Source organism: Kitasatospora sp. NEAU-69 (genome assembly GCF_057158765.1).
On record NZ_JBWXUE010000053.1, the window covers coordinates 1 to 41219 of the forward strand.

Here is a 41219-nt window from a genome sequence, read left to right on the forward strand (position 1 = left end):
CCTGCGTTCCGCATAATTCGCGGCGCCTAGAGCATTGATTCGTGCTGTGGCCTGGGGAAATGCGGCTGGATACGCCGTGGGGGCGTGTCTCTAGGCGTGGGGGTTGTGGCTGGTCAGCGGGTTTCGGGGGTGAGTTCGACGATCTTCTTGGGTGCGGGGATGTCGAGCTTGCCCAGCAGGTCGCGCTGGGTGCGGGTGAGCTCGGTGAGCTGGCGGAAGGTGCCGGCGGGGCCGGTGAAGGTGCCCAGGTGGAGCCGGTCGAGTTCGCGGCGGATGGTGGGCCAGGTCGTCCCGGTGGTGGTCTCGGCGATGCGGATCAGCAGCAGGGCGAGCCAGCACAGGATGACGTGGGCGCGGATGCGTTCTTCGAGGCGGTGGTAGACCGGGCGGAGGTCGAGGATCTGCTTCATGTCCCGCCAGCCGCGCTCGACTTCGAGGAGTTGCTTGTAGCCCAGCGCGATGTCCTCGGCCGAGAGTTTCGGGTCGCTGCAGCGCAGGAGGTACTTGCCGTCGAGGTTCGCCTCGGCCTTGGCCTTGGTGGCGTCGATGCGGAGCTTGCCGGCCGGGGTGGTCCGCAGGTAGCGGTTCAGGCCGGGTTTGGCGGTGATCTTCCCGCGCAGTTCGCCGCGTTTGTAGTCCGACAGGGCGTCGCTGTCTTCGATCAGTTCGCTCAGCTGCGCGATCAGCTGGGTGCGGATCGCCGCGTCCCGGGTGGCGCCTTCGGGGTTGTGGCAGATCACGAAGCGTTCGGACTCGGAGACCTTCACCTCCTTGACACGCATGTTGTGCGCGATGTCCTGGTAGCGGCCCTGCCGCGAGAGTGCGGCCTTGATCTCGGGTGAGTTGGAGCGGAGTTTCTCGCCGATGATGTAGTGGTGGTCGCCGGAGCGGAGGTAGCGGCGGTTGGCCGCGGAGGCGAAGCCCCGGTCGGCGACCCACACGATCTTGGACAGGGTCCAGTCCCGCATCTCGTCCTTGACCTGGCGGATCAACGCGGAGTCGCCGGTGTTGCCCGGCCAGCACCACACCCGCACCGGGATCCCGTCACGGGTCACCGCCATCCCGATCACGATCTGCGGCAGGTCGTCGCGGGAGTCCTTCGACTTCCCCCAGGTCCGAAACCCGCGCATGCTCGCGCCGTCGCCGTCGCCGTCGCCGTCGCCGTCGCCGGTTTCGGGGAGGGGGACGCCGTGTTCGTCGCGGGCGACGGGCAGGTCGGCGTCCTCGAGTTCGAAGTAGGTGCTGGTGGTGTCGAAGAACAGCAGGTCGACTTCGAGGTTGAGCAGGTGGGCGGCGGAGTCGAAGACCTGCCGTTCCAGCTTCTCGCGTATCTGGTGAAGCCAGTCCATCGCCCGGTAGCAGGCGTCGTCGTCGATGCGGTCCAGGCTGTCGATGTGCACGTCGTGGTTGACCCACTCGGCGGCCGCCAGCTTCGAGGACGGGGCCAGCGCGCGGTTGGCGACCAGCGCGAACAGGGCACGTTCGGTGGCCTTGACGTTGCGTGGACGGCCCCGGCCACGGGTGCCCAACGCGGCCACGATGCCCGGGAGTTCCAGCCGGTGCCACAGCTGGTCCAGGAGATACGCGCCGCCGAAGGGACGGGACTCGACGAAGTCCAGCTCCGTGTTCGCCTCGGCGGTGGCCGCCAGCGCGGCAGCCGGATCGAGGAGCTTGGACAGCGAGCCGACCAGGCGGCGCACCGCGTCGGTGTCCAGCTGATCCTCACGGCCGAAGCCGTACAGCAGCTTCGGCACCGACCGCCCGGCCGCTGCGTCCCAGGTGTTGTGGGCCAGGTGCAGGTAGCGGACAGTACCGCTCTTGGTCTTCCGACTCGTCGTCTTCACATACATCGCTCTAGACCATACACGCCTGAGCCATGCAGTCAATGACTCTCAGATCGGATGCGTTTCTCTAGGAAGCTCCAGGCCGTGTGGCATCACCGGACCAGCTGACCAGGCACTTCACCACATCGGACCCTCTAGACCAGCCGAATTACGCGGAACGCAGGTGTGACATGCGGCCTGGACGGTGGACAGGCCGTGGCGGGCCACCTGAACGCGGCAGAAGTCGGCGGGCCGTACAGCCTGCACGTGTACGTCCAGCAGCTCTGAGCGGCACCCACAGAGCCCTGTGCGCAGCAAACGGCCCCGCACCAGCAACCCCCGGCGATGGGGGGAGACGGTACGGGGCTGTTTTGATCACTCGCGGTGCTGTCGGCGTGCCAGCATCTCTTCGAACGCGTTCTTCGCCTTCACCTCAGCCACGCCCAAGCGGGACCGGTCGGCGGGAGTGAGGCCGAGCGACGCGGCTATGTGGACCATCTACTTCTCGGTCGTGGCCAGCATGGCGCCCACCGGGTTCGCCACCAGGTGCCCATCCCCAGCCCGCTCGATCAGCGGGCCGTGCTCGGCGAGACTCGTCATGAAGTCGGCGCGCCGGTCGGCCATCTCGCACAGCCACAGGAGCGTTGGATGGTCCGATGGCGCGAGCCAAGCCTTAGCGGCCGCCGTAACGGCCTCCCACAGCGCGCTACCGGCTGCGCCCAGACCGGCCGGTGGCTCGTCCACCAGCGCGAGCGATGCGGCGACAGTTGCCGGCTCGGGCAGTGCGCGCTTGCCGGGGTTGCCGAGACGTCGTTTCTGTTCAGCTGGCTTCGGGGGTCGGCCAACAGGAGTCATAGATGTCTCCTCTTCGGGTTCTTGATCAATAGAAATCGAGCCGCGCATTTCGCGACTGGGGGTGAGCACCGGCAGCGAGGCGTAGGTGCAGCACCCGGTGAACGGTCCGGCGCCGCCCCGCCAGGTGGGCCGCTCCATGGGGCGCCAGGAGGTTGCCGTGGGGGCCGTCCTGCGGGGCCTGACGCCCCGGCTGGAACGTGCCGCCGCGCCCCGGCTGACAACCCAACCCGGAAGCCCCACCTCGTGCGTTCCGCCTGCCCTGCACACCACACCAGCCACACAACACCAACCACACCGACCACCAAACGGCAGAAGGGCGAACCGAGGGGGTTGTCGTAATTTCAGGCCCACCAAAAACCTACTCTGACCTGCTGGAACTCAAATCGCGTCGGAGGCCCGTGGCGCGTACTGCGCAGCCGTCCAAGCCCCCTCCTACACCGCCTCCTACGCTCGCCTCTCGCCGTGTGGCCGAAGCCCGTAGACGACGGGCTGCTCGGCGGCTCATGACCGCGCGGCAGTACGGCTCATGACCACGCGGCAGTACGTGAGGCTTGCCCGGGTGCAGCCGGCAACAGGTCGTCGCCCCAACCGCGAGGGCCACTGTCGTCGAAGACGATGCTGCGCGCTGGCTTGCGGCTGACGGACAGGCGAAGCGCCGCCGCGGCGGTGGCGACGCTGTCGATCAAGGGATCTCGCCGGTATCCGGGCCGCGGACGGCATCGTCGAGGCCGAGCCGAGAACGATCTCGGGCGGGGCGAGCGCCCGGCGCTCCGGACCCCGAACGACGTACGAGCCGAACCGAAGACCGTCGGCGAGCAGCACAAGTAGCGGCTCAACCTCCACTACTCGCGGATGTCTTGCAGGTCGCATCGAAGACGGTCGGCAAGGTATCGCCCTGCCCACCTTGACCTGCAGCCTTACTGAATCGTTGCCAGGTGCCAGCTCGCCGGCAAGGTATGCAGCAAGGTGCACGAGGTGGTCACTGAATCGTTGCCAGGTGCCAGCTCGCCGGCAAGGTATGCAGCAAGGTGCACGAGGTGGTCACTGAATCGTTGCCGGGGGACGGCTCGCCGGCAAGGTATGCAGCAAGGTGCACGGGGTTGTCTCAGCCAACCGCCCACACGGGCGCGCGGCGCACAAGGGAGGCGCCGACGATGACCATCACGGCGGCAGCAGCCACAAGGCGCCCTCAGCGCCGATTGGGGGACAGCTTCGACCGGCGGGCCCTGGCCACGCTCTACCAGCACCAGTTGGTGACCACGCCACAGCTGCACGAGCTGCTCGGCCCGTTCAAGAGCGCGAGCACACCGAACAAGCGCCTTCAGCAGTTGCGTGAGCGAGGCCTGGCAAACCACGTGACCCGCTACTTCCCCGGCAAGCTCCACACCTGGTTCCTCACCGATGCCGGCCGCCAGATCGCGGGCGAGTTCAAGGAGGTCGCACACCGGCACAGCCTGCCGCCCAAGCTGGACGAGAACCGCGCGCTGCTCAACGCCGACCACGCCGAGGACGTGGTCCGCGCCCACCTGACATTCGTACGCGACGCCCGACGCCACGGCGACGAGTACGGCCCGCTCGACTGGGAGCCCGAGGTCAGCCACAAACTGTCCGGACGTGGACACGACTCGCTGCGGGCCGATGCCCTGATGCGCTACACCGTACGAACCGCCGACGGCGGCCGCGACCACCTGCGGGCGTTCGTCGAACTCGACCGCGCCACCGAAAGCAGCCAGACGCTGTGCTCGAAGCTGACCGCCTACGCCCGCTTCCACGAGCTCGCGACCCCGGTCCCGTTCCACCAACGGGGAACCACCCAGGCTTCCCAATGAAACGGGAACGGAAAATCGAACCTCAGCCAGGCAGGCGGCAGCGTCCGTTTCGCGGAGCGGAACGGACGAACGCGAGAGCGGGCTTGCTCAGTTCCTACCGGTGTCCGCGCACCAGCATGGACTTACGGCGGTAGAGATCAATGCTCTGGCTCTCAGGCTCGCCGCACAGGGTGCATATGTAGGTGTCGCTGCCTTGCAAAATGGTGCTCCGACTGACCGTTTCCGCTGGTCACAGCATGATAGGCATGTGTCCACCTCTCCTCGGCGAGCAGGACGCGGATTCCGCCGGGCTTCTGATCAGCAGTCATGCGCCCGACGATAGTGCCCGCTCGCTGACCGCCCCGCTGCCGACCCTGGCCCCCAGCGGCACCAGCGCGCGCAGCCGGAAGCCCCGGCCGCCGCGGCCCGGCGAGGTCTCCAGCCGGCCCCCGACCAGCGCGAGGCGCTCGTCCAGGCCGGAGAGGCCGTTGCCGGGCGCCGACTTGCCGGCGCCGCGGCCGTTGTCGCAGATCTCCAGCACGGCGAACCGGGCTCCCTCGCCGTCCCAGCTCTCGTCCATCGCGACCGTGCAGTGCGTCGCGCCGGCCGCGTGCCGGACGATGTTGGTGGCCGCCTCGCGCAGCACCCAGGCGAGCGCCTCGGCCTCCGGGGCGGCGAGACCGGGGCGCTCGTCGGCCAGCCCGGCCGGGGCCTCCACGGTGATCCCGGCGGTGGCCAGCGCGCTGCGGGCGGCGGCCAGCTCGACCTTCAGGCTGGGCTTGCGGTAGCCGCTGACGGCCGCCCGGACGTCGATCAGCGACTGCCGGGCGACCTGCTCGATGTCGGTCACCTGGGCGTGCGCGGCCTCGGTCTTGTCGGCGGTCAGGAAGCGGCCGGCCAGCTCGCTCTTCAGCGTGATCAGCGAGAGCGAGTGGCCGAGCAGGTCGTGCAGGTCGCGGGCCATCCGCAGCCGCTCCTCGGCGGCGGCCAGCTGGGCGGCGGTCTCACGGGCCTGGCGCAGCTCGTGCACCAGGGCGATCAGGCGCTGCAGACCGGACATCGCGGCGCCGCTGAGGAAGGTCGGGAGGACGAGTGCGCCGAGCGCGCCGCTGGGCGCGTGGGTGGCCAGCGCGACTGCGGTGAGCAGTGCGGTGACGCCGCCGACCGACCAGAGGCCGTACCGGATCGGCAGCACCGCGCCGGACGCCACCGAGAGGTAGGTGAAGAGGCCGAGCCAGTTGTTGCTGATCCCGAAGCTGGTGGCCAGGGCGAGTACCAGCATCACGGCCAGCGTCAGGTAGCTGTACCGCCACCAGGCGCCGGTCATCGAGCGGAAGACCACCAGGGTGAAGTAGCAGGCCAGGAACGCGGCCAGGGCCAGGCTGCCGAGCACGACGGTCAGCGTGGAGTACCCGCCGTCCGCCAGATCCCTGATCGGGTAGACCAGGTAGACCATCCACAGCAGCATCCAGCAGAGCTTGACCATCAGCTGCCGGCGGTTCTCCACCGGCGCGCCCGGGATGTTGAGGACGGACCGGCGCCCCAGAGCCCCCGCTCCCGGGTCGGCGGGGCGGTGGTCCTGGGGCGCGTTGGGCATGGCTGCCATCATGCCTGCTTGGTGTCCCGCTGGTACAGGAAGCCCGCGGCGGCCACGAAGGCCACCAGGAAGCCGCCCAGGACGGCCACCGCGGTCACGCTGAACGCGGTGCCCGGGTGGACGAAGGCCGCCAGCTGGTTGTACTGGTACACCGGGTTGAACCGGGCGAGGTTCTTCAGCGTGCCGGTGACCGGGTACCAGGTGCCGCCGAAGGCCGACATCAGCATGTAGACGATCATCACGATCGGCTGCACCGCGTTCGGCTCGGCCGCGTAGCCGAGCGCCACCCCGAGCGCCGCGAAGACGAAGCTGCCCAGCCAGAGGACCGCGACCAGCCCGAGCCACTGGCCGGCGCCGAGCCGCACGCCCTCGATCGCACCGAGCACGAAGACCACCAGGATCGCCGGCAGCGTGGTGACCGCGCAGGCGCTGATCTTCGCGGTCGCATACGCCCGGCCGGGCAGCGCGGTCAGCCGCAGCTGGCGCACCCAGCCGGTCTTGCGCTCCAGCGAGATCCGCTGCGCGTTGCCGGTCAGCACCGAGCCGACCGCGCCGAAGGTGGCCATCGAGACCATGAAGTACGACTTGGCGCTGACCCCGCCGGCCACGTTGCCGTTGCTGTACGCACTGATGAAGAAGAAGTACATCAGCGCCGGGTAGAGGATCGTGAAGAACAGGTACCGGCGGTTGCGCAGGGTGCGCCGGATCTCCAGCTTGATCAGGGTCTTCATCGCGCACTCTCCGCAGCAAACTCGGCGGCTTCGGCCTCCGCCTCGCCGGTGATGGTCAGGAAGGCCTGCTCCAGGCCCAGGCTGGTGACCTCCAGACCGCGCGGGTAGCAGCCCGCCCGGTACAGGTGGGCCGCTGTGAGGTCCGCGTCGGTGGTGCGGATCCGCACGGTGCGCACCTCGTCGGGCCGGCCGCTGATCTCCAGCGCCGCCACGCCCGGCAGCGCGCGCAGCACGCCCTCCTCGACCGGGCCGTCCGCCGCGTGCAGCTCGAAGCTGATCCGGCGGGCGCCGGCCTTGGCCTTGATCTCGGCCGAGGAGCCGTCGGCGATCAGCCGGCCGCGGTGCAGCACCAGCACCCGGTCGGCGATCGAGTCGGCCTCCTCCAGGTAGTGGGTGGCAAACAGCACGGTGCGCCCGGCGTCCGCCTGGCGGCGCATCGAGGCCCAGAACTGCTGACGGACCGAGACGTCCATGCCGGTGGTCGGCTCGTCGAGCACGATCAGGTCGTTCGCGCCGGCGATGGCGAGCGCGAACCGGACCCGCTGCTCCTGGCCGCCGGAGAGCTTGTCCACCCGGCGCTCCGCGATCTCCTCGATGCCGGCGTCGCGCAGCACCTCGGCCAGGCGGTGGCCGCGCGGGTGCACGTCGCAGGCCAGCTGGACCAGCTCGGCGACCTTGACGTCGGTCATCAGCCCGCCGCTCTGCAGCATCGCGCCCACCCGGCCGGCCTCGATCGCGGCGCGCGGGCGGCCGCCGAAGAGCGTCACGCTGCCCTCGTCGGGCTCGCGCAGACCCAGCAGGAGGTCCAGGCTGCTGGACTTGCCGGCGCCGTTCGGCCCGAGCAGGGCCACCGTCTCGCCGGGGTGCAGCACCAGGTCCAGTCCGTTCACCGCCCTGACCTGGCCGTAGCTCTTGCTCACCTGCCTGAAGGCCGCGACCTCGTTGCCCATCGTCCCTGTCCTCTCCGCTGCCGTGCTGACAAGGAGAGCTTCCCGCGGACTGGGTCGGGCCCGGCAGTGTGCGCAGTCGTCTCCTCGGCATGACATCTGTCATGCCGAGGAGACGACGCAGCCGCAGGTCAGAAGCCCAGCTTCTCCTTCAGGAAGGCGACCTGGAGCAGCAGCAGGTTCTCCGCGACCTGCTCCTGCGGCGTCATGTGGGTGACGCCGGAGAGCGGCAGCACGGTGTGCGGGCGGCCGGCGGCGAGCAGCGCCGAGGAGAGCCGCAGCGTGTGCGCGGCCACCACGTTGTCGTCGGCCAGCCCGTGAATGATCATCAGCGGCCGCTCCAGCTTGGGCGCGTCCTCGATCAGCGAGTTCGCCCGGTACACCTCGGGCCGCTCGGCCGGGTGGCCCAGGTAGCGCTCGGTGTAGTGCGTGTCGTAGAGCTGCCAGTCCGTCACCGGGGCGCCGGCCACGGCCGCGTGGAAGACGTCCGGGCGGCGCAGCACGGCGAGCGCGGAGAGGTAGCCGCCGTAGGACCAGCCGCGGATCGCGACCCGCCCGAGGTCCAGCGGGAACTCCTCGGCCAGCGCGTGCAGCGCCTCGACCTGGTCGTCCAGCGTGACGGTGGCCAGGTCGTGCGCGATCGACTTCTCCCACTGCGGGCTGCGGCCCGGCGTGCCGCGCCCGTCCGCGACGACGACCGCGAAGCCCTGGTCGGCGAACCACTGCGAGGAGAGGAAGGCGTTGTGCGCCTGCACCACCATCTGCCCGTGCGGCCCGCCGTACGGGTCCATCAGCACCGGCAGCAGGCCGTCCCGCTCGCGGTCGTAGCCGGTCGGCAGCACGACGGCGGACGGGATCCGGCGGGCGCCGGCCAGCCGGAACTGCGGACGGGCCGTCAGCACCGGGGCCTCGGCGTAGGAGGCGACGACCGCGCGCTGCTCGCCGCCGACCAGCACCTCGGCCCGCCGGCCCGGGTGGTCCAGCGCCGAGCCGGAGAGCACCATCACGTCGCCGCCGCGCACCGCGTCCAGCGCCGCGCCGCGGCGCAGCAGCTGCGGCGCCGAGCCGTCCAGCGGCACCAGGTAGAGGCCGGTCAGGCCGGGCGTCTGGTCCTCGGCGCCCTCGCCGGCGCTCGCCGTGCAGAGGACGTCCCGCTCGCCGACCGAGAGCACCGAGCGCAGGTGCAGCGTGTCGTCGGTGAGCTTGCGCTCGCCCACGAAGAGCGCGCGGTGGCCGGGCTCGTCGCCGATCCGGACCAGCTCGCCGGCGGGCGTCCAGGCGGGCGCACCGGAGAAGAGCTCCAGCCAGGCATCGTCCTGCTCGGCGAGCAGCGTGGTGGTGGCGCCGGTCGCCGTGTCCACCGTGAGCAGCAGCTGCGAGCGCTGGTCGCGGGCCTGCACGAGCAGCAGCGGCGCGCCGGCCGCCGACCAGTGCACCCGGGCCAGGTACGGGAAGGCCGCCTGGTCCCACAGGACCTCGGTGCGCGAGCCGTCCAGGCCGAGCAGCCAGAGCGTCACGAGCGCGTTGGGTGTGCCGGCGGCGGGGTAGCCGACCTCGGCGGGCAGCCGGGCCGGGTTGGCCGGGTCGGCGATCCACCAGCGCTGCACGGGCGCGTCGTCGGCGCGGGCGACCAGCAGCCGGTCGCTGTCGGGGGACCACCAGTAGCCGCGGTCGCGGCCCATCTCCTCCATCGCGATGAACTCGGCCTGACCCCAGGTCACCCCGGCGCTCTCGGGCTCGGCCAGCGCGCGGTCGCCGGTGCCGTCGGTGGCGATCACCCGCAGCGCGCCGGCCGTGGTCGGGTAGGCGGTCCAGCGGCCGTCCGGGGAGGGGCGCGGGTCCAGCAGCGGGCCGGCGGCGGGCAGCTCGCGGGCGGTGCCGGCGGCCAGGTCGGCCGCGAAGAGCCGGCCGGAGAGCGCGAAGACGGCGAGCGCGCCGGCGCCGTCCAAGGCGTAGCCGACGATGCCGGCCGAGCCCTCCCGGCTGCGCTCGCGGCGGGCCAGCTCGGCCGGCGAGAGGTCCTCGGCGCCGCCGTCGAGCAGCGCCGCCGGGTCGGCGGCGATCCGCTCCTCGCCGGTGGCCGGGTCGAGCGTCCAGAGCAGGTTGGCGCGGTCGGCGCCGGAGGCGGAGCGCAGGAAGGTGATCCGCGAGCCGTCGGGTGCCACGGCGTAGGAGCGGGGCTGGCCGACGGTGTAGCGCAGGGTGCGCGCGTACTGCCGCGGGAACGTGTCGGCGGCGCTTTCAGTGGTCATGGCACCGCACCCTACGGCGTTCCCCAGCGCTTGATCACTCATTTGGCGCAGGGCCGAAAAGGCGTCGCGCGAGGCCCCCGCACCCCGTCCGACCGGGCCTTGCGCCCCCTGACACGCCGGTGCCGCGACATACCGCCGGCGCACGGAAAGTAATGCTCCGTGCACTGATCGGGTATTCCTTTGTTCTGTGATCCGGACGCCCGGTGTCCGGTTCGCTTCTCGAACGAGAAGGGGTGTGAGCCGTCATGCCTTTGTCCATCTCCGCGGCCGTGCTGATGCTGGTCATCGTGGTGGTGCTGATCCGCCGCTCCGGCCTCAAGCTGGCGCACGCGATCATCTGCGGCCTGCTGGGCTTCTACCTCGCGTCCAGTTCGATCGCGCCGTCGATCCAGCAGGTGACGAGCAACCTCGCCGGCATGATCAACGAGCTGAAGCTGTAGCGCCCCGGGCGGCCCGATCGCCGGGGTGGTTAGGCTTTCGCCCATGACTTCTGCCGCCCCGGACCGCGCGGACAGCGCGGGCCGCCGCCTGCTGCTGGTGCACGCCCACCCCGACGACGAGTCGATCGGCAACGGCGCCACGCTGGCGCGCTACGCCGCCGAGGGCGCCGGGGTCACGCTGGTGACCTGCACGCTCGGCGAGGGCGGCGAGGTGATCCCGGCCGAGCTCGCCCATCTGACGGCGGATCGCGAGGACGCCCTGGGCGACTTCCGGATCGGCGAGCTGAGCGCGGCGATGCGGGAGGTCGGCGTGACCGACTTCCGGTTCCTGGGCGGCGCCGGCCGGTACCGGGACTCCGGGATGATGGGCGTGCCCGAGAACGAGCGTCCCGACTGCTTCTGGCAGGCCGACCTCGACGAGGCGGCCGGCCACCTGGTCGAGGTGGTCCGCGAGGTGCGGCCGCAGGTGCTGGTCACGTACGACGAGAACGGCGGCTACGGCCACCCGGACCACATCCAGGCGCACCGGGTCGCGATGCGCGCCTGCGAGCTGGCCGCCGACCCGGCGTACCGCCCCGAGCTCGGCCCGGCCTGGCAGATCGTCAAGGTCTACTGGAACCGGATGCCCCGCCCGGTGCTGCTGGCCGGCCTGCGCGCCGCCGCCGAGCGGTTCCCGGCCGCCGCGGCCCCGCAGGACGTACCCGGCGTGGTGGACGAGGAGCTGGTGACCACCGTGCTCGACGGCACGGAGTACGCCGGCCGCAAGGCCGCCGCGCTGCGCGCGCACGCCACCCAGATCAGCGTGGACGGCGCCTTCTTCGCGCTCAGCAACAACCTCTGGCAGCCCCTGGTGGCCGACGAGTTCTATCAGCTGGTCCGCGGCGAGGCCGGTCCCGGCCGCCCCGAGACCGACCTGTTCGCCGGAATCGAGGCCTGATGCCCAATCCGCTGCACGCGCTGCTCGGAACCCAGTCGCAGCGGCTGGCCGAGCCACTGCCCGCCCAGCGCACCCGGGCGCTCTGGTACCCGGTGCTCTTCGTGCTGGGCGCGCTGGTATCGCTCTGCGGTTGTTTTGTGCAGGCCCTGTGGAGCCCGGTAGGACTGCTGCTCTCGCTGGCGGCCACCGGCGCGGTCTTCTACGGCGGCCTGCGGCTGACCGGAACCAAGCTCGGCGCCGGCGTGCCGATGATCGGCTGGTTCCTGGTGGTGCTGGTCCTGATGGCCCCGCGCCCGGAGGGCGACTTCGTGCTCTCCGCCGGAGTGGACGCCTATGCCTTCCTGCTCGGCGGCGCGCTGCTCGGGGTGAGCTGCGCCACACTGCCGACCCGTTCGCCGTTCGCCTTCGGCATCCCGCGCCAACGGGACTGACGGCCCGTACGACAGCCCTGGTACGACGGGCAGTCAATGCAGTTGACCCGTAGGCTCGACCGTGAGGAACCGGACGTATCGGCTTCTAAGGGAAGCAGTTCGCCACCCAGGCGTTCCCAGTATGGTGGTGCCGCAGCATCGTCGGACGAGCCGTCCGGCCGCGAACCCGGAGCAGAGCAGCATTGAGCAGCCGCGAATCTGACAGCGCCTACCCGCCGCCCCGCCGTGGTGCGAACCCCGGCCGGAGGCCGGGCGAGAGCCCCGACGCCTACCCGTCGGGCACTCCGCCGTACGGCATCCCGGGCCTGGGCAGCTTCGGCGCGCCTGCGCCGGGCGGCGATCCGTTCGGAGCACCGGGGCCGGCGGCGGAGCAACCCGCCGAGCCCGAGGTGCCGAAGACCGAGACCACGTTGACCACCCGGATCTCGATCAACATCCCCGGTTCACGGCCGATCCCGCCGGTGGTGATGCGCAGCCCCGTCAAGGCGGAGGAGGCGCAGCCCGAGCCGCCGGCCGCGCCGACCGGGCCGCGGCACCGGTCACCGGCGTCGTCCTCCTCCTCCCCGGTGCTCGGCGTGATGGACGCAGGCGGTCGCACGGCCGCGCCGCCGGACCTGCCGAAGGAGTGGCAGGCGCCGAGCGCACCGGAGAGCTCCGAGTCCGAGTCCACCGGCGAGTGGTTCCGGCCCCGGCAGCGGGGCCAGTCGGCACCGGCTCCGGCTGCCGCGCCCACACCCGCGCCGGCGAACACCGGTGCGGCTGCGGGTGCGGGCACCGCCCCGCAGGCCGCCCGCCGGGCAGCGGCCGCGCCGGCCTTCTCCGCGGAGGCCACCCAGCAGACCCCGCTGCCCCGACCCGCCGGCGCCGCGGCGTCGCCGTTCGCGCCGGCCCGCGGCGAGACCGAACCGCCCGCCCAGGCCGCGCCGTTCGGCGCGCCGCCGGCGGGTTACCCGGCCGACCCGTACGCGACCGGCGGCCGGCCCCCGCAGCCGGGCGGCGCGCAGCAGTACCAGCAGCCGCCGCAGCAACAGCAGTACCAGCACCCGCAGCAGCAGCAGCAGCAGCCGAACAACGGCTTCGGCGGCGCGAACAGCCCGTACGGCGGCGCCCCGAGCCCGTACGCCGAGCGCCCGTACACCGAAAGCCCGTACGCCGAGTCGCCCTACGGCGAGAGCCCGTACGGCAACCGCCCCGAGGCGAACGCCGCGCCCTTCGGCGGCGGCCCGGACGGCGCCGGGAACCCGCAGGCCGGCCAGGGCTACCCGCAGGCCGAGCGCGGGCCGATGGCCGCTCCCCCGGCGGCTGGTCCGGGATACCCCCAGGACGCCGCATCGGCCGGCAACGCCGCCGCGGCCGGCGCCACGCCGACCGCCCAGCGCCCGACCGGCACCCCGGGCGCGCCCGGCCGGTTCGCCCGGCCGCAGCAGCCGATCAATCCCTTCCCGCCCGGCCAGACCCCGCCGGCCGGGGAGCCCGAGGACACCCAGATCGGCGGCTTCGAGCCGATCTCCGGCGACCTCCCGCACGAGGAGGCCATACCGGGACTGCCGGTGGCCGGCCACTACGGCGCCCCGCGCGGCGCCACCGCGACCGCGCCGGCCGCCCGGCCGACCGGACCCGCCGGACCGCCGCCCCCCGGCTCCCGTGGCTTCGAGGCGCCCGAGCACGCCGAGCAGCCGCAGGCCGGCGCCGCAGCCGACTCCCCGGCCACCGCGCCGGCCCCCGCCGAGCCGGCGCCCGCCAAGCCCGCCGCGGCGAAGCCGAAGCCCCGCTCCAAGGTGCGCAAGCTGGCCGTCACCGCGGTCGGCGGCGCGCTCTTCCTGGGCGCCGCGGCCTACGGCACCGGTCTGATGCTCAACCAGGCGGACGTCCCGCGCGGCACCACCGTGCTGGGCACCGACATCGGTGGCGACAGCCGGGACCAGGCGATCCACCAGCTCGACAGCACGGTCGGCAAGATCGGCCAGGCGCCGATACAGCTCAAGCTCGGCGGCCAGCCGGTCACGCTGGATCCGGCCACGGCCGGCCTCAGCTTCGACACCACGGCCACCGTGGACGGGCTGACCAAGCACAGCTACAACCCGACCGTCGTGATCGGCTCGCTGACCGGCGACAAGAAGACGGTGCCGCCGGCGTTCCGGATCGACCGGGCCAAGCTGAAGGCGGCGCTGGACGGCCTGGCGGCGAGCTCGGCGCAGGGACTGAAGGAGGGTTACGTCCAGTTCAGCGACTCCGGCGACCCGACCGTGGGGCCGGGTCAGGCCGGGCAGGCGGTGGACGGCAGCTCGGCCGTCGACCAGGTCGCGCAGAGCTACCAGGACCGGGCGAACGGCAAGACCGACCCCCCGATCACGCTCGCGGTGACGGCCGCCCAGCCGAAGGTCTCGACCGCGGCGCTCCAGCAGGCGGCCGACGGGCTCGGCAAGGCCATCGTGAGCGGGCGGGTGACGATCATCGCCGGCACCCACAGGTTCTACTTCACGAAGTCGATTGCGGCCAAGGCGCTGACCCTGGCACCGGACGCCTCCGGGAATATCGGCCCGAAGTGGGACCTGGACCAGCTCGGCGCGGCTGTCGGCAGCACCTTCGACAAGCTGAAGTTCCGCAAGCCCGATGGCAGTTACGGCCCGATCGGGACGCAGGACGTGGCCGACGCAATCGCCTCGGTCTATGACAAGAACAGCGATATCGAGCGCACTTTCAAGTTCCGCATGTGAGCATGTCAAATTCCCTCGCGGGAGCCCCGGAACAGATCCTGTCCCGGGGCTCCCGCGTGTTTCCCGGCGACATCCCGCCAGTGGCGTGTAACTGACAGCCGGCGTGGGCAGCCACACTCCCGACGGTTTCCAGAGGGCTCCGAAATGAGTGGCAAATAGTCGCCAAAGGCGGCATCCCGCCAAATCCGTCCGATAGTCGGACGCCGAAAACCGACGAGTAATCCCCCCATCGACGGACAAAACGGACAGGCTTGTCTACGCGCGTTGACTGCACCGAGGCCGGAAGGTCGCGTTCAGATACCGGTGTCACTAAGCCCTCGTTACGAACTTATGAACTCCTTATGCACCTTTATGTCCGATTTATCACGTCTCGCTATGAGGCTGTCAAGTATCTGAAAGCTACAACCTGGTGGACATTCCAGAACGATGCCAAAACCCACCGTCCAGCCAGAGAGAAACGCTTGACGTTCGATAAACGAGTTGCGAGAGTCCGTTCGACCCACTTCTTCCTTGTTGCTGCTGCACAGACCACACCGGCGGGAGCTTTCGCACCATGACGACGCCAACTGAGGACACGACCGAGACCGATCCGGTCCTCGTCGCGTCCGCGACGGAAGCGACCGGCAACAAGCCGGCCGAGCTTCTCGGGCGCACCCCGGGCCAGATTGCCTGGAGCCGCTTCAAGCGCAACCGCATCGGTGTGCTCTGCGCCGTGATCGTGATCGGCTACATCCTGGTCGCGCTTCTCGCGCCGGTGATCACCAAGCTCTACGGGCAGTCGCCGTACATCCCGTACGGCCTGCGCGACATGAGCCTGGTCGACGACAACGGCGTGCCGGTCGGCGCGAACGGCGGGATCAACGCGACCCATTGGTTCGGCATCACGCCGACCACGGGCTACGACATCTTCGCCAAGCTGATCTACGGCATCCGGACCTCGCTCGGCATCGGCCTGCTGATCACGATCCTGTCCAGCTTCGTCGGCATCGTGCTCGGCGTCGCCCAGGGCTACATGGGCGGCAAGTTCGACTACCTGGTGGGCCGCGTCACCGACCTGCTGCTCGGTCTGCCGACCCAGCTCTTCTACATCGCCTTCACGCCGATCGTGCTGATCTGGTTCGTCCCGCTCAACCGCGAGACCCCGGTCTACATCCGCGTGATCGCGATCGTGCTGGTGCAGTCGTTCCTCGGCTGGATGGCCACCTCCCGCCTGCTCCGCGGCATCTCGCTGAGCCTGCGTGAGCGCGAGTACATCGAGGCCGCCAAGATCTCCGGTGCCTCCTCCTGGCGCATCATCTTCAAGGAGCTCATGCCGAACCTGGCGACCACGATCCTGGTCCAGGTCACGCTGATGCTCCCCGCGATGGTCACCGCCGAGGCCGGCCTCTCCTTCCTTGGTGTCGGCATGGTCGAGCCCACCCCCGACTGGGGCCTGATGTTCCAGGACGCGGTGAACAACTACCAGAACGACCTCACCTACCTGCTCTTCCCCGGTCTGTCGCTGATGATCTTCACCATCGCGTTCAACCAGTTCGGGGATGCGGTCCGGGACGCACTCGACCCGAAGACCATCCGCTAACCGCACCACCCCCACCGCAGTACCTTGCACCACCCTGTTTCACCTTCTTGCACCCCCAGCACCGGCCCACCCCGGGGCAACGTCGCCCCGCCGGTCCGCGCTGGCCAGACCCAACATGACCAGTGACAGGTAGGAACCAATGAGACTTCGCAAGGCAGCACTTGTGCCGGCGCTCGTGGCGGTCAGCGCGCTCACGCTGACGGCTTGCGGTGGGGGCGGCAGCAGCAGCAGCGGCGGCGCCAACAGCAGCGCCAAGTCGTCGGTGCAGAACTTCGGCATCGCCACCGACATCGCCGACTCGACGGGTCCGGCCAAGGACGTCGCCGGCGCCAAGCAGGGCGGCACCGCGCACGACCTGGAGGCCTCGGGCTTCGACTACCTGGACCCGCGCCAGCAGTACGTCAACCAGTACCAGGCGCTCGGCATGCTCTACAGCCGCCAGCTGACCGCGTACAAGACCGACCCGGCCACCGGCAAGACCATCCTGGTCGGTGACATGGCGACCGACCCGGGCAAGACCACCGACGGTGGCAAGACCTGGACCTGGACCCTCAAGGACAACCTGAAGTTCCAGGACGGCACCCCGATCACGTCCAAGGACATCAAGTACGCGATCGAGACGCTGTACCAGGACTACCAGACCAACGGTCCGACCTACATCCAGACCTGGCTCTCCGGCCAGGACTACCGCAAGGTCTACCAGGGTCCGCAGAACGGTCAGGACCTGCCGGACAGCGTGATCAGCACGCCGGACGCCAAGACCATCACGATGCACTTCACGGCCGTCCACAACGACGCGCCGTACGCCGTCGCGATGCCGAACATCACGGCCATCGAGAAGTCCAAGGACGACGGCCAGAAGTACAACAACCACCCGGTCTCCATCGGTCCTTACATGATCAAGGACTACCAGCCGGACAAGTCGCTGACCCTGGTCAAGAACCCGAACTGGGACCCGAAGTCGGACCCGCTGCGCCACCAGTACGTGGACGGCTGGAACTTCGAGCTCAACGTCGCGCAGCCACAGCTGACCCAGCGCCTGATCGGTGGCGCCGGTGACGACAAGAACGCGATCAGCCTGGTGGCCAACGCCGACCCGAGCCTGATCAAGACCATCCAGGGCGACTCCAGCATGGCGCCGCGGACGGTCAACAAGTTCCAGCCCTACGTCGATGTCTTCAACATCAACACCACCCGCGTGACGGACGTCAAGGTCCGCCAGGCCCTGGCCAAGGCCTTCCCGGCCGCCCAGGTGCAGCGCCTCGAGGGTGGCGCGACCACCGGTGACATCGCGGGCAACCTGATGAGCCCGACCGTCGCCGGCTGGCAGGACACCGACCCGCTGGGCATCAAGAAGAACCCGATGGGCGACCCGCAGGCGGCCAAGGCGATCCTGCAGGCCGACGGCAAGCTCGGCTACCACATCACGCTCGCGTACTCGAACAGCGCGAAGTGGCAGAACATCTCGGCGGCGGTCCAGGACTCGCTGACCCAGGCCGGCTTCCAGGTTGACCGCAAGGAGCTGGACCCGACCACGTACTACACCGAGATCGGCAAGGTCAACAACCAGTTCGACCTGTACCGTTCCGGCTGGGGTGCCGACTGGCCGGCCGGTGGCACCGTGATCCCGCCGACCCTGGACGGTCGTACGATCGCCGACGGTGCGACCAACTACTCGCACTACAACAACCCGGCGATGAACACCGAGATGGACCGCATCGCCACCATCGCCAACCCGACCGACGCCGCCGCCGCGTGGATGAAGCTCGCGGACAACATCCTCACCACCGACGTCCCGGAGATCCCGGCCGCCTACGACAAGTTCTTCAACGTGTACGGTGCCGGCCTCGGCGGTGTCGCCTACAACGAGGTGCTGGGCTGCATGGACGTCTCCAGCGTCTACATCAAGTAAGCACCGGATCCGGAGCCGGCCTCCGGGCCGACTCCCCCTGGCAGGGCCACCCGCTCCGGGTGGCCCTGCCTGGGCCACGTGTTGACCTCCCGTAATCCGGGGGTCGCACTCTCCACGACGCGGCCGCCGCAGGCGCCCTCACTCGGAAGAGCTCACCCAATGCTCCGATTTCTCATCCGCCGGGCGCTCGGCGCGATCGTCATCATCTTTCTGCTGATCTGCCTCACCTTCTTCGCCTTCCACACCATGCCGGTCGACCCGGCGCAGCTGAACTGCCCGAAGGGCTGCACGCCGGAGCTGCTCGCGCAGATCCGGACGAACATGCACCTCGACCGGTCGGTCATCCAGCAGTTCTGGGACTACGTCAGCGGCCTGTTCGTCGGCCAGGACATGGGCCAGCTCGGCCACTGCGCCGCCCCGTGCTTCGGCTACTCGTACAACGCGCAGCAGTTCGTCTGGGACCGGATCTCGGCCAACTACCCGGCCACCTTCGTGCTCGCCATCGGCGGCGCCATCTGCTTCCTGACCATCGGTGTCGGCCTGGGCATGCTGTCCGCCTGGAAGCAGGGCAAGTGGATGGACCAGGTCGCGAGCTCGATCTCGCTGATCGGTCAGTCCACCCAGATCTACTTCATCGGCCCGCTGGCCATGGCGCTCTTCGTCTACAACCTGCACTGGCTGGACCGCCCGCAGTACGTCCCCTTCACCCAGGACCCCTGGGGCTGCTTCATGGGGATGATCCTGCCGTGGCTGGTCATGTCGGTCATCTTCTGGTCGAACTACACCCGCCAGGTCCGCTCCCTGATGCTGGAGCAGCTCTCCGAGGACCACATCCGGGCCGCCCGGGCCAAGGGCATGTCCTCCTCGTACGTGTGGTGGCGCTACGCGCTGCGCGGTGCGATGGCCCCGATCATCACGATCTTCGGCATCGACCTCGGCGCCGTCTTCTCCGGCGCGATCATCACCGAGTACACCTTCAGCATCCACGGCCTCGGCTTCCTCGCCGTCAACTCGGTGCACTCCGCGGACCTCAACCTGGAGCTCGGCGTGCTGATCTTCAGCTCCGTCTCCATCCTGCTCTTCAACATCATCGTCGACGCCGCCTACGGTCTCCTCGACCCCCGGGTCCGGCTGGGATGACCCCCACCGCATCCGCGTTCCTTCCGCTCCACCCAGTCCCCGAGGAGATCCGACCGTGAGCACCCTCACCAAGTCCGAGTCCGCCGCCGCACCCCAGGCCGGCTCCGCCTTCCTGTCGGTGCGCGACCTGCAGGTCCGCTTCCGCACCGAGGACGGCATCGTCAAGGCCGTCAACAACCTCACCTTCGACATCGAGAAGGGCAAGACCCTCGGCATCGTGGGTGAGTCGGGCTCCGGCAAGTCGGTGTCCAACCTGGCCGTGATGGGCCTGCACAACCCGAAGAACACCACCATCGAGGGCTCCGTCGTCCTCGACGGCCAGGACCTGCTCAAGGCCTCGCAGAAGGACCTCGAGAAGCTCCGCGGCAACAAGATGGCGATGATCTTCCAGGACGCGCTGGCCGCGCTCTCGCCGTACTACACGATCGGCCGGCAGATCGCCGAGCCGTTCATGAAGCACACCGGCGCGAGCAAGAAGGAGGCCCGCGACCGCGCGATCGAGATGCTGCGCCGCGTCGGCATCCCGCAGCCGCAGACCCGGGTGGACGACTTCCCGCACCAGTTCTCCGGCGGTATGCGCCAGCGCGCCATGATCGCGATGGCGCTGGTCTGCGACCCCGAGCTGCTGATCGCCGACGAGCCGACCACCGCGCTCGACGTGACCGTGCAGGCGCAGATCGTGGACCTGCTCAAGGACCTCCAGCAGGAGACCGGCACCTCGATCATCTTCATCACCCACGACCTCGGCGTGATCCGTGAGATCGCCGACGACGTGCTGGTGATGTACGCGGGTCGCGCGGTCGAGCGCGGCACCATGCGCGAGGTGCTCAAGACCTCCCAGCACCCGTACGGCTGGGGCCTGCTGAGCTCCATCCCGCGGATCAACGCGGCGGTGGACGTCCCGCTGGAGCCGATCCCGGGCACCCCGCCGTCGCTGCTCAACCCCCCGGCCGGCTGCGCGTTCCACCCCCGGTGCACGTACCGTGAGCTGGTGGTCGGCGACAAGTGCACGACCGAGCGCCCGCCGCTGGAGCTGGCGAACGGCCACCTGTCGGCCTGCCACCTCACCCCCGCGCAGAAGCAGTCCATCCTCACCGAGCAGATCCTGCCCCGGCTGAGCAGCTGAGCCTCGGTTAAGGAGTCAAGGAAATCCCATGAGCGCAGAGCAGACTCTGACCAAGCCGACGGGCGCGGCCCCCACCCCCGGCGACGTGCTGCTTGAGGTCAACGGCCTCACCAAGCACTTCCCCGTGATGGGCGGCTTCCCGTTCAAGCGCCAGGTCGGCGCTGTCCAGGCGGTCGACAACGTGAGCTTCTCGGTCAGCGCGGGCGAGAGCCTGGGCCTGGTCGGCGAGTCCGGCTGCGGCAAGTCGACCACCGGCCGACTGGTCACCCGCCTGTACGAGCCGACCGGCGGCTCGATCAAGTACAACGGCCAGGAGATCGCGCACGCCAACCGCAAGGAACTGGCGCCGATCCGGTCCGAGATCCAGATGATCTTCCAGGACCCGTACTCCTCGCTGAACCCGCGGCACACCGTCGGTACGATCATCAGCAACCCGATGGAGATCAACGGGATCAACCCGCCCGGCGGTCGCACCGCCCGGGTCAAGGAGCTCCTGGAGATCGTCGGTCTCAACCCGGAGCACTTCAACCGCTTCCCGCACGAGTTCTCCGGCGGTCAGCGTCAGCGCATCGGCGTCGCCCGCGCGCTCGCGCTCAACCCGAAGCTGATCATCGCGGACGAGCCGGTCTCCGCGCTGGACGTCTCGATCCAGGCGCAGGTCGTCAACCTGCTCCAGGGCCTGCAGCGCGAGCTGGGCATCGCGTTCGTCTTCATCGCGCACGACCTGTCGATCGTGCGGCACTTCTCGCAGCGCGTCGCGGTGATGTACCTGGGCAAGATCGTCGAGATCGCCGACCGGGACTCGCTCTACACGAAGCCGCGCCACCCGTACACGCACGCGCTGCTCTCGGCCGCGCCGGACGCCGACCCGGACAACGTCGCCGCCGAGCGCATCCGGCTCACCGGTGACGTCCCGTCGCCGCTGAACCCGCCGTCCGGCTGCCGGTTCCGCACCCGTTGCTGGAAGGCGCAGGAGAAGTGCGCCACGGAGGAGCCGCCGCTGCTGCAGCTCAGTGGCAACGCCGAGGGCCACCTCACGGCCTGCCACTTCCCGGAGGACGGCGACGCCTCGAAGCGCACCGCCACCACCGAGGTCCCCGAGCCGCGTGCGGCGAAGGAAGACGGCAAGAAGGACGCCAAGGACGCCTGACCGGCGCCCGCAGCACACACCCGAGGGCCCCCGGAGCATCGACTGCTCCGGGGGCCCTCGGCGTTCTCAGGAGGCCGCGGTGCCCCCGTTGCCGCCATTGCCGGAGCTGCCGCCGTTGCCGCCGGCGGCCGGTCCGGCTTCGCGCTCGGCGGCGAAGTGGCAGGCCGACTCGTGCGCCGCCGGCCCGGTCAGCCAGCTCGGCACGGCCAGCAGCGGCACCTCGGCCGCGCACCTGTCCTGGGCCTTCCAGCAGCGGGTGCGGAACCGGCAGCCGGACGGCGGGTTGGCCGGCGAGGGGACGTCCCCGGTCAGCACGATCCGGTCCCGCGCCGCCCGCGCCTTCGGGTCCGGCACCGGCACCGCGGAGAGCAGCGCCTGGGTGTACGGGTGCGTGGCGTGGTCGTAGATCTCCAGGTCGGAGCCGATCTCCACGAGCCTGCCCAGGTACATCACGCCGACCCGGTCGGAGATGTGCCGCACGATCGAGAGGTCGTGCGCGATGAAGATGTACGAGAGCTCGAACTCGTCCTGCAGCTGCTCCAGCAGGTTGATCACCTGGGCCTGCACCGAGACGTCCAGCGCCGAGACCGGCTCGTCGCAGATGATCACCTCGGGCTTGAGCGCCAGCCCGCGCGCGATCCCGATCCGCTGCCGCTGGCCGCCGGAGAACTGGTGCGGGTACCGGTTGATGTACTCCGGGTTGAGCCCGACCACGTCCAGCAGGTCCTGCACCGCCTTGCGCCGATCGCCCTTCGGCGCCACCTCGGGGTGGATCTCGTAGGGCTCGCCGATGATGTCGCCGACCGTCATCCGCGGGTTGAGCGAGGTGTACGGGTCCTGGAAGACCATCTGGATGTTGCGCCGCACGGCCTTGAGCCCCGCGCCGGTCAGCTTGGAGATCTCCTCGCCCTTGTACCGGATCGAGCCCTCGGTGGCCGGCTCCAGGTTCATCAGCACCTTGGCCAGCGTGGACTTCCCGCAGCCGGACTCGCCGACGATGCCGAGCGTCTCCCCCTTGCGCAGGTCGAAGGAGACCCCGTCCACCGCCTTGACCGCGCCGACCTGCTTCTTGAAGACCACGCCCTGCAGCAGCGGGAAGTGCTTGACCAGGTCGCGCACCTGAAGGATCGGTTCGCCTTCGGACACCGGCCGGGCGAAGGTCGCCGCCTGCGGCGCGCTCGCGCCGAGCGCGGTGGCACCGTCAGTCATCGAGGGTCTCCTTCCAGAAGTGGCAGGCACTGGCGCGCCCGGGGAGCGGCGCGCCGCCCTCGTCCGTCAGCTCGAAGAGCGGCGGCACGGTGGTCCGGCAGATCTCCTGGGCCCGTGGGCACCGCGGGTTGAACGCGCAGCCGGGCGGGATCCGCAGCAGGTTGGGCGGCAGGCCCTTGATCGCGTAGAGCTCCTGCCCCTTCTGGTCGAGCCGCGGGATGGAGTCCAGCAGGCCGCGGGTGTACGGGTGGCCCGGCTTGGCGTAGAGCTCGTGCACCGGCGCCGTCTCGACGATCCGTCCGGCGTACATCACCGCGATCTTGTCCGCGACGTCCGCGACCACGCCGAGGTCGTGGGTGATCAGGATCAGGCCCATGTGGTACTCGGCCTGGAGTTCGGCGAGCAGGTCCATCACCTGGGCCTGCACGGTGACGTCGAGCGCGGTGGTCGGCTCGTCGGCGATGATCAGGTCCGGCTCCAGCGCGAGCGCCATCGCGATCATGATCCGCTGGCGCATGCCGCCGGAGAACTGGTGCGGGTAGTCGCCGACCCGGGCGGCGGCGGCCGGGATCCGCACCCGGTCCATCAGCTCGATCGCCTTGGCCTTGGCCTCCTGGCGCGAGCTGCCCCGGTGCACCCGGTACATCTCGCCGAGCTGCGCGCCCACCGTGTGCACCGGGTTGAGCGAGGAGAGCGCGTCCTGGAAGATCATCGCCATCTGCGAGCCGCGGACCTTGCGCCGCTCCTCGTTGCCGAGGGTCAGCAGGTCCCGGCCCTTGAAGACGATCTGGCCACCCGTCACGAAACCGGGCGGGCTGTCCAGGATGCCCATCACCGCCTGGGCGGTGACCGACTTGCCGGAGCCCGACTCGCCGAGGATGGCCAGCGTCTCACCGGCCCGGACCGAGTAGTTCACACCGTTGACGGCCTTGGCGACGCCGTCCCGGGTGCGGAACTCCACGTGCAGGTCCTTGACCTCGAGCAGCGGGGTCTGCGCACTGTCCGAGGTGGTCGCGCGGGGTTGGCTGCTGATGCTGCTGCTACTCATCGGTGGTGGGGCCCTCTCTCAGCGCAGCTTGGGGTCGAGGGCGTCGCGGACCGCGTCGCCGAGCATGATGAACGCGAGCACGGTGATGCTCAGCGCCCCGGCGGGGAAGAGCAGCATGTGCGGCGCGATGCTGAAGGTGTCCGACGCGGCCGAGATGTCGATGCCCCAGGAGACGGTCGGCGGCTTGAGGCCGACGCCGAGGTAGCTCAGCGTCGCCTCCAGCGCGATGTACGTGCCGAGCGCGATGGTTGCCACCACGATGATCGGCGCGACCGCGTTCGGCAGGATGTGCCGCAGCATCAGCCGCTTGCTGCCGGCGCCGAGCGCGCGGGCCGCCGTGACGTAGTCCTGCTGCTTGGCCGTGATCACCGCGCCGCGGGCGATGCGGGCCAGCTGTGGCCAGCCGAGCACCACGATGAACGCGACCACGATCCAGATCGACCTGGTGGAGATCACCGAGAGGAAGACCAGGCCGCCGAGCAGGATCGGGATGCCGAAGAAGATGTCGGCGACCCGGGAGATCACCGAATCCGACCAGCCGCCGAAGAAGCCGGCCAGGCCGCCGAGCAGCGTACCGACCAGCGCCGACCCGACGGTGGCGCAGACGCCCACTGTGATCGAGGCGCGCGCGCCGTAGACCGTCCGCGCGTACACGTCGCAGCCCTGGGTGTCGTAACCGAACGGGTGGCCGGAGGTCGGCCCATGCTGGGACTTGGTCAGGTCGCAGCTGAGCGGGTTGGTCGAGGTGAACAGACTGGGCCAGATCGCCACGATGACCAGGAAGACGATCAGCAGACCGGAGATGATGAAGATCGGGTTGCGCCGCAGGTCGCGCCAGGCGTCCTGCCAGAGGCTGCGCGGCACCTCCCGTTCGTCCGCTGCCGCGACCCCCGGCTCGTCGGCGAGCCGCTCGGCCTTGATCAGGGTCTCGGCCTCCATGGTGCCGAGATCGAGGGTCCGGCTCTCGACCGCGCTCTGCATCTCCTCGTCTTCGTCACCAGCCCCCGCCATCGGGTCCGATTCGTTGTACCTATCCTGGTCAGGCATACCGGATCCTCGGGTCCAGGACCGCGTAGAGCAGGTCGACGAGCAGGTTGGCCAGCAGGAAGACGATGACCAGGATGGTCACGAAGCCGACCACGGTGTTGGTGCTCTGCCGGACGATCCCCTGGTACAGGGTGTAGCCGACGCCGTGGATGTTGAAGATCCGCTCCGTCACCAGCGCGCCACCCATCAGCGCGCCCAGGTCGGTTCCGAGGAACGTGACGACCGGGATCAGCGAGTTGCGCAGCAGGTGGTTCAGCACCACCCGGCGGCGCGGCAGGCCCTTGGCCGTCGCGGTGCGCACGTAGTCCGCCTTGGAGTTCTCCGCGACGGTGGTGCGGGTCAGCCGGGCGACGTACGCGAGCGAGACCGAGGCCAGCACGATGCCCGGCAGGATCAGCGATTCGAACGTCACGTCGAAGCCGACCGTGGCCGGCAGGATCCCCCATTTCACGCCGACCAGGTACTGCAGCACGTAGCCGGTGACGAAGGTCGGGATGGAGATGACGACCAGGGTCAGGATCAGCACCGAGCTGTCCACGGTCTTGCCCCGCCGCAGCCCGCTGATCAGGCCCAGGCCGATGCCGAAGACCACCTCGATGACGAACGCCACCGCGGTGAGCTTGAGCGTGACCGGGTAGGCGGCAGCAAGCTGCGAGGTCACCGTCTGCCCGCTGAAGGTGGTGCCGAAGTCCCACTGGAACAGCCGGCCCATGTACTTGACGTACTGGAGCCAGAGCGGGTCGTTCAGGTTGTACTGGGCCCTGATCTGCGCGGCCACCGCCGGGTCGGGCGCCCGGTCGCCGAAGAGCGCGTTCACCGGGTCGCCGAGCGCGTGCACCATGACGAAGATCAGGAAGGTGGTCCCGATGAAGACCGGGATCATCTGGAGCAGGCGCCTGAGGACGTAGCGTCCCATGCGAACCTCCACTGAGCAGGCGAAGACCGGCGGCCGGCTCCACCCCGGGAGCCGGCCGCCGCCGCTGGCTAACTGACGGTGATCTCGGTGTAGACCGGGACGCTGAACGGGTCGAGCATCACGTTGTTGACGCGGTTCGACCAGGCCACCGTGCCGTTCTGGTACCAGAGCGGGATGGCCGGCACGTCCGTGACGAGCATCTTCTCCGCGGTCTGGAAGTCGGAGACCGAGGTGGCCGCGTCGGGCGCCGCGTTGGCCGTGTTGACCTGGCTGTCGAACTGCGGGTTGCTGTAGTGCGAGTCGTTCGACGAGCCGCCCGTCGTGTAGACCGGCTGCATGAAGTTCTGGATCAGCGGGTAGTCCATCTGCCAGCCGGTCCGGAAGGGCCCGGTCATCTTCTTGTTGGTGACCTGGTTGCGGAAGTCCGCGAAGGTGCCGATCGGATTACCGACGCAGGCGCTGGTGTTGCCCAGCACGGTGTTGATGCTGTTGCAGGTCGCGTCGACCCAGTCCTTGTGCCCACCGTCGGCGTTGTAACTGATGGTCAGCTGGCCGCCGGGGATGCCGCCGCCCTGCTCGATCAGCTGCTTGGCCTTGGTCGGGTTGTAGGTGCAGAGGTCACCGCAGAGGCCCTCCTTGAAACCGCCGGTGGAGCCGAGCACCGGGGAGGTCCAGTCGGTGGCCACCGTGCGGGTATTGGTGAAGATGTTCTTGACGATCGTGGGCCGGTCGATCGCCATCGAGATGCCCTGCCGGACCAGCTTCGCGTTGTCGGTGTTCCACTGCGGCTGGTAGAGCGGGAACGAGACGGTCTGGATGATGCCGGCCGGCACGTTCAGGAAGCGGGCGGTGCTCGGCCCGCCGGCCAGCGTCTTCAGCGCGGTGGTGGAAAGCGTGTTGTCCACGTCGAGCGCGCCGGACTGGAGGTCGGAGTAGGCGGCGTTCGGGTCGGTGTAGACGGTCAGCGTGATGCCGCCGTTCTTCGGCTTGTTGGTGCCGCTGTAGTTCGGGTTCGGCACCAGCTGCATCTGCTGGCTGCGGGTGTACGACTGGATCATGTACGGCCCGTTGCCGACCGGCTTGTTCAGGAACGCCGCGTGGTCGGTGAAGAAGCTCGCCGGGAGCGGGTAGTACGCGTTGTAGCCCAGGGTCTGCGGCCAGGTGGTGAACTTCTGGGTGAGCGCGACCGTGAAGGTGTTGTCGTTGACCACCTTGAGGCCCGACAAGGTCTGCGCGGTCGGCGAGCCGCTGGCCGGCGCGACGTCGTTGTAGCCCTGGATGTACTGGAAGAAGCTCGCGTTGACCTGCTTGTTGGTGGAGAGCGCGCCGTAGTTCCAGGCGTTCACGTAGGACGAGGCGGTCACCGCCGTGCCGTCACTGAACTTCCAGCCCGGCTTCAGCGTCACCGTCCAGTTCTGCTCGTCGGAAGAGGTGATCGAATCGGCATTGGCGTTGCTGGCCGCGCTCGTCTTCGGGTCGTACTGGACCAGCCCGGCGAAGACCATGTTCATCACCGCGCCGCCGTTCACCTCATTGGTGTTGGCCGGCTCCAGCGGGTTCTGCGGGTCGCCCCACCACGCTCGGACGACACCGCCGCCGCCCGACGAGCTGGACCCGCTCTTGCTGCTGCTGCAACCGGTGACCACCAGGGCCGCCGACGTCACTGCGATCACGGCCCAGCGCACTCTGGTGGCTGAAGGCATGAAGGACCTCCTCAGGGGGGTGTGTGAGGCATCACACCCCATTCGAAGGGCCGGGCGGCCGCGACGCACCCGCAGCAGGGCCACACGGGCGCGCCGTACCGCCGAACAGGTGAGAGGAGGGCGCTGAAACGCCGTCAGCCGGCTCCCCGCGAGGGGGAACCGGCTGACGGCGTGAAGCGGGCGCTGCTGAGGCTGGGTCAGCCCTTCTTGGCGCGCGAGGCCGTACGGCCGCGCTCCTTCTGGTCCAGGACGACCTTGCGGATGCGCACGGTCTCCGGGGTCACCTCGATGCACTCGTCCTCGCGGCAGAACTCCAGCGACTGCTCCAGCGAGAGCTTGCGCGGCGGCACCAGGTTCTCGGTGGTGTCGGAGGAGGCCGCACGCATGTTGGTGAGCTTCTTCTCCTTGGTGATGTTGATGTCCATGTCGTCCTGGCGCGAGTTCTCGCCGACGATCATGCCCTCGTACACCTCGGTGGTGGGCTCGACGAAGAGCACACCGCGCTCCTGGATGCCCATCATGGCGAACGGCGTCACGACACCGGCGCGGTCGGCCACCAGCGAACCGTTGTTGCGCATCCGCAGCTCGCCGAACCACGGCTCGTGGCCCTCGAAGATGGAGTGCGCGATACCCGTACCACGGGTGTCGGTCAGGAACTGGGTGCGGAAGCCGATCAGGCCACGCGCGGGGACGATGAACTCCATGCGGACCCAGCCGGAGCCGTGGTTCGTCATGGTCTCCATGCGGCCCTTGCGGGTCGCCATCAGCTGGGTGATCGCGCCGAGGTACTCCTCGGGGCTGTCGATGGTCATCCGCTCGACCGGCTCGTGCATCTTGCCGTTGATGACCTTGGTGACGACCTGCGGCTTGCCGACGGTCAGCTCGAAGAGCTCCCGGCGCATGGTCTCGACCAGGATGGCCAGCGCCAGCTCGCCACGGCCCTGGACCTCCCAGGCGTCCGGACGCTCGGTCGGCAGCACGCGCAGCGAGACGTTACCGATCAGCTCGCGGTCCAGGCGGTCCTTCACCATGCGGGCGGTGACCTTGTGGCCCTTGCCGCCCTTGCCGACCAGCGGCGAGGTGTTGGTGCCGATGACCATCGAGATGGCCGGCTCGTCCACCGTGATCAGCGGCAGCGCGATCGGGTTCTCCGGGTCGGCCAGGGTCTCGCCGATCATGATCTCCGGGATACCGGCGACGGCGCAGATGTCACCGGGGCGGGCCACCTCGGCCGGCTTGCGGGTGAGCGCCTCGGTCATCAGCAGCTCGGTGATCTTGACCTGCTGGATCGAGCCGTCGCGCTTCATCCACGCGACCTGCTGGCCCTTGCGCAGCTCGCCCTGCTCGACGCGGCAGAGCGCGATGCGGCCGAGGAAGTTGTCGGCGTCCAGGTTGGTGACGTGCGCCTGCAGCGGGGCGTCGGCGTCGTACTCCGGGGCCGGCACGGCGGACAGGATGGTGGAGAAGAACGGCTCCAGCGAGTCGCTGTCCGGCGGGACGGTGCCGTTCTCCGGCTTGGTCAGCGAGGCCACGCCGTCACGCGCGCAGGCGTAGACGATCGGGAACTCGATCTGCTCCTCGGTGGCGTCCAGGTCGAGGAAGAGGTCGTAGGTCTCGTTGATGACCTCGTCGATCCGGGAGTCCGGACGGTCGGTCTTGTTGATGCAGAGGATGACCGGCAGCTTCGCGGTCAGCGCCTTGCGGAGCACGAAACGGGTCTGCGGCAGCGGGCCCTCGGACGCGTCCACCAGCAGCACGACCGCGTCGACCATCGACAGACCGCGCTCGACCTCGCCACCGAAGTCGGCGTGGCCCGGGGTGTCGATGATGTTGATCGTGATCGGCTCGCCACCCTCCTTCGGGTGGTACTTGACCGCGGTGTTCTTCGCGAGAATGGTGATGCCCTTCTCGCGCTCCAGGTCGTTCGAGTCCATCATGCGGTCGTCGAGGTGCTGGTGCGCAGCAAAGGCACCGGCCTGCTTGAGCATCGCGTCGACGAGGGTGGTCTTGCCGTGGTCGACGTGGGCGACGATGGCGACGTTGCGGATGTCGTTGCGCGTGGGCATGCGGAGCGAAGTCTCCCGGAGTCGTGAGTTGCGGCGCCCCGGCCTGTCCCGGTCCACCCGCCGGGCTTAACATGCCACGGCTTGTCCTATGGTACGTGGCCGCCGACGGGTCGCGCTCAGCGGAGGAACCCCACGTCCTGATAGCGCGGCCAGCCGAAGCCGAAAGCGCCCGCGCCGGCGACCCCGCCGCGGACCGCGACCAGCTCGGGGCGCTGGTAGAGCGGCAGCGAGTGACCCAGCTCCCAGATCCGGGCATCGGCCTGCTGGAGCAGGGCCGTCTGCCTGCCCCGGTCCGGCTCGGCGGCCGCCCGCGCGAACAGCTGGTCGATCTCCTCGGTGCCGGCGCCGCCGTAGTTGAGCTGCTCGACCAGCTTGCCGTCGGCGCCCGGGCGGGGCTTGGCGTACAGCGGCAGCTCGTCCGCCGCGGGGAACGCGGTGGCCGGCCAGGAGAAGAGCGCGAGGTCCCAATCGCCGCCGGCCAGGTGGTCCTTGACGAAGCCGGCGGCCGGCACCGGCTGCATGTGCACCGTGACGCCGGCCGGGGCGAGCTGGGTGATCAGCTCGGCAGCGGTGCGGCGGGCCGCGGCGGAGTCATCCGGGAGCAGCAGGTTGAGGTCCAGGTGCAGTTCCTTCGCGGTCGCGCCGAGTGCGCCGCTGTTGTCCTGGTAGCCGTCCTGGTCAGCCATGAGCAGGTGGCTGCCGAGCGGGGTGGCGGGCAGGCCGAGCGGCGTCAGCGCGGCCTCGGCGAGCTTCTTGCGGTCCACCGCGGCGGCCACCGCACGGCGCACGGCGGGGTCGGCGAGCGGGCCGCGGGCGCCGTTCAGGGTGAGCTGGGTCCAGGACGGCGCGGCCGCCCGGTGCAGCGTGACACCGGTCAGCGCCTGGGCCCGGTGCAGCATCTGCACCGAGGAGTCGGCGGCGTCGGCGGACTTCGCGACCGGCGCCTGATCGACGGTGCTCTCCAGCGCAGCGACATCGACGGTGCCCTGGTCGAGCGCGTCCAGCCGGCTCGCGGTGGCCACGAAGTCGAGCTCGTCGAGCTTGACCGGGGCACCCCACCAGTGCGGATTGCGCACCAGCACGGCCCTGCCCGCCTTGGCGTCCAGCGACCTCAGCAGCATCGGTCCGGCCGAGACCGGCAGTGCGCCCTCGGGCGGCGCGGCCGCCGGGGAGGCCGTCACGGTGGGCGGCCGGGCGGCCGGCTGGAGCGGGCTGAACAGCTCCCGCCAGTCGGCGTACGGCTGCTTGAAGACGACCTTGACCTGGTGCGGGTCGGCGCCGGCGGTCACCGAGTCGATCGCCGAGTAGCCGGGGTGGGCGGCCCGCAGCGCCGTCCACTGCGCGGTGAAGTCGACGGCCGAGAGCGGCTTGCCGTCGCTCCACACCGCCTTCGGGTTGAGCCGGTACGTCACGGTGGCACCCTGGGCGTCCGCGCCGGCCAGGTAGTCCGGATCGGCGACCGGGCGGGCCTTGGCGTCCAGCCGGTAGAGGCTGGGCAGCACCGCGTGCGCGATCAGCGCCGTGTCGGCGGGCGCGGCGGGGTCGTAGACGTCGAGCGAGGCCGGCACCGCGTCCACCGCCCAGCGCAGCGTGCCGCCGTCCCGGACCCGGCCGCGGTCGTCCGGCGTGAGGTCGGAGGCGGACTGGGTGGGTGCGGCGGGTTTCGGGTCGGCGGAGCAGCCGGCCAGCGCGGCGAGGACCACCGCGGCCGCAAGGAGGCCGTGGCCGGCCCGGAGAGAGCCCCTAGTGCTGGTCATGGCGACAACTCAACGACAGCCTCCGGCCCGGGGGCCGACGGCGCGACAATCGCTCGCCCGTTCGGCCCAGCGAAAATCCTGTCAGACCCCTTTCGGGCACATGTGATCAAGGTCACACTCGCAGAATGGCCACAACGACCAAACGCGCTGTGATCCCCGAACGCACCCTCCGCACCGACCGCTGGTGGCTGCCGCAGGTCAGTACAGCGGCCGGCCTGCTGGTCTTCATCGCCTACTCGACCTGGCGGGCCTTCGAGGGCGCGCACTACTACGCCGCGCCGTACGTCTCGCCGTTCTACTCCCCCTGCCTGGCCGCGAACTGCCGGGTGATGCGCGGCGGGGCGGACTGGGCGCTCTTCGGCGACTGGTGGCGGCTCTCGCCGGCCCTGCTGGTGCTGGTCTTCCCGCTCGGCTTCCGGCTGACCTGCTACTACTACCGCAAGGCCTACTACCGGGCCTTCTGGTCCTCGCCGCCGGCCTGTGCGGTGGCCGAGCCGCACGGCAGGTACACCGGCGAGACCCGGTTCCCGCTGGTGCTGCAGAACCTGCACCGGTACTTCTTCTACCTGGCGATCCCGGTCGCCGGGATCCTGACCTACGACGCGGTGCTGGGCTTCCGTGACGCCTCCGGTGCCTGGGGGCACATGGGCCTGGGCACCCTGGTGCTGCTCGGCAATGTCTCGCTGATCTGGGCGTACACGCTCTCCTGCCACTCCTGCCGGCACATCGTGGGCGGGCGGCTGCGGAACTTCTCCAAGCACCCGGTGCGCTACCGCGCCTGGCAGTTCGTCGGCCGGCTGAACGCCCGCCACATGCTGCTCGCCTGGCTCTCGCTCGCCTCGGTCGGCATCGCCGACCTGTACGTCTACCTGGTCTCGTCGGGCGCCTTCGCCGACCCGAGGTTCTTCTGAGAGGGGACTCACGCATGGAGGACTCACGCATGGAGGACTACGACGTGGTGGTGGTCGGCGCGGGCGGGGCCGGGCTGCGGGCCGCGATCGAGGCGCGTGAACAGGGCATGCGGGTGGCGGTGATCTGCAAGTCGCTGTTCGGCAAGGCGCACACCGTGATGGCCGAGGGCGGGATCGCCGCCTCGATGGGCAACGTGAACAGCGGGGACAACTGGCAGGTGCACTTCCGCGACACCATGCGCGGCGGCAAGTTCCTCAACCACTGGCGGATGGCCGAGCTGCACGCCAAGGAGGCCCCCGAGCGGGTCTGGGAGCTGGAGAGCTGGGGCGCGCTCTTCGACCGGACGGCGGACGGCCGGATCTCGCAGCGCAACTTCGGCGGCCACCAGTACCCGCGCCTCGCGCACGTCGGCGACCGGACCGGGCTGGAGCTGATCCGCACGCTGCAGCAGCGGGTGGTCGCGCTCCAGCAGCAGGACTTCAAGGAGACCGGCGACTACGAGGCGGGGCTGAGGATCCTTCAGGAGTACACCGTCACCCGGATCCTGAAGGACGGCGACCGGGTGGCCGGCGTCTTCGGCTACGCCCGGGAGAGCGGGCAGTTCTTCGGCATCGCCGCGCCCGCCGTGATCCTGGCCACCGGCGGGATCGGCAAGTCCTTCAAGGTCACCTCCAACTCCTGGGAGTACACGGGGGACGGCCACGCGCTCGCGCTGCTGGCCGGGGCCCGGCTGCTGAACATGGAGTTCGTCCAGTTCCACCCGACCGGCATGGTCTGGCCGCCGTCGGTGAAGGGGATCCTGGTCACCGAGTCGGTGCGCGGCGACGGCGGGGTGCTGCGCGACAGCTCCGGGCGCCGGTTCATGTTCGACTACGTGCCCGAGGTGTTCCGCGGCCAGTACGCCGAGACCGAGGCCGAGGCAGACCGCTGGTACGCCGACCCGGACCACAACCGGCGCCCGCCCGAGCTGCTGCCCCGCGACGAGGTCGCCCGGGCGATCAACTCCGAGGTCAAGGCGGGCCGCGGCACCGCGCACGGCGGCGTCTACCTGGACGTCTCCAGCCGGCTGCCGGCCGCCGAGATCATCCGCCGGCTGCCCTCGATGCACCACCAGTTCAAGGAGCTGGCGGACGTGGACATCACGAAGGAGCCGATGGAGGTCGGCCCGACCTGCCACTACGTGATGGGCGGCGTGGAGGTCGATCCGGACACCGCGGCGAGCCCCGGCGTCCCCGGGCTCTTCGCGGCCGGCGAGGTGGCCGGCGGGATGCACGGCTCGAACCGGCTGGGCGGCAACTCGCTCTCCGACCTGCTGGTCTTCGGCCGCCGGGCCGGGCTGCACGCGGCGCGGTACGCCGCGAACCTGTCGTCCCGGCCCACTCCCGACCAGGCCGAGCTGGACGCGGCCGCCGCCGAGGCACTGGCGCCGTTCGGCGAGGGCACCGAGCACCCGTACGCGCTGCACCAGGAGCTCCAGCAGACGATGAACGACCTGGTCGGGATCATCCGGCGGGCCGGCGAGATGAAGCAGGCGCTGGACCGGCTCGCGGTGCTGCGCCGCCGCGCGGGGCTGCTCTCGGTGGAGGGCCACCGGCAGTTCAACCCCGGCTGGCACCTGGCCCTGGACCTGCGCAACATGCTGCTGGTCTCGGAGTGCGTGGCACGCGCGGCGCTGCTGCGCCGGGAGAGCCGCGGCGGCCACACCCGGGAGGACTGGCCCGGGATGGACCGCGACTGGCGGCGGGTCAACCTGCTCTGCTCGCTGGAGGACTCGCCGACCGGCCCGGCCGTCCAGGTGGACCGGCAGGCCAATCCGCCGGTCCGGGCCGACCTGCTGGCGCTCTTCGAGCGGACCGAACTCGCGAAGTACTTCACCCCGGAGGAGCTGGCGGCCGATGAGCACTGAGCGGGTCGGGAACGAGATCGAGCTGCGGGTCTGGCGCGGCGAGGCGGGCGAGGGCGGCTTCGCGAGCTACCGGGTGCCGGTCAACGAGGGCGAGGTGGTGCTCGACCTGGTGCACCGGCTGCAGGCCACCCAGGCGCCCGACCTGGCCGTCCGGTGGAACTGCAAGGCGGGCAAGTGCGGTTCGTGCAGCGCCGAGGTGAACGGGCGGCCGCGGCTGCTCTGCATGACCCGGATGTCGGTGCTGCCGCCCGGCGAACCGGTGGTGCTCACCCCGCTGCGGGCCTTCCCGAGCGTGCGGGACCTGGTCACCGACGTCTCGTTCAACTACGCGAAGGCCCGCGAGGTGCCGGCCTTCGTGCCGCCGCCCGGCCTGGCGCCGGGCGAGTACCGGATGCTCCAGCAGGACGTGGACCGCCCGCAGGAGTTCCGCAAGTGCATCGAGTGCTTCCTCTGTCAGGACACCTGCCACGCGGTGCGCGACCACGAGGAGAACAAGGCGGCGTTCGCCGGGCCGCGGTTCCTGATGCGGGTCGCCGAGCTGGACCTGCACCCGCTGGACGCGGCCGCCGAGAGCGGGCTGGACCGCAAGCGCACCGCCCAGGAGGTGCACGGCCTCGGCTACTGCAACATCACCAAGTGCTGCACCGAGGTCTGCCCCGAGCACATCAGGATCACCGACAACGCGCTGATCCCGCTCAAGGAGCGGGTCGCCGACCGCAAGTACGACCCGCTGGTCTGGCTCGGCTCCAAGATCGGCCTGCGCCGGGCCGACTGAGCCGGGCCGACCGAGCCGCTCAGGCCTGAGCCGCGCAGGCCTGAGCCGCCCTCACATCCCCAGCTCGAACCAGACGATCTTGCCCTTCGGCGTCCGCCGGCTCCCCCAGCGCTCGGCCAGCAGGCTGACGAGTTGCAGGCCCCGCCCGCCCTCGTCGGTCTCCTGCGCCCGGCGCCGGCGGGGCTGCGCGTAGCCGTCGTCCCAGACCTCGCAGACCACGGTGGTGTCCCGCAGCAGGCGCAACCTGATGTCGCCCTTGCCGTGCCGCAGCGCGTTCGTCACCAGCTCGCTGACCAGCAGCTCGGTCGTGTCGACCAGCTCGTCCAGGCCGCGCACCAGCAGCCAGCCGCAGGCCAGTTCGCGGGCCTTGGCCACCGAGGTCGGCTCGGGCGGCAGCTTCCAGTCGCCGACCGCGTCCTCCGGGAAGGCCCGGACCCGGGCCATCAGCAGCGCGATGTCGTCCTCGCCGTGGTGCGGGTCGAGCTCGCTGAGCACCTGGTCGCAGAGCGTCTCCAGCACCGGGGCGCCGTTCTGCAGCGCGGCCCGGAAGGCGTGCAGGCCCTCCTCCAGCTGGTGCTTGCGCGACTCCACCAGGCCGTCGGTGTAGAGGCCGAGCAGCGCGCCGTCCGGCAGCGTGAGCTCGACCTCCTCGAACGGCTCGCCGCCGACGCCCAGCGGCAGGCCGGGCGGCACGTCGAGCATCCGGGCGTCCTCGCCGGGGCTGAGCAGCACCGGCGGCAGGTGACCGGCGTTCGCGAAGACGCAGCGCCGGGTGACCGCGTCGTAGACCGCGTAGACGCAGGTCGCCAGGTAGACCTCGACCGCCTCCTCGTCGGTCGGGCGGGCGCCCTGGCCGTAGCCGGGCAGCACCGCCGGGCCCGGGTCGCCCAGGCCCCGGGCGATCTCGTCCAGCGCGGTCAGCACCTCCGCCGGATCCAGGTCGAGCATCGCCAGGGTCCGTACCGCGGTGCGCAGCTGACCCATCGCCACGGCGGCCCGCAGACCGCGGCCCATCACGTCGCCGATCACCAGTGCGGTGCGGTTGCCGGGCAGCGGGATCACGTCGAACCAGTCGCCGCCGACCTCGGTGTTGTTGTTGCTGGGCCGGTAGCGGCAGGCGATCTCCAGGCCGCTGGCCTCCGGGTTGCCGGGCGGCAGCAGGCTGCGCTGCAGGATCAGCGCGCGCTCGTGCTCGCGCCGGTAGAGCCGGGCGTTGTCCACGCAGACCGCGGCGCGGGCGGCGATCTCCTCGGCGATCGCCACGTCCCGCGCGTCGAACGGCTCGCTGCCGATCGCGCGGGAGAGCTGGACCAGGCCGAGCACCACGTCCCGGGCGACCAGCGGCACCACCAGGGTGCTGCGCAGCAGCGGGTCGGGGCCGGGCTCGGGGATGGCGCTGCGGCCGGTGCGCAGCGCGCGGGCGTGCGGGGAGCGCGGCGGGTAGCAGAGCGTCCCGCCGGCCTCGGCCGTCGGCAGCGAGCCGTGCGGCGACGGGTCGCCGCCGAGCACCGAGGCAGCGCCGCCGACCACGCTGGAGACCGCCACCCGGCGCAGCTCGCCGCTGCCGTCGTACGGGTGCCCGTTGGCGCCGCCGAGCAGCGGGCCGGTGTCGCCGGAGAGCAGCGCCGAGTAGAGGTCGACGGTGGCCAGGTCGCAGAACTGCGGGACGACGACGTCCAACAGCTCCTTGGCGGTGGTCTCCAGGTCGAGCGTGGAGCCGATGTGCGCGCTGGCCTCGTTGACCAGCGCGAGGTTGCGCCGGACCCCGGCCGCCTCGCGCTCGGCCACGTGCCGGCTGGTCACGTCGTGCACCTGGCCTGCGATGCCGATCGGGCGCCCGGCCGGACCGGCCAGCCGGTAGAGCGAGATCGCCCAGCGGCGGTTGCCCTCGCGGGTCGGCACCGCGCGGTTGAAGCGCAGGTCCACCACCGGGTTGCCGCTCTCCAGCACCTGGCGCAGCGCGGCCTGCAGCCGCTCGGCCTCGGTCGGCGAGAACAGGTCGTGCGTGGTGAGGCCGGCCAGCGCGTCCGGCTCGACGCCGACCGCCTCGGCGAAGGCCGGGTTGACCCGCTGCAGCCGCAGCTGCTGGTCGAAGAGGAAGAAGCCGCTCGGGGTCTGCCCGAAGACGGCCTCGGAGGCGGCCAGGTCGGTCTCGATCCGGCGCAGCTTGCCCAGGTCGACGGCCAGACAGAGCGCGCCGCCCTGCTCGTGGTCGCCGTCCACGCCGGTGGCCGGCATCAGGTAGACCTCGGCCAGGCCCTCGGCGCCGTCCCGGTCCCGGTACGGCGCGGTGCCCACCCACTCCTCACCGGCCAGCGTGCGGTCCAGCCGCTCGCGGCCGCGGTGCCACAGCTCGCGCGGCACGAAGGCGGTCACCGGGTCGGCGCCGACCGCCTCGGCGGCGGGCAGCGCGAAAAAGTCGGCGGCCCGGTCGCTCCACTGGCTGATCCGTCCGTCGGGGCCGATCGCGAAGGTGGCGACCCGGATGTACTCGTAGAGCGAGCCCGGATCGCTGTGCCCCCAGCGGGCCGCACCGGGCCGCGGCGCCAGGGGCGCGGGCCCGCCGACCAGCGGCTCCGCCGCGGGGGTGCCGACGCTCATCGCTCCTGCGCTCACTCGTTCCTCGGTCGCTTGTCGCCCGGGCCCCTGCCGCTCGTCCCCGCGGCGGGGCCGCTGTTCCAACGCTTCGACACCGGTGGACCCCGCGGCTCGGGGCGACTGCCCGGGCACCGCGGCATGGCCGCTACCAGTCAGCGCTTCCCGCGCCGGCATGCTGTTCAAGGACCGACCCCTCCAACCCGCGCCCATCCGGATGTCGAGAAGACCGAGTATTCATCATCCGGGGGCGGGCGCACACGCCCCCAACATCACAACATCAAATCGGGCGAAGGTTTTTGCCCCAGGCCCTGCGCTACCAGCCTGCCATGCTCGCGCCCCTGATCCGCTCCCGTGCGCCGGTTCGGCATATTCACCCGCCCGATTGTCATGCCCGGAGCCGGTCGCGCCGTCGGTCGCCCACGCCCGGAGTCACAAAAGCGAATCCCGATTCGCTTCCTTCCCCGGCAATTCCTGCTCGAACCAGACCACCTTGCCCATGCCCTCGGCCCGGGCGCCCCAGCGCAGCGCGAGCCGGCGGACCAGTTCGAGCCCGCGGCCACCCTCGTCCGCCTCGGCCGCGTGCCGCTCGCGCGGCGGGTCGGGCAGCGGGTCGGAGATCTCCACCAGCAGAGTCTCGCCCAGCGTGAGGCGCACACCGATCGGTGCGCTGGCATACCGCACAGAATTCGTCACCAGTTCGCTGACCAGTAGCTCCGCGGTGTCCGTCAGGTCCTCCAGGACCCAGTCCTGGAGCGCGCCGCGGACCAGCCGACGGGCCCGGGAGACCGCGGTCGGCTCGGCCGGCAGCGTCCAGCCGACGGTGCGGGCGCCCTCCTCGCCCCGGCCGAGCCGGGCCAGCAGCAGCGCCACATCGTCGGGTTCGCGGCCCTGCTCCATCGTGTCCAGCACCGCCTCGCAGGCGTGCTGGAGCGAGACGTACGGCTTCTCCAGCACCGCCTGGAGCCGGCCCAGGCCGACGTCGAGGTCCTTGTCCCGGGACTCCACCAGGCCGTCGGTGCACAGCGCCAGCAGGCAGCCCTCCGGGATCACCAGCTCGACCGACTCGAACGGCACCCCGCCGACGCCGAGCGGCGCGCCGGAGGGCAGGTCCAGCACCCGGCCCTCGCCGCCCGGCAGCGCACTGCCGGAGCGGGCCGGGCCGGGGGTGGGCGGGTGCACCAGGACCGGCGGGATGTGCCCCGCCTTGGCCACCGTCAGGCGCGCGGTGGCCGGGTCGTAGACGGCGTAGACGCAGGTGGCCAGCAGCGCCTCGTCGGGGCCCTGGGCCAGGTCGTCGGCCAGCTCGTGGACGTGCCGCAGCAGCACGTCCGGCGGCAGGTCCAGCGCGGCCAGCACCCGCACCGCGGTGCGCAGCCGGCCCATCGTGGCGGCGGCCCGCAGGCCGTGGCCCATCACGTCGCCGACCACCAGCGCGGTGCGGTCGCCGGGCAGCGGGATCACGTCGAACCAGTCGCCGCCGACCTCGGCGCCGCTGCTGCCCGGCACGTAGCGGTAGGCGACCTCGACGCCGGTCGGCTGCGGGACCTGCTGCGGCAGCAGCGTGCGCTGCAGGGTGAGCGCGGCGGTGCGCTCGCGGGCGTAGAGCCGGGCGTTGTCCAGCGAACTGCCGGCCCGGTCGGCGAGTTCGACCGAGAAGGCCAGGTCGTCCCGGTCGAAGGCCTCCCGGCGCCCGGCCCGGGAGAGCACCAGCAGGCCGATCACGATGCCCCGGGCGCGCAGCGGGACCACCAGCATGGAGTGCGCACCGAGCTCCAGCGCGGCCTGCACCTTCGGGTCGCCCGGGTAGGTGGCATCCTCCAACTCATCCGCACCGGAGAGCAGTTCGGGCACACCGGTGCGCAGCACCCGGCCGTAGCAGGAGTCCTCGGCGAAGGTGATCCGGGCGCCGCGGCGCAGCATCGTCTCGACCTCCTCGCCGTCCTGGACGGCCGCCACGCCGAGCTGGAGCAGCGAGGTGCGCCGGTCGTGGCCGTGCCGGGGCAGGTCGTCGCCGTGCGCGACGGCCTGCAGCAGGATCGCGGCCGAGAAGTCGGCGAGCCGCGGCACCACCGCGCTGGCCAGCTCCTGCGCGATCCGGGACGCGTCCAGCAGGTCGCCGACCCGGGAGCCGAACTCGTTGAGCAGCGCGAGCCGGCGGCGGGCGTGCTCGACCTTGGCCACCGCCCGGTACCGCTCGGTGACGTCCATCACGGTGCCGGAGATGCCGAGCACCCGGCCGCCGCGGTCGGTCAGCCGGCTGTACGAGATCGACCGGAAGCCGGAGCGGACGGTGCCGGAGGCGGCCAGCGTCACATCGACCACCGGTTCGCCGGTGGCCAGCACCTGACGCTGGATCACGGTGATCTCGTCGGCCGCCCGCTCGGGCAGCGTCTCGCCGGTGGTGCGGCCGACGTGGTCCTCGGCGGGCACCCCGTTCATCTCGGCCAGGGTCTGGTTGACGGCGGTGTAGCGCAGCTCGGTGTCGAGCACCGCGATGCCGAGCGGGGACTGCTCGAAGAGCGCGTCGCGCACCGCCAGGTCGCGCTCGACGGCCCGTAGCATGCGCGCCTCGGCGAGCGCGACCAGCAGGAACGGCGTGCCGTCGCCGTCCACCAGCAGCGAGATCCGGACCTCGACCGGGACCTTGCCGTCATCGCGGTGGCGCAGCCGGGTCAGGCCCTTCCAGCCGCCGGTGCGCAGCGCGCTGCGGAACGCCTCCCGGGTCTCCTCGACGAGCTGCTGATCGACCATCAGCTCCTCGATCCGGCGGCCGACCAGCACCTCGCTGGGCCAGCCCAGCAGCTCCTCGGCCGCCTGGCTCCAGAGCACCACCCGGCCGCCCGTGTCGAGCATCGCGATGGCCACCTTGACCATGTCGAAGAGGCTGCCCTGGGTGTGGTCGTCCGGCAGCTCGGCGAGCAGCCCGGGCGGCTCACCGGCGGTCCGGTCGGTCAGCCGGCCGATCAGCTGGTCGGCGGTCCGGCCGTCGGGCCGCCCGGCGCCGGGGTAGGGCTCGGCCGGCACCCCGCGCACGGTCGGGGCGCCCCGGCCGCCGGTGGGGTGCTCGACCGACCGTTCGTACGGTTCGTCGGAGGGCTGCCCGTTGCGCCGGGCGGACGCGGCGGCGTCCCGCAGCGGACCGCGGGGCCTCAGTCTGGCCCGTGCGGCGGCGCTGCCCGTACTCCTCACCCTCCGCACCGACCGGGCCTCCACTGGGTTCCGATGAGCTCTGATGAGTGCCGACGAGTTCCGACCGACTTCCGGCGACTCACCAAGCGTGATGGATCATGCCGGAATGTGACATACCCATACCAAACCTCGGCTATCCCGGCATTTGGTGCATCTTTTCCGATCGGCCTACTTGGCCGGCCCGGCGGTGAGCAGCCGTTCGACCTCGGGCAGCACCTCGCGGTCGTGCTCCAGCCAGTCCACCGAGGTCAGCTCACCCGGGCCCAGCCAGCGCAGCTCGTCGTGGTCCTCCAGCGGCTGCGGCTCGCCGTCCAGCAGCTCGGCCGCCCAGATCCGCAGCACCAGACCGGCCCGGACCGGCCACTCGCCGGGCAGTCTGCACAGTGCTCTGGCCCGCACGCCCAGCTCCTCCTGGAGCTCGCGCTCCAGGGTCTGCTGCTGCGTCTCTCCGGGCTCGGCCTTGCCGCCCGGGAACTCCCAGCGCCCGGCCACCGCCGCGGGCGCGCTGCGCCGGGCGGCCAGCACCCGGCCCTGGTGGATGAGGGCTCCACCGACCACGATCCGGTTCTCCATAGGTGGACCCTAGTACCGCTGACGGGAGGGGCCCGGACGCCGACCGGTTCGGTTGGCGTGGGCCCGAACGCGTCG

29 protein-coding genes are annotated in these 41219 nt (G+C 70.7%); 13 read left to right on the plus strand and 16 right to left on the minus strand.

Going from position 1 to position 41219, the window contains the following annotated elements:
- Positions 1-113: 113 nt before the first annotated feature.
- Both AC060L_RS35280 and AC060L_RS35285 read right to left on the minus strand, forming a co-directional pair.
- Positions 114-1850, minus strand: coding sequence for an IS1634 family transposase (locus tag AC060L_RS35280; protein WP_483799747.1), 1737 nt, complete (start codon positions 1848-1850; stop codon positions 114-116).
- A 471-nt stretch (positions 1851-2321) separates the two neighbouring features.
- On the minus strand, positions 2322-2816 hold the full coding sequence (locus AC060L_RS35285; protein ID WP_483803070.1) for a hypothetical protein: 495 nt from the start codon (positions 2814-2816) through the stop codon (positions 2322-2324).
- Between the two features lie 1016 nt (positions 2817-3832).
- Here AC060L_RS35285 and AC060L_RS35290 point away from each other — a divergent pair.
- A complete protein-coding gene (locus tag AC060L_RS35290) occupies positions 3833-4507 on the plus strand; it encodes a replication-relaxation family protein (protein WP_483803071.1) in 675 nt (224 codons plus the stop codon).
- A gap of 304 nt (positions 4508-4811) precedes the next feature.
- On the opposite strand, the gene AC060L_RS35295 is transcribed toward AC060L_RS35290, so the two are convergent.
- The 4 genes from AC060L_RS35295 to AC060L_RS35310 form a co-directional block, all read right to left on the minus strand.
- Positions 4812-6083: a sensor histidine kinase gene (locus AC060L_RS35295; RefSeq protein WP_483803072.1), complete on the minus strand. Its 1272-nt coding sequence runs from the start codon at positions 6081-6083 to the stop codon at positions 4812-4814.
- A gap of 8 nt (positions 6084-6091) precedes the next feature.
- On the minus strand, positions 6092-6814 hold the full coding sequence (locus AC060L_RS35300) for an ABC transporter permease (protein WP_483803073.1): 723 nt from the start codon (positions 6812-6814) through the stop codon (positions 6092-6094).
- Positions 6811-7764, minus strand: coding sequence for an ABC transporter ATP-binding protein (locus tag AC060L_RS35305; protein ID WP_483803074.1), 954 nt, complete (start codon positions 7762-7764; stop codon positions 6811-6813). The genes AC060L_RS35300 and AC060L_RS35305 overlap by 4 nt, the downstream gene beginning before the upstream one ends.
- A gap of 128 nt (positions 7765-7892) precedes the next feature.
- Positions 7893-10013, minus strand: a complete 2121-nt coding sequence (locus AC060L_RS35310; RefSeq protein WP_483803075.1) for a S9 family peptidase — start codon at positions 10011-10013, stop codon at positions 7893-7895.
- A 245-nt stretch (positions 10014-10258) separates the two neighbouring features.
- Between AC060L_RS35310 and AC060L_RS35315 the strand changes: the two genes are divergently transcribed.
- From AC060L_RS35315 to AC060L_RS35355, 9 genes are all read left to right on the plus strand, one after another.
- Positions 10259-10453, plus strand: coding sequence for a DUF2304 domain-containing protein (locus tag AC060L_RS35315; protein WP_483803076.1), 195 nt, complete (start codon positions 10259-10261; stop codon positions 10451-10453).
- Positions 10454-10496: 43 nt separating this feature from the next.
- Positions 10497-11390: an N-acetyl-1-D-myo-inositol-2-amino-2-deoxy-alpha-D-glucopyranoside deacetylase gene (gene mshB, locus AC060L_RS35320; RefSeq protein WP_483803077.1), complete on the plus strand. Its 894-nt coding sequence runs from the start codon at positions 10497-10499 to the stop codon at positions 11388-11390.
- On the plus strand, positions 11390-11821 hold the full coding sequence (locus AC060L_RS35325; RefSeq protein WP_483803078.1) for a DUF6113 family protein: 432 nt from the start codon (positions 11390-11392) through the stop codon (positions 11819-11821). Before mshB ends, AC060L_RS35325 begins: the two co-directional genes overlap by 1 nt.
- 182 nt (positions 11822-12003) lie before the next feature.
- Positions 12004-14538: a peptidoglycan binding domain-containing protein gene (locus AC060L_RS35330; protein ID WP_483803079.1), complete on the plus strand. Its 2535-nt coding sequence runs from the start codon at positions 12004-12006 to the stop codon at positions 14536-14538.
- A gap of 553 nt (positions 14539-15091) precedes the next feature.
- On the plus strand, positions 15092-16117 hold the full coding sequence (locus AC060L_RS35335) for an ABC transporter permease (RefSeq protein WP_483803080.1): 1026 nt from the start codon (positions 15092-15094) through the stop codon (positions 16115-16117).
- A gap of 139 nt (positions 16118-16256) precedes the next feature.
- Positions 16257-18029: an ABC transporter substrate-binding protein gene (locus AC060L_RS35340; protein ID WP_483803081.1), complete on the plus strand. Its 1773-nt coding sequence runs from the start codon at positions 16257-16259 to the stop codon at positions 18027-18029.
- 159 nt (positions 18030-18188) lie between these two features.
- Positions 18189-19169 (plus strand): ABC transporter permease, encoded by a 981-nt coding sequence (locus AC060L_RS35345; RefSeq protein WP_483803082.1) that lies wholly within the window; start codon positions 18189-18191, stop codon positions 19167-19169.
- A 55-nt stretch (positions 19170-19224) separates the two neighbouring features.
- Positions 19225-20295, plus strand: coding sequence for an ABC transporter ATP-binding protein (locus AC060L_RS35350; protein WP_483803083.1), 1071 nt, complete (start codon positions 19225-19227; stop codon positions 20293-20295).
- Between the two features lie 28 nt (positions 20296-20323).
- Complete coding sequence (locus AC060L_RS35355) at positions 20324-21445, plus strand: ABC transporter ATP-binding protein (protein WP_483803084.1); 1122 nt, start codon at positions 20324-20326, stop codon at positions 21443-21445.
- A 66-nt stretch (positions 21446-21511) separates the two neighbouring features.
- On the opposite strand, the gene AC060L_RS35360 is transcribed toward AC060L_RS35355, so the two are convergent.
- The 7 genes from AC060L_RS35360 to AC060L_RS35390 form a co-directional block, all read right to left on the minus strand.
- Positions 21512-22654 carry an ABC transporter ATP-binding protein gene (locus AC060L_RS35360; protein ID WP_483803085.1) on the minus strand — a complete coding sequence of 381 codons (1143 nt, stop codon included), beginning with the start codon at positions 22652-22654 and terminating at the stop codon, positions 21512-21514.
- Entirely contained in the window at positions 22647-23702 is a 1056-nt protein-coding gene (locus AC060L_RS35365; protein ID WP_483803086.1) for an ABC transporter ATP-binding protein, read from the minus strand. Before AC060L_RS35365 ends, AC060L_RS35360 begins: the two co-directional genes overlap by 8 nt.
- Positions 23703-23720: 18 nt before the next feature.
- Entirely contained in the window at positions 23721-24749 is a 1029-nt protein-coding gene (locus AC060L_RS35370; protein ID WP_483803087.1) for an ABC transporter permease, read from the minus strand.
- A complete protein-coding gene (locus tag AC060L_RS35375) occupies positions 24742-25665 on the minus strand; it encodes an ABC transporter permease (protein ID WP_483803088.1) in 924 nt (307 codons plus the stop codon). Before AC060L_RS35375 ends, AC060L_RS35370 begins: the two co-directional genes overlap by 8 nt.
- A 68-nt stretch (positions 25666-25733) precedes the next feature.
- A complete protein-coding gene (locus AC060L_RS35380) occupies positions 25734-27368 on the minus strand; it encodes a peptide ABC transporter substrate-binding protein (RefSeq protein ID WP_483803089.1) in 1635 nt (544 codons plus the stop codon).
- Between the two features lie 197 nt (positions 27369-27565).
- Positions 27566-29434 carry a translational GTPase TypA gene (typA, locus tag AC060L_RS35385; protein WP_483803090.1) on the minus strand — a complete coding sequence of 623 codons (1869 nt, stop codon included), beginning with the start codon at positions 29432-29434 and terminating at the stop codon, positions 27566-27568.
- 116 nt (positions 29435-29550) lie between these two features.
- The gene (locus AC060L_RS35390; protein ID WP_483803091.1) at positions 29551-31191 is read right to left on the minus strand and encodes an ABC transporter substrate-binding protein; all 1641 of its coding nucleotides are present in this window, start codon (positions 31189-31191) and stop codon (positions 29551-29553) included.
- Positions 31192-31316: 125 nt separating this feature from the next.
- Here AC060L_RS35390 and AC060L_RS35395 point away from each other — a divergent pair, with 125 nt between their 5' ends.
- From AC060L_RS35395 to AC060L_RS35405, 3 genes are read left to right on the plus strand one after another with little or no spacing between them, the layout of a single operon-like run.
- Positions 31317-32102: a hypothetical protein gene (locus AC060L_RS35395; RefSeq protein ID WP_483803092.1), complete on the plus strand. Its 786-nt coding sequence runs from the start codon at positions 31317-31319 to the stop codon at positions 32100-32102.
- Between the two features lie 14 nt (positions 32103-32116).
- A complete protein-coding gene (locus tag AC060L_RS35400) occupies positions 32117-34009 on the plus strand; it encodes a fumarate reductase/succinate dehydrogenase flavoprotein subunit (protein ID WP_483803093.1) in 1893 nt (630 codons plus the stop codon).
- Positions 33999-34784, plus strand: coding sequence for a succinate dehydrogenase/fumarate reductase iron-sulfur subunit (locus AC060L_RS35405; RefSeq protein ID WP_483803094.1), 786 nt, complete (start codon positions 33999-34001; stop codon positions 34782-34784). Before AC060L_RS35400 ends, AC060L_RS35405 begins: the two co-directional genes overlap by 11 nt.
- 51 nt (positions 34785-34835) lie before the next feature.
- Here the strand turns inward: AC060L_RS35405 and AC060L_RS35410 are convergent, their stop codons facing one another.
- The 3 genes from AC060L_RS35410 to AC060L_RS35420 all read right to left on the minus strand — a co-directional run bounded on the left by AC060L_RS35410 (position 34836) and on the right by AC060L_RS35420 (position 41144).
- Positions 34836-37385: a SpoIIE family protein phosphatase gene (locus AC060L_RS35410; protein WP_483803095.1), complete on the minus strand. Its 2550-nt coding sequence runs from the start codon at positions 37383-37385 to the stop codon at positions 34836-34838.
- A 426-nt stretch (positions 37386-37811) separates the two neighbouring features.
- Complete coding sequence (locus AC060L_RS35415; protein ID WP_483803096.1) at positions 37812-40571, minus strand: SpoIIE family protein phosphatase; 2760 nt, start codon at positions 40569-40571, stop codon at positions 37812-37814.
- Positions 40572-40739: 168 nt separating this feature from the next.
- Positions 40740-41144, minus strand: a complete 405-nt coding sequence (locus AC060L_RS35420) for a (deoxy)nucleoside triphosphate pyrophosphohydrolase (RefSeq protein WP_483803097.1) — start codon at positions 41142-41144, stop codon at positions 40740-40742.
- Positions 41145-41219 lie beyond the last annotated feature (75 nt).

Coding starts and splice junctions, on each gene's coding strand:
- AC060L_RS35280 (WP_483799747.1), bottom strand. CDS start 1,850: ATGTATGTGAAGACGACGAGTCGGAAGACCAAGAGCGGTACTGTCCGC.
- AC060L_RS35285 (WP_483803070.1), bottom strand. CDS start 2,816: ATGGAGCGGCCCACCTGGCGGGGCGGCGCCGGACCGTTCACCGGGTGC.
- AC060L_RS35290 (WP_483803071.1), top strand. CDS start 3,833: ATGACCATCACGGCGGCAGCAGCCACAAGGCGCCCTCAGCGCCGATTG.
- AC060L_RS35295 (WP_483803072.1), bottom strand. CDS start 6,083: ATGCCCAACGCGCCCCAGGACCACCGCCCCGCCGACCCGGGAGCGGGG.
- AC060L_RS35300 (WP_483803073.1), bottom strand. CDS start 6,814: ATGAAGACCCTGATCAAGCTGGAGATCCGGCGCACCCTGCGCAACCGC.
- AC060L_RS35305 (WP_483803074.1), bottom strand. CDS start 7,764: ATGGGCAACGAGGTCGCGGCCTTCAGGCAGGTGAGCAAGAGCTACGGC.
- AC060L_RS35310 (WP_483803075.1), bottom strand. CDS start 10,013: ATGACCACTGAAAGCGCCGCCGACACGTTCCCGCGGCAGTACGCGCGC.
- AC060L_RS35315 (WP_483803076.1), top strand. CDS start 10,259: ATGCCTTTGTCCATCTCCGCGGCCGTGCTGATGCTGGTCATCGTGGTG.
- mshB (WP_483803077.1), top strand. CDS start 10,497: ATGACTTCTGCCGCCCCGGACCGCGCGGACAGCGCGGGCCGCCGCCTG.
- AC060L_RS35325 (WP_483803078.1), top strand. CDS start 11,390: ATGCCCAATCCGCTGCACGCGCTGCTCGGAACCCAGTCGCAGCGGCTG.
- AC060L_RS35335 (WP_483803080.1), top strand. CDS start 15,092: ATGACGACGCCAACTGAGGACACGACCGAGACCGATCCGGTCCTCGTC.
- AC060L_RS35340 (WP_483803081.1), top strand. CDS start 16,257: ATGAGACTTCGCAAGGCAGCACTTGTGCCGGCGCTCGTGGCGGTCAGC.
- AC060L_RS35345 (WP_483803082.1), top strand. CDS start 18,189: ATGCTCCGATTTCTCATCCGCCGGGCGCTCGGCGCGATCGTCATCATC.
- AC060L_RS35355 (WP_483803084.1), top strand. CDS start 20,324: ATGAGCGCAGAGCAGACTCTGACCAAGCCGACGGGCGCGGCCCCCACC.
- AC060L_RS35360 (WP_483803085.1), bottom strand. CDS start 22,654: ATGACTGACGGTGCCACCGCGCTCGGCGCGAGCGCGCCGCAGGCGGCG.
- AC060L_RS35365 (WP_483803086.1), bottom strand. CDS start 23,702: ATGAGTAGCAGCAGCATCAGCAGCCAACCCCGCGCGACCACCTCGGAC.
- AC060L_RS35370 (WP_483803087.1), bottom strand. CDS start 24,749: ATGCCTGACCAGGATAGGTACAACGAATCGGACCCGATGGCGGGGGCT.
- AC060L_RS35375 (WP_483803088.1), bottom strand. CDS start 25,665: ATGGGACGCTACGTCCTCAGGCGCCTGCTCCAGATGATCCCGGTCTTC.
- AC060L_RS35380 (WP_483803089.1), bottom strand. CDS start 27,368: ATGCCTTCAGCCACCAGAGTGCGCTGGGCCGTGATCGCAGTGACGTCG.
- typA (WP_483803090.1), bottom strand. CDS start 29,434: ATGCCCACGCGCAACGACATCCGCAACGTCGCCATCGTCGCCCACGTC.
- AC060L_RS35390 (WP_483803091.1), bottom strand. CDS start 31,191: ATGACCAGCACTAGGGGCTCTCTCCGGGCCGGCCACGGCCTCCTTGCG.
- AC060L_RS35395 (WP_483803092.1), top strand. CDS start 31,317: ATGGCCACAACGACCAAACGCGCTGTGATCCCCGAACGCACCCTCCGC.
- AC060L_RS35400 (WP_483803093.1), top strand. CDS start 32,117: ATGGAGGACTCACGCATGGAGGACTACGACGTGGTGGTGGTCGGCGCG.
- AC060L_RS35405 (WP_483803094.1), top strand. CDS start 33,999: ATGAGCACTGAGCGGGTCGGGAACGAGATCGAGCTGCGGGTCTGGCGC.
- AC060L_RS35410 (WP_483803095.1), bottom strand. CDS start 37,385: ATGAGCGTCGGCACCCCCGCGGCGGAGCCGCTGGTCGGCGGGCCCGCG.
- AC060L_RS35420 (WP_483803097.1), bottom strand. CDS start 41,144: ATGGAGAACCGGATCGTGGTCGGTGGAGCCCTCATCCACCAGGGCCGG.